The sequence below is a fragment of the Streptomyces sp. B15 genome (assembly GCF_018070605.1).
GTDB lineage: Bacteria > Actinomycetota > Actinomycetes > Streptomycetales > Streptomycetaceae > Streptomyces > Streptomyces smyrnaeus.
In genome coordinates, this window is sequence record NZ_JAGPXJ010000066.1 from 1 (window position 1) to 43441 (window position 43441).

At 70.8% G+C, this 43441-nt stretch carries 41 protein-coding genes and 4 tRNA genes; 12 read left to right on the top strand and 33 right to left on the bottom strand.

What is annotated here, in order from left to right:
- Positions 1–165: 165 nt before the first annotated feature.
- From rplL to KBY19_RS25405, 8 genes are all read right to left on the bottom strand, one after another.
- Entirely contained in the window at positions 166–555 is a 390-nt protein-coding gene (gene rplL / locus KBY19_RS25370) for a 50S ribosomal protein L7/L12 (protein WP_099883455.1), read from the bottom strand.
- 134 nt (positions 556–689) lie between these two features.
- A complete protein-coding gene (gene rplJ / locus KBY19_RS25375; RefSeq protein WP_099883454.1) occupies positions 690–1262 on the bottom strand; it encodes a 50S ribosomal protein L10 in 573 nt (190 codons plus the stop codon).
- 309 nt (positions 1263–1571) lie between these two features.
- Positions 1572–2459: a hypothetical protein gene (locus KBY19_RS25380; protein WP_099883453.1), complete on the bottom strand. Its 888-nt coding sequence runs from the start codon at positions 2457–2459 to the stop codon at positions 1572–1574.
- A gap of 308 nt (positions 2460–2767) precedes the next feature.
- Positions 2768–3490 (bottom strand): 50S ribosomal protein L1, encoded by a 723-nt coding sequence (rplA, locus tag KBY19_RS25385; RefSeq protein ID WP_099883452.1) that lies wholly within the window; start codon positions 3488–3490, stop codon positions 2768–2770.
- A 79-nt stretch (positions 3491–3569) separates the two neighbouring features.
- A complete protein-coding gene (rplK, locus tag KBY19_RS25390) occupies positions 3570–4004 on the bottom strand; it encodes a 50S ribosomal protein L11 (protein WP_099883451.1) in 435 nt (144 codons plus the stop codon).
- A gap of 181 nt (positions 4005–4185) precedes the next feature.
- Positions 4186–5073, bottom strand: a complete 888-nt coding sequence (nusG, locus tag KBY19_RS25395; RefSeq protein WP_210956784.1) for a transcription termination/antitermination protein NusG — start codon at positions 5071–5073, stop codon at positions 4186–4188.
- Positions 5074–5146: 73 nt separating this feature from the next.
- Complete coding sequence (gene secE, locus KBY19_RS25400) at positions 5147–5428, bottom strand: preprotein translocase subunit SecE (protein WP_099883449.1); 282 nt, start codon at positions 5426–5428, stop codon at positions 5147–5149.
- Between the two features lie 109 nt (positions 5429–5537).
- A tRNA-Trp gene (locus KBY19_RS25405) sits at positions 5538–5610 on the bottom strand.
- Between the two features lie 214 nt (positions 5611–5824).
- Between KBY19_RS25405 and KBY19_RS25410 the strand changes: the two genes are divergently transcribed.
- Both KBY19_RS25410 and KBY19_RS25415 read left to right on the top strand, forming a co-directional pair.
- Positions 5825–7051, top strand: coding sequence for a pyridoxal phosphate-dependent aminotransferase (locus KBY19_RS25410; RefSeq protein ID WP_099883448.1), 1227 nt, complete (start codon positions 5825–5827; stop codon positions 7049–7051).
- A 166-nt stretch (positions 7052–7217) separates the two neighbouring features.
- The gene (locus KBY19_RS25415; RefSeq protein ID WP_099883447.1) at positions 7218–8255 is read left to right on the top strand and encodes an adenosine deaminase; all 1038 of its coding nucleotides are present in this window, start codon (positions 7218–7220) and stop codon (positions 8253–8255) included.
- Here KBY19_RS25415 and KBY19_RS25420 read toward each other — a convergent pair.
- Positions 8252–8899, bottom strand: coding sequence for a TetR/AcrR family transcriptional regulator (locus tag KBY19_RS25420; RefSeq protein ID WP_210966785.1), 648 nt, complete (start codon positions 8897–8899; stop codon positions 8252–8254). The genes KBY19_RS25415 and KBY19_RS25420 overlap by 4 nt on opposite strands.
- 59 nt (positions 8900–8958) lie before the next feature.
- Here KBY19_RS25420 and KBY19_RS25425 point away from each other — a divergent pair, with 59 nt between their 5' ends.
- The gene (locus tag KBY19_RS25425; RefSeq protein ID WP_210966786.1) at positions 8959–9594 is read left to right on the top strand and encodes an NAD(P)-dependent oxidoreductase; all 636 of its coding nucleotides are present in this window, start codon (positions 8959–8961) and stop codon (positions 9592–9594) included.
- Between the two features lie 30 nt (positions 9595–9624).
- Here KBY19_RS25425 and KBY19_RS25430 read toward each other — a convergent pair whose 3' ends face one another.
- The 6 genes from KBY19_RS25430 to KBY19_RS25455 all read right to left on the bottom strand — a co-directional run bounded on the left by KBY19_RS25430 (position 9625) and on the right by KBY19_RS25455 (position 12474).
- Positions 9625–10698, bottom strand: a complete 1074-nt coding sequence (locus tag KBY19_RS25430) for a UDP-N-acetylmuramate dehydrogenase (protein ID WP_099886713.1) — start codon at positions 10696–10698, stop codon at positions 9625–9627.
- Between the two features lie 163 nt (positions 10699–10861).
- Positions 10862–11296, bottom strand: coding sequence for a MaoC family dehydratase (locus KBY19_RS25435; RefSeq protein ID WP_099886712.1), 435 nt, complete (start codon positions 11294–11296; stop codon positions 10862–10864).
- 5 nt (positions 11297–11301) lie between these two features.
- Positions 11302–11790, bottom strand: a complete 489-nt coding sequence (locus KBY19_RS25440; protein ID WP_099883444.1) for a MaoC family dehydratase N-terminal domain-containing protein — start codon at positions 11788–11790, stop codon at positions 11302–11304.
- Between the two features lie 243 nt (positions 11791–12033).
- A complete protein-coding gene (gene rpmG, locus KBY19_RS25445; RefSeq protein ID WP_019354206.1) occupies positions 12034–12198 on the bottom strand; it encodes a 50S ribosomal protein L33 in 165 nt (54 codons plus the stop codon).
- A gap of 90 nt (positions 12199–12288) precedes the next feature.
- Positions 12289–12361 (bottom strand) — tRNA-Met (locus KBY19_RS25450).
- Positions 12362–12401: 40 nt separating this feature from the next.
- Positions 12402–12474: transfer RNA gene (locus KBY19_RS25455), tRNA-Thr, on the bottom strand.
- A 227-nt stretch (positions 12475–12701) separates the two neighbouring features.
- Here KBY19_RS25455 and KBY19_RS25460 point away from each other — a divergent pair.
- Together KBY19_RS25460 and KBY19_RS25465 are read left to right on the top strand one after the other, a co-directional pair.
- Complete coding sequence (locus KBY19_RS25460) at positions 12702–14021, top strand: hydrolase (protein ID WP_210956781.1); 1320 nt, start codon at positions 12702–12704, stop codon at positions 14019–14021.
- 241 nt (positions 14022–14262) lie between these two features.
- On the top strand, positions 14263–14943 hold the full coding sequence (locus tag KBY19_RS25465; RefSeq protein ID WP_210966787.1) for an NAD(P)H-binding protein: 681 nt from the start codon (positions 14263–14265) through the stop codon (positions 14941–14943).
- 56 nt (positions 14944–14999) lie between these two features.
- On the opposite strand, the gene KBY19_RS25470 is transcribed toward KBY19_RS25465, so the two are convergent.
- Positions 15000–15081 (bottom strand) — tRNA-Tyr (locus KBY19_RS25470).
- Positions 15082–15342: 261 nt separating this feature from the next.
- Between KBY19_RS25470 and KBY19_RS25475 the strand changes: the two genes are divergently transcribed.
- Complete coding sequence (locus tag KBY19_RS25475; protein ID WP_099883441.1) at positions 15343–15831, top strand: YajQ family cyclic di-GMP-binding protein; 489 nt, start codon at positions 15343–15345, stop codon at positions 15829–15831.
- Between the two features lie 139 nt (positions 15832–15970).
- Here KBY19_RS25475 and KBY19_RS25480 read toward each other — a convergent pair whose 3' ends face one another.
- From KBY19_RS25480 to KBY19_RS25535, 12 genes are all read right to left on the bottom strand, one after another.
- Positions 15971–16375, bottom strand: coding sequence for a YccF domain-containing protein (locus KBY19_RS25480; RefSeq protein WP_099883440.1), 405 nt, complete (start codon positions 16373–16375; stop codon positions 15971–15973).
- Positions 16372–17238 carry a zinc metalloprotease HtpX gene (htpX, locus tag KBY19_RS25485; RefSeq protein WP_099883439.1) on the bottom strand — a complete coding sequence of 289 codons (867 nt, stop codon included), beginning with the start codon at positions 17236–17238 and terminating at the stop codon, positions 16372–16374. Before htpX ends, KBY19_RS25480 begins: the two co-directional genes overlap by 4 nt.
- 152 nt (positions 17239–17390) lie before the next feature.
- Complete coding sequence (locus tag KBY19_RS25490) at positions 17391–19016, bottom strand: NADH-quinone oxidoreductase subunit N (protein ID WP_210966788.1); 1626 nt, start codon at positions 19014–19016, stop codon at positions 17391–17393.
- Positions 19013–20599: a NuoM family protein gene (locus KBY19_RS25495; protein WP_210966789.1), complete on the bottom strand. Its 1587-nt coding sequence runs from the start codon at positions 20597–20599 to the stop codon at positions 19013–19015. Before KBY19_RS25495 ends, KBY19_RS25490 begins: the two co-directional genes overlap by 4 nt.
- A gap of 1 nt (position 20600) precedes the next feature.
- Positions 20601–22679: an NADH-quinone oxidoreductase subunit L gene (locus KBY19_RS25500; protein ID WP_210966790.1), complete on the bottom strand. Its 2079-nt coding sequence runs from the start codon at positions 22677–22679 to the stop codon at positions 20601–20603.
- Positions 22676–23116 (bottom strand): NADH-quinone oxidoreductase subunit NuoK, encoded by a 441-nt coding sequence (gene nuoK, locus KBY19_RS25505; RefSeq protein ID WP_099883435.1) that lies wholly within the window; start codon positions 23114–23116, stop codon positions 22676–22678. Before nuoK ends, KBY19_RS25500 begins: the two co-directional genes overlap by 4 nt.
- Positions 23116–23688: an NADH-quinone oxidoreductase subunit J gene (locus tag KBY19_RS25510; protein WP_307842627.1), complete on the bottom strand. Its 573-nt coding sequence runs from the start codon at positions 23686–23688 to the stop codon at positions 23116–23118. The genes nuoK and KBY19_RS25510 overlap by 1 nt, the downstream gene beginning before the upstream one ends.
- 107 nt (positions 23689–23795) lie before the next feature.
- Positions 23796–24377, bottom strand: coding sequence for a 4Fe-4S binding protein (locus tag KBY19_RS25515; protein ID WP_099886711.1), 582 nt, complete (start codon positions 24375–24377; stop codon positions 23796–23798).
- Positions 24378–24484: 107 nt separating this feature from the next.
- Positions 24485–25444 (bottom strand): complex I subunit 1 family protein, encoded by a 960-nt coding sequence (locus tag KBY19_RS25520; RefSeq protein WP_099883434.1) that lies wholly within the window; start codon positions 25442–25444, stop codon positions 24485–24487.
- Positions 25441–26604, bottom strand: coding sequence for an NADH-quinone oxidoreductase subunit C (locus tag KBY19_RS25525; RefSeq protein WP_099883433.1), 1164 nt, complete (start codon positions 26602–26604; stop codon positions 25441–25443). The genes KBY19_RS25520 and KBY19_RS25525 overlap by 4 nt, the downstream gene beginning before the upstream one ends.
- Positions 26601–27290: an NADH-quinone oxidoreductase subunit B gene (locus tag KBY19_RS25530; protein WP_099883432.1), complete on the bottom strand. Its 690-nt coding sequence runs from the start codon at positions 27288–27290 to the stop codon at positions 26601–26603. Before KBY19_RS25530 ends, KBY19_RS25525 begins: the two co-directional genes overlap by 4 nt.
- Positions 27281–27652 carry an NADH-quinone oxidoreductase subunit A gene (locus tag KBY19_RS25535; protein WP_099883431.1) on the bottom strand — a complete coding sequence of 124 codons (372 nt, stop codon included), beginning with the start codon at positions 27650–27652 and terminating at the stop codon, positions 27281–27283. Before KBY19_RS25535 ends, KBY19_RS25530 begins: the two co-directional genes overlap by 10 nt.
- A gap of 399 nt (positions 27653–28051) precedes the next feature.
- On the opposite strand from KBY19_RS25535, the gene KBY19_RS25540 reads away from it, so the two are divergent.
- The 5 genes from KBY19_RS25540 to rarD all read left to right on the top strand — a co-directional run bounded on the left by KBY19_RS25540 (position 28052) and on the right by rarD (position 34721).
- Positions 28052–29353, top strand: coding sequence for a sensor histidine kinase (locus KBY19_RS25540; protein ID WP_247691412.1), 1302 nt, complete (start codon positions 28052–28054; stop codon positions 29351–29353).
- Positions 29354–29511: 158 nt separating this feature from the next.
- Positions 29512–30171: a response regulator transcription factor gene (locus KBY19_RS25545; RefSeq protein WP_185019476.1), complete on the top strand. Its 660-nt coding sequence runs from the start codon at positions 29512–29514 to the stop codon at positions 30169–30171.
- A 209-nt stretch (positions 30172–30380) separates the two neighbouring features.
- On the top strand, positions 30381–32306 hold the full coding sequence (locus tag KBY19_RS25550) for a 2-oxoacid:acceptor oxidoreductase subunit alpha (RefSeq protein ID WP_099883429.1): 1926 nt from the start codon (positions 30381–30383) through the stop codon (positions 32304–32306).
- 112 nt (positions 32307–32418) lie between these two features.
- Positions 32419–33435: a 2-oxoacid:ferredoxin oxidoreductase subunit beta gene (locus KBY19_RS25555; RefSeq protein WP_247691417.1), complete on the top strand. Its 1017-nt coding sequence runs from the start codon at positions 32419–32421 to the stop codon at positions 33433–33435.
- Positions 33436–33686: 251 nt separating this feature from the next.
- Positions 33687–34721, top strand: a complete 1035-nt coding sequence (rarD, locus tag KBY19_RS25560; protein ID WP_210966792.1) for an EamA family transporter RarD — start codon at positions 33687–33689, stop codon at positions 34719–34721.
- A gap of 24 nt (positions 34722–34745) precedes the next feature.
- Here rarD and KBY19_RS25565 read toward each other — a convergent pair whose 3' ends face one another.
- From KBY19_RS25565 to KBY19_RS25580, 4 genes are all read right to left on the bottom strand, one after another.
- Positions 34746–35732 carry an ABC transporter permease gene (locus KBY19_RS25565; RefSeq protein ID WP_185017850.1) on the bottom strand — a complete coding sequence of 329 codons (987 nt, stop codon included), beginning with the start codon at positions 35730–35732 and terminating at the stop codon, positions 34746–34748.
- The gene (locus KBY19_RS25570) at positions 35719–36681 is read right to left on the bottom strand and encodes an ABC transporter ATP-binding protein (protein ID WP_099883426.1); all 963 of its coding nucleotides are present in this window, start codon (positions 36679–36681) and stop codon (positions 35719–35721) included. Before KBY19_RS25570 ends, KBY19_RS25565 begins: the two co-directional genes overlap by 14 nt.
- A gap of 46 nt (positions 36682–36727) precedes the next feature.
- Entirely contained in the window at positions 36728–37987 is a 1260-nt protein-coding gene (locus KBY19_RS25575; RefSeq protein WP_185017849.1) for a DUF2092 domain-containing protein, read from the bottom strand.
- Between the two features lie 430 nt (positions 37988–38417).
- Entirely contained in the window at positions 38418–39431 is a 1014-nt protein-coding gene (locus KBY19_RS25580) for a polyprenyl synthetase family protein (protein ID WP_099883424.1), read from the bottom strand.
- 437 nt (positions 39432–39868) lie between these two features.
- Between KBY19_RS25580 and fahA the strand changes: the two genes are divergently transcribed.
- The gene (fahA, locus tag KBY19_RS25585) at positions 39869–41074 is read left to right on the top strand and encodes a fumarylacetoacetase (protein WP_099883423.1); all 1206 of its coding nucleotides are present in this window, start codon (positions 39869–39871) and stop codon (positions 41072–41074) included.
- Positions 41075–41202: 128 nt separating this feature from the next.
- Here the strand turns inward: fahA and recQ are convergent, their stop codons facing one another.
- Positions 41203–43095 (bottom strand): DNA helicase RecQ, encoded by a 1893-nt coding sequence (recQ, locus tag KBY19_RS25590; RefSeq protein ID WP_099883422.1) that lies wholly within the window; start codon positions 43093–43095, stop codon positions 41203–41205.
- Positions 43096–43441: the final 346 nt, after the last annotated feature.

Sequence of the window (43441 nt, forward strand, 5' to 3'; positions counted from 1 at the left end):
GACCCCGCCCGCCCCGCCCCGGCGAAGGGCGACCCCCCGTCGGGGTGAGCGCCCTTCGCACCACGGCTACCCGCGCGGGGTAGCCGACGGTCTACCGCGATGACTCCGCGAGCCGACGGCCGAGAGGGCCGGCAGCTCGCCGAGCCGGTGACTCATCGAGTCGGGTCACTTGACCTCGACCGAGGCGCCGGCGCCCTCGAGGGACTCCTTGGCCTTGTCGGCGGCGTCCTTGGCGACCTTCTCGAGGACCGGCTTCGGGGTGCCGTCCACGAGCTCCTTGGCCTCCTTCAGGCCGAGCGAGGTCAGCTCGCGCACGACCTTGATGACCTGGATCTTCTTGTCGCCGGCGCCGGTCAGGATGACGTCGAACTCGTCCTGCTCGGGCTCGGCCTCGGCGGCGGCACCCGGGGCACCCGGGGCGGCGACGACGGCGGCGGCCGGGGCGGCGGCCTCGACGTCGAACTTCTCCTCGAACTTCTTCACGAAGTCCGACAGCTCGATGAGGGTCATCTCCTCGAACTGGGCAAGCAGTTCGTCCTGGCTGAGCTTCGCCATGGTTGTGGTCCTTCCACTTCGGTCGGCTGGTGCCGGATCAATATGTCGGCGGGCTTACGGCCCGCTGTGACCGAGTACGCTGAGTTACCGGTCGCTGCCGGTCACCCGTTGTCACGGGCCACCGGTCACGGTCCTTACTCGGACTCGGTCTCGGCGGGAGCCGTGGTGTCGGCACCGCCCTGCTCTTCGACCTTGCTGCGAAGCGCGTCCGCGGTGCGGACGAACTTCGAGAGCGGGGCCTGGAAGGTCGCCGCGGCCTTCGCCATGGACGCCTTCATGCCACCGGCCAGCTTGGCGAGCAGCACCTCGCGGGACTCGAGGTCCGCGAGCTTCTTGAGGTCGTCGGCGCCGTACAGCGCACCGTCGACGATGCCGCCCTTGATCACGAGGGCGGGGTTCTCCTTGGCGAAGTCACGAAGACCCTTCGCCGCCTCGACCGGGTCACCGGTCACGAAGGCGACAGCCGAGGAGCCCGTCAGGAACTCGTCGAGCTCGTTGATCCCGGCCTCGTTGGCCGCGATCTTGGTCAGCGTGTTCTTCACCACTCGGTACTGAGCGTTGTCACCGAGCGCACGACGCAGCTCCTTGAGCTGAGCCACGGAGAGTCCGGTGTACGCGGTGACCACAGCGGCGTTGGAGCCACGGAACTTGTCCGTGATCTCGTCGACGGCTGCGATCTTGTCGGGAGCGACCTGTTCCCTCGCCATGGGCCTCGGCCTCCTTCCGGGTGATGAGGACCGCTCGGAAGGGGCTGAACACGACAAACGCCCCAGCGCAGGCGCATGGGGCGTCGACTCGACCGAGATGCGGGCAGCGCCTCGGGAGTTCTTCCTCAATCACCTGCGCGGGTCGTCCGCAGCGAGCGGATCCTTCGGCCGTCGGCGCTCTGAGTGCGCACGACGACGACCAGCGGTCTTTGGCTTCGTATGGAGACTACGCGAACGGGCCCGGGACCGGCAAATCCGGTCCCGGGCCCGTTCCGGCCGGCCGGGCGCTCAGCCGGGCCGGTCGGGCGGTCAGCTGCTACGGCCGCCGTTCTGCGTCATCAGACCCGCGGCGTCCGTCGTCTCGCCGGCGGGCGGGGCGGTCACCTCCACGGAGGTGCCGTAGTCCGTGTAGTAGTTGGTGGCGTCGATGCCGGTGGCGCCGTCGGTGCTCTTGGCGACCTCGTGCTTCTTCACCAGCAGGTCGTTCTCATCGATCCACAGATCGATCTTCTCCTTCTTCAGACCCTGCTGCTTGAACTGCTGCTCAAGGGCCTGAAGGTCCTTCTCCGAGAGGTCCTTCGACTGCATCCGGGTCAGCTCGGAGACGGAGATCGTGCCGGAGTAGTGGGTGGTCTTCTTGCCCCGCACCGTCTCGGTACCCAGCGCCTTGACCTTGCCCGAGGCCAGCACGAGCTGGACCGAGCGCGCCGGGTTGTTGTTCTGCATCTGGTCCTTGAGCATGGCGCCGGAGGCGCCGCCCTTCTCGGCCAGCGTGTCGTAGTCGTACTTCATCCACTTCTTGCCGCCGGGGGCGCCGGCCGCGGGCTGGACGAACATCGCGTCGGGCAGGTAGATGGCCTTCGCCGACTGGGCACCGCCACCCATGGTGAGATCGGCCTCACCCTTCATTCCGCCGCCGGACCAGTCGAAGGCGCCCTTCATCCTGGTGCTCATGGTCCTGCCCTGGGACGTCTGCTTGTTGACGCCCTCGACCTTGGCGGAGTGCTGCTTGTCGGTGGCCGTCGACGCCTTCTTCAGCGCTGCCAGGGCGCCCTGCAGCGCCGAGTCGCCGCCCTTGGCCTCGTTGCCGCCGCCCCCGCTGCCGTTGCCGCCGTCCGCCTTCTCGCCGCCGCACGCCGTCAGCCCGGCTATCAGCGCGATACCCGCGGCGGTCGCCGCCATCCTGGTCTTCCGCATGGGACTCAGCCCCCCTGTTGCTGGACGGGCCCGGAACAGGGCCCCCGTTCTTTACCCGCACCTTACGCAACAGCGGAGACGCAGCCCACACCGGTACGGGTTCCGCCGACTGCCCAGGACGGCAGGTCTCGACAGGACACGGCGGCAGACGGACATCGCACGCGGACAGCAGACGTTCGGACGCAGGAGCGGCGAACGTCCGAACGCATGGACAACAGACGTCCCGACCGTACGGACAACGGCGAAGGCCGGTGCCCACCCCCGAGAGGGCGGGCACCGGCCTTCGGTGCCTGCGGGCCGGTCGCGGATCAGGCCGCGGCCGGGTCCTCCTCGACGAGGAGGTTGCGGGTGCGGTTCGGGTCGACCGGGATGCCGGGGCCCATCGTGGTGGTGAAGGATGCCTTCTTGATGTACCGGCCCTTCGCCGCCGCGGGCTTCAGCCTGGTGATCTCCTCAAGGGCGGCGGCGTAGTTCTCGACGAGCTGCTGCTCGTCGAAGGACGCCTTGCCGATGATGAAGTGCAGGTTGGCGTGCTTGTCGACGCGGAACTCGATCTTGCCGCCCTTGATGTCGCCCACGGCCTTGGCCACGTCGGGGGTGACGGTGCCGGTCTTCGGGTTCGGCATCAGACCACGCGGACCGAGCACCCGGCCGAGACGGCCGACCTTGCCCATCAGGTCCGGGGTGGCGACGACGGCATCGAAGTCGAGACGACCGCCGGCGACCTCCTCGATGAGCTCGTCGGAGCCGACGATGTCGGCCCCAGCGGCCTCCGCCGCCGCAGCACGGTCGCCGGTCGCGAAGACCAGGACCCGGGCGGTCTTACCGGTGCCGTGCGGGAGGTTGACGGTGCCGCGGACCATCTGGTCGGCCTTGCGCGGGTCGACACCCAGGCGCATGGCGACCTCGACGGTCGCGTCGAAGTTCTTCGTGGAGGTCTCCTTGGCGAGACGGACGGCCTCCAGGGGCGCGTACTGACGCGTCCTGTCGATCTTCTCGTCCGCTGCGCGGAGTGTCTTGCTGCGCTTCACTGCTGCTCCTGACGGTATGGAGTCGTGGTGCGGGCCAGCGCTTGGCCCTGCCACGGGGGTGGGAACGGGTGCCGGGGGCTCAGCCCTCGACGGTCACACCCATGGAACGGGCGGTACCGGCGATGATCTTCTCCGCCTGGTCCAGGTTGTTGGCGTTGAGGTCGGGCATCTTGGTCGTGGCGATCTCGCGCACCTGGTCACGGGTGATCTTGGCGACCTTGGTGGTGTGCGGGGTGCCGGAGCCCTTCTCGACGCCCGCGGCCTTGAGGATCATCTTGGAGGCCGGCGGCGTCTTGGTGATGAAGGTGAAGGAGCGGTCCTCGTAGACCGTGATCTCCACCGGGATCACCCAGCCACGCTGCGACTCGGTCGCGGCGTTGTAGGCCTTGCAGAACTCCATGATGTTGACGCCGTGCTGACCCAGCGCCGGGCCGACCGGCGGAGCCGGGTTGGCTGCGCCGGCCTGGATCTGGAGCTTGATCAGCCCCGCGACCTTCTTCTTCTTGGGAGGCATGTTCTCTCCGGGTCCTGGTGAGTTGCGACTCTCCCCCACCCTTCACCCGGGCGGAGGCATACCGCACAACGATAGCCCGTACCGTTCCGCGGCTTGAAACCGAGCAGGTCAGGAAGGGCGCGAGCGCCCTTCCTGACCTGTCCGGAAGCTGGTTTTCCCGCCCGTGGGGGGCAGGGTGGGATCAGTTCTTCTGGATCTGGTCGAAGCTCAGCTCGACCGGCGTCTCGCGGCCGAAGATCTCGACGAGGCCCTTGACCTTCTTCGAGTCGGCGTTGATCTCGTTGATGGTCGCCTGGAGGGTGGCGAACGGGCCGTCGGTGACGGTGACCGAGTCGCCGACCTCGAAGTCGAGGACCTGGACCTCCACCTTGCGCCCCGGACCGCCGGCCGGCTTGCCCTCCTCGTCGGCCGCGGCGGCCTTGGCGGCCTTCTCCTCGGCCTCGGGGGCGAGCATCTTGACGATCTCGTCGAGGGTCAGCGGGTACGGGTCGTAGGCGTTGCCGACGAAGCCGGTGACACCGGGGGTGTTGCGCACGACGCCCCACGACTCGTTGGTCAGGTCCATCCGGACCAGCACATAGCCGGGCAGCTTGTTCTGCCGCACGGTGCGGCGGTCGCCGTTCTTGATCTGGACGACCTCTTCCTGCGGCACCTCGGCCTGGAAGATGAAGTCCTCGACGTTGAGCGAGACGGCGCGCTGCTCCAGGTTGGTCTTCACCCGGTTCTCGTAGCCGGCGTAGGTGTGGATCACGTACCACTCGCCGGGCAGGAAGCGCAGCTCCTCGCGGAGCTGGGCGACGGGGTCGACCTGCTCCTCCTCGGCCCCTTCGGCCTCCTCGGCCTCTGCCGCTACGGCCTCCTCGGCCTCGGCTTCGGCGGTCTCCTCGGCGGAGGCTGCGACCTCGGCGTCGCCCTCCTCGCGGACGGCGGCCTCCTCGGCGGGCTCACCGGCAGCGGTCTCGGCGGCTTCCGCCCGGTCGACGCTGCTGTCCGCTGCCTCGACGATGTCGCGCGCCGTGTCGTCGCCCTCGGCGGGCTCGACGGCATCGTTCATGTTCGGCTCAGACACGGTGGCTGCTTCTTCCTGGCTTCAAGGGGTCGAACATGCGGAAAGCCCCGCGGAGGGGGCTCTGCGCGGAGGGTCAGCCGAAGACGTGTTTCATGACTTCGGTCAGCCCATAGTCAATCACGAACACCAAAGCGATGATGATGATGACAAAGACGATCACCACGCTCGTGTACGTGGAAAGCTGCTGCCGCGTCGGCCAGACGACCTTCCGAAGCTCCGCGACGATCTGGCGGTAGAAAAGAGCGAGCCGGGCCACCGGCCCCTTCTTCGCCCGCTTTCCGCCCTTACGGGGCTTCTTGCCTTCGGACGACCCTCCGGGCTCGGGGACCTCGGTGGTGTCCGTGATCTCCGTCACTCGTCCTCACCTGATCCGGGTCGTTGCCCTGCGGCGTCCGGCCCGGCCGCACGGCGGTGCAATTAAGTGCAGTTCCATACTTACGCAAGCACACAGCCGGTGTGTGTAGCAGGGCCGGAGGGACTCGAACCCCCAACCGCTGGTTTTGGAGACCAGTGCTCTACCAATTGAGCTACGACCCTTTGTCTTCCCCTCAACCTACCGCATCCATGCAGTCGCATGGAGTGCGCGGCAAGAACACGCTGTGACTGACGGTTGAAGGCCAACGACGTGAGAGTGTACGTGCTCTGCGGCCGGGCGTCGAACAGGATGCGGTCCGCCCGCCGCCGTGTGCTGTGATCCGGCCGCCGCCAAACCCCCGTGCCCTGCGGCTGCCGGGTCTGGGAACATGCCTCTATGAGCGCAGCGACTCCCCCTGCACAGTCCCCGTCCGAGCGACGTCTGTCGGCCCGTATCAGCGCGATCTCCGAGTCCGCGACGCTGGCCGTGGACGCCAAGGCCAAGGCGTTGAAGGCCGCCGGTCGCCCCGTGATCGGGTTCGGCGCCGGCGAGCCCGACTTCCCGACGCCCGACTACATCGTCGAGGCGGCCGTGAACGCGGCGCGCGACCCGAAGAACCACCGCTACTCCCCCGCGGGCGGACTCCCCGAACTGAAGTCCGCCCTCGCCGACAAGACTCTCCGTGACTCCGGTTACGAGATCGACGCGTCCCAGGTGCTCGTCACCAACGGCGGCAAGCAGGCGATCTACGAGGCGTTCGCCGCGCTGCTCGACCCGGGCGACGAGGTCATCGTGCCCGCGCCCTACTGGACCACCTACCCCGAGTCGATCCGGCTCGCGGGCGGCGTCCCGGTCGAGGTGACCGCGGACGAGACCACCGGATACCGGGTCTCCGTCGACCAGTTGGAGGCCGCGCGCACCGAGAAGACGAAGGTGCTGCTGTTCGTCTCGCCCTCCAACCCGACCGGCGCCGTCTACCCGCGCGAGCAGGTCGAGGAGATCGGCCGCTGGGCGCTGGAGCACGGGCTGTGGGTGCTCACCGACGAGATCTACGAGCACCTGGTCTACGGCGACGCGCAGTTCACCTCGCTGCCTGCCGTCGTGCCCGAGCTGCGCGACAAGTGCGTGGTCGTCAACGGCGTGGCCAAGACGTACGCCATGACCGGGTGGCGCGTCGGCTGGCTCATCGGCCCGCAGGACGTGATCAAGGCCGCGACGAACCTCCAGTCGCACGCCACCTCCAACGTCAGCAACGTCTCGCAGGCCGCAGCGCTGGCCGCCGTGTCAGGCGATCTGGACGCCGTGGCAGCGATGCGCGAGGCGTTCGACCGGCGCCGCCGCACCATCGTGCGGATGCTCAACGAGATCGACGGCGTCTTCTGCCCGGAGCCGGAGGGCGCGTTCTACGCCTACCCGTCGGTCAAGGCGCTGCTGGGCAAGGAGATCCGCGGCAAGCGGCCCGCCACCACCGTCGAGCTGGCCGCGCTGATCCTGGAAGAGGCCGAGGTCGCGGTCGTACCGGGCGAGGCCTTCGGCACCCCCGGCTATCTGCGGCTGTCCTACGCACTGGGCGACGAGGACCTGGTGGAGGGCGTCTCGCGGATCCAGAAGCTGCTGAGCTAGCCGCGCGGGGAGCGGTGCGGGGCCGTCCCCGCCACCTCCTCCCCTCTCTCGGCTCCCTCGGCGAAGCGGGGCCCGGGCACACCCCGGGCCCCGCTCGCGTTTTCGGGAGCGCCCCCTTACGAGAACCGGCTACCTCCCCGGCGCCCGGATACGGCAGGATCTTGGGATGTTGCACTCTTCCGGAGAGCGGGACCCGCGTACGCTGCCGAAAGCCCATCTGCATCTGCACTTCACCGGGTCGATGCGCCCCTCCACGCTGCTGGAACTGGCCGACAAGTACGGCGTGCACCTGCCCGAGGCGCTGAGCGGGGGTGAGCCCCCCAAGCTGCGGGCGACCGACGAGCGCGGCTGGTTCCGGTTCCAGCGGCTGTACGACCTGGCGCGGTCGTGCCTGCGGGAGCCCGAGGACATCCAGCGGCTGGTGCGGGAGGCCGCACAGGAGGACGTACGGGACGGTTCGCGCTGGCTGGAGATCCAGGTCGATCCCACCTCGTACGCGCCCCGGCTCGGTGGCCTGACCCCCGCGCTGGAGATCATCCTGGACGCGGTGGAGTCCGCCTCCCGGCAGACCGGGCTGGGCATCCGGGTACTGGTGGCGGCGAACCGGATGAAGCACCCGCTGGACGCCCGTACGCTGGCCCGGCTCGCGGTGCGCTACCGGGACCGCGGCATCGTCGGTTTCGGGCTCTCCAACGATGAACGGCGCGGCTTCGCGCGCGACTTCGACCGCGCCTTCACCATCGCCCGGGAGGGCGGACTGCTCGCGGCGCCGCACGGGGGCGAGTTGTCCGGGCCGAGCAGCGTACGGGACTGCCTGGACGATCTGCGCGCCTCCCGCGTCGGCCACGGGGTGCGGGCCGCCGAGGACCCCTGGCTGCTGGCGCGGCTGGCCGAACGGCAGGTCACCTGCGAGGTCTGCCCCGCCTCCAATGTGGCGCTGGGCGTCTACGACAAGGCGGAGGACGTACCGGTCCGGACGCTGTGGGACGCCGGCGTGCCGATGGCGCTCGGCGCCGACGACCCGCTGCTGTTCGGCTCGCGGCTGGCGGAACAGTACGAACTGGTACGCCGGGTGCACGGCTTCTCGGACGCCGAGCTGGCGGAACTGGCCCGGCAGTCGGTGCGGGGCGCCTCCATGCCGCGGGACCTGCGGGACGAGGTGCTGGCCGACATCGACGCCTGGCTGGCGGCCGAACCGGGCTAGCCCGCGGTGGAGTCGTGGCCCCCGGCCGGGACCAGTGCGTGCAGCAGGGTGCTCACGAGACCGCGTACGAACTCGCCCAGCGGCTGCTCGGGGCACTCCCCGTCGGCGAAGTCGTAGAGGAAGGCGCGCTGCGAGCAGGCGCCGAGCAGCAGGGCGGCGGCGGCGTCGACATCGGCGTCCGGTCGCACGGCCCCGCGTTCCCGCTCGGCCCGTAGATAGGCGGCCAGGGCGACCAACGGCGTGCGAGGGCCCACGCCGAGCTCGCGTACGCCTTCGAAGTGGCGCCGTTTGAGGGTCGGCTCGGCGAACAGGGACGCCGCGATGGGGACGCTCTGCTCGTAGAAGAGGGCCGCGTGCTCGGCGACCTCGGTGAGGTTGCGCTCCAGTCCGCGCTCCCCCGCGTCCTTGGCGAGCTCGTTCAGCAGCGGGTTGAGGCGGGGCAGCCGGTCGTGCAGGACGCGTACGAAGATCTCCTCCTTGCCGGAGAAGTGCTTGTAGAGCGCTGCCTCGGAGCAGCCGGCCGCCCGGGCGATCTCCTTCGTGGTGGTGCGGGCCAGGCCGATGGTGCGCAGCAGCTGGGCTGCGGCGTCGAGGATGCGCTCGCGGGTGGGCCGCGTCTGCCGGGTTGACTTGTGAGTGGGCATTCACCCACTCTAGCGGTAAGTGAATACTCACCCACCCCTCAGTGGAGAGGTAGAGCGGCATGCGCTACACGATCTTCGGCGCCACCGGAGGCAGCGGACAGCAGTTGGCACGGCAGGCGCTGGACGCCGGTCACAAGGTGACAGCCGTGGTACGCGACCCCGGCCGGCTGCCCGTACGGCACGACCTGCTGGAGGTCGCCACCGCCGATGTCCGCGACCCCGAGGCGCTGCGCCCCCTGGTCGCCGGCGCCGACGCGGCGCTGTCGGGACTCGGCGCCCCCGGCAACAAGGGCGCGGGCATCGCCTCCGCCGGAACCCGCGCCATCCTGCGCGCGCTGGAGGCCGAGGGCGTGGAGCGCTACGTCGCGATCAGCGCGGCGCCGGTCGGCACCCAGCCGCACGACGAGGGCCGGCTGCACCGCGCGGTGGTGCTGCCCCTGGTGCGTCGCGCCTTCAAGGACGTCTACGCGGACCTGGCCGTGATGGAGGAGGAGATTCGCGGCAGCGCGCTGCGGTGGACCGTCGTACGTCCGCCGCAGCTCACCGACCGGCCCGGCACCGGCCACTGGCGACTGCGCGAGGGCACGGCCGTACCGGGGCGGCTGCGCATCACACGGACCGACCTGGCGGCCGCGATGCTGGCGATGGTGGACGACACGACCACCGAGAGGAAGATCATCGGCGTGGCCAACTGAGCGGCGCCCCGGGAGGGCCACCGACAGCGCTCACAGCGCGCAGCCGACCATCACCGGCTCGTTGGTGAGGGTGATACCGAAGGCGGCCCGCACCCCTTCGCGCACCTCACGGGCCAGCGCCAGCAGGTCGGCGGTGGTGGCCGAGCCCCGGTTGGTCAGCGCCAGGGTGTGCTTGGTCGAGATCCGGGCCGGGCCGCTGCCGTAGCCCTTGGTGAAGCCCGCCTTGTCGATGAGCCACGCCGCCGAGGTCTTCGTCCGCCCCTCCCCCGCCGGAAAGGCCGGGGGCGCCACCTCGGGCCCGAGCCGGTCGCGCACCCGGTCGACGAAGGCGGCGAAATCGGCGTCGTCCAGGATCGGGTTGGTGAAGAAGGAGCCGGCCGACCAGGTGTCGTGGTCGGCGGCGTCGAGCACCATGCCCTTCCCCGCACGCAGCCGCAGCACGGCCTCGCGGGCGGTGGCGGCAGGCACCCGGTCCCCCGGCTCGACACCCAGGACGCGGGCCGTCTCGCCGTACTTGATCGGCGCGGACAGCCCCTCCGCGTCCTCCAGCTCGAAGCGCACCCGCAACACCACATGGCGTGCGGGGTCCGCCTTGAAGCGGCTGTGCCGGTAGGAGAAGTCGCACTCGGCGTTCGTGAGGGTCACCGTCTCGCGCGTCCGCCGGTCGTAGGCGACGACCTCGGTGAGCGTGCTGGAGACCTCCTGGCCGTACGCGCCCACGTTCTGGATCGGCGTGGCGCCCGCGGAGCCCGGGATACCGGCCAGGCACTCGATCCCGGCCAGCCCCGCCTCCACGGTGCGCGCGACGGCGTTGGACCAGTTCTCGCCGGCCGCCAGCTCCAAGCTGGTACCGGAGAGCGAGAAACCGCTGGTCGCGATGTGCAGGACGGTGCCCTCGAAGCCCTCGTCCGCGATGACGAGATTGCTGCCGCCCGCGATGATCAGCAGCGGAGCGCCGCTGTCGTCCGCCTCGCGGACCGCCGCGACCACCTCGTCGTCGGTGGTCGCCGTGACCAGCCGCTGGGCCGGCCCACCGAGGCGCAGCGTCGTCAGCGGGGCGAGCGAGACCAGAGGGACACCGGAGTCAACGTAGAGTTCCTGCACGGACACCAGCGTACGGGGACGTACGCGCCGCCCCACCGCAGGCCGGGCGGGACCCGGCCCAGGGGCGGCTCGGTCCGGGCCGGGCGCGGCCTTGGGCCGGCCCGGGAACACGTCCTCGGGAGGCACGGTCCAGGACTTCTCGGGCTCGGTCCGGAAGCCCGCCTCAGGCGAGCTCGACCACGGCCCGGGACATGCCCAGCACCTTGGTGCCCGCACTGGTGACCGTCAGGTCCACCTGCACCGTACGGGCCTGGTCGTCGAGCTTCTTGGCGACCTTCGCCGCCACCTCGATGACCGCGCCCTGGCCGTCGTCCGGGACCACGACCGGCTTGGTGAAGCGCACGCCGTACTCCAGCAGCGCGCCGGGATCACCCGTCCAGTCGGTGATCACCCGCGCGGCCTCGGCCATGGTGAACATGCCGTGCGCGATGACATCCGGCAGGCCGACCTCCTTGGCGAAGCGCTCGTTCCAGTGGATGGGGTTGAAGTCCCCGGAGGCGCCGGCGTACCGGACCAGCCGGGCCCGGTCCACGGGAAAGGTGCGGAGGGGCAGCTGAGTGCCCTCCTCGACATCGGCATAGGCGATCTGCGCTGTCATCTCCGTCACTCCCCTTCGGCCGCTTCGGCCGCTCCGCCGGTTCCGCCTGCTTCGACCGCGCGTGCCACCAGCTTGGTGTGCACGGTCACCACCGGCTGCCCCTCCGCGTCCTGGACCTCACCGCGGATGTCGAGCACCTCGTTGCCCGCCAGGGACTTGATGGACTCGATGGTGGAGGTGACCGAGAGCACGTCCCCGGCGCGGACCGGGCGGTGGTAGGCGAACTGCTGGTCCCGGTGGACCACCCGGGCGTAGTCCAGGCCCAGCTTCGGGTCACGTACCACGCTCTCCGCCTCCTGGTAGGAGACGGAGAAGACGAAGGTGGGCGGCGCGATCACGTCCGGGTGACCGAGCGCCTTGGCGGCCTCGGCGTCCCGGTAGGCGGGGTTGTCGTCACCAATGGCCTCCGCGAACTCGCGGATCTTCTCCCTGCCGACCTCGTACGGCCTGCTGGGCGGGTACGTACGCCCCACGAAAGACTGGTCGAGTGCCATCGGCGGCGCCTCCTGCGGCAGTGTGGCGGTTTCACGGCGGTACGGCTTCGCGAGCCGTGGCCCCCTGGGGCCCGGCCGGACCCCACCGGACGCCAGGGGTCCCCCCAGGGTCCACGGCCGGGCCAGGCCATCGGATTCCGAAGCCGTGCCAGAGGCTCGGGCTTCCGGAGCGGAACCAGAGGTTCCGGACACAGCACGAGGCCGACCCCGACAAGCGGGGACGGCCTCAGAGCATGAGAGGAATCAGCGCGTCTCGCGGTGCACCGTGTGCCGGTTGTCACGCGGGCAGAACTTCTTCATCTCAAGCCTGTCCGGATTGTTGCGCCGGTTCTTCTTCGTAATGTAGTTCCGCTCCTTGCACTCCACGCAGGCCAGCGTGATCTTCGGGCGGACGTCTGTGGCAGCCACGTGAGTGCTCCTTGACGAACGGACGGGTTTTAACGCAGAAAGAGTAGCCGATCGGAGGACCGACCCCACAACCGGCTACTGTCGGTGAAGTAGCGGTGACCGGACTTGAACCGGTGACACAGCGATTATGAGCCGCTTGCTCTACCGACTGAGCTACACCGCCACGATGCGGCGACCTCCCGACGGAAGATCTCTCACATCAGAGCCCCAAAACGGAATCGAACCGTTGACCTTCTCCTTACCATGGAGACGCTCTGCCGACTGAGCTATTGGGGCGAGCGATGAAGACATTACACGTCCCGCCGCCAAACGTGAAATCGGTATTGGGCGCCGCCGCCGGTCGCCGATCCTGCCCCGATCGGGCCGCGCACGTACCTCCACACGTACCCCGCAACGGCCGTCCCAACCAGCTCCGGCACCACACCGGTACGACTATTCGCCTCCTCCCCGCCGCCGCTCACGGCGCGTCATACGCTCGTCTCCAGATGCGACGTGGGAGCCAGATGACCGACAGCGAGCCGCAGGAACCGGGAAAGGCGGAGCGGGATTTCCGCGATGCCGCCGCCCGGCATTCCACCCGCCCGGCACGCTCCCTCGTACTGTGCGGCGCGCGGCTCGCGGACGGCCGCACCGTCGACGTACGACTGGTGGGCGAACGCATCGAGGCCGTCGGCACCGCCGGCAGCCTCGGAACCGGACAGGACGGCGCCACCCGTATCGACCTGTCCGGCTATCTGTTGCTCCCCGCCCCCGCCGAGCCCCATGCGCACTACGACACCGCGCTGACAGCCGAGCCCCCCGGCCGGCCCGATCCCGACCACCGCGCCGACGGCACCGACCCCGCCGACCCCGCCGCGGTGGACGTCCAGCGGCGTACGACCGAAGCAGCGCTCCTCCAACTCAGCCAGGGCGCGACCGCGCTGCGCACCCATGTGCACATCGGCGACGTCGCCGGGCTGCGCTCCCTGGGAGCGGTACTGCAGGCCCGCAGGTCGCTGCGCGGCCTGGTCGACCTGAGCGCCGTCGCGGTACCCCGACTGCTGACGGGCGCCGCCGGCGCCGAGGGGCTGTCGATACTGCGGGACGCCGTGAAGATGGGCGCCGCGGCCGTCGGCGGCTGCCCCGACCTCGACCCCGACCCCGGCGGCTACATCGAAGCGGTACTGGAGGTCGCCGCCGAACACGGCTGCCCGGTCGACCTGCACACCGACGCCGGCGATCCGGCGCGCCTCGCCCGGCTCGCCGCGGCGGTGGGCGGGCTGCGGCCCGGCGTCACCATCGGCCCGTGCGGCGGCCTGGCCGGACTGCCGCACCAGGCCGCCCAGCGCGCCGCGGGCCAACTGGCCGCCGCCGGGGTGACCGTGGTGTGCCTGCCGCAGGGCAACTGCGGCGTCCTGGAGCGCCCCACCTCCACCACACCCTCCCGGACCGCACCCGTTCGAGTGCTGGCGGCGGCGGGAGTCAGGGTCGCCGCCGGCAGCGGAGCCCTGCGGGACGCCGCCAACCAGGTCGGCCGGGGCGACCCGCTGGAAGCCGCCTATCTGCTCGCCTCCCACGGCGAGGCCCGCCCCTACAGCGCCTACGAGGCGGTCAGCACCCGAGCGCGCGCCGCGATGGGACTGCCCGAAGTACGCGTCGAGGCGGGCTTCCCCGCCGAACTGCTCGCGGTTCGCGGCAACGAGTTGTCCGGTGCGCTCTCGCTCGCCTACAGCCGGATCGTCGTCCACCGGGGGCGCGTGGTGGCGCGCACCAGCGCCGTACGGGAGTACTGCGACCTGGTCGGAGCACGGGAGTTGGGGCTGCCCCGCCAATCGCAGGGCTGACGTACGGGGGGCCACCTGCCGCTCGCCGGGGCGACCGGTCGGGGCGATCCGCCCGGGCGACCCGTTGGGGCGACCGCCCGGACGACCAGCCGGGTTGTGCGGATCCCCGCCTGAAGGGCTGCCGCCTGCGCGGGCTGCCTCGGCACGGACCGGGCCGTGCGCCGGCCGGGGGCCTGCGCGGGCCGGGGCCTGCACGGGCCGGGTGCGCGGATGGCCGTCGCGGTGGGCGTACGGTCGAGGCATGCGCACAGTTATCGCTGGTGGACACGGTCAGATCGCGTTGCGGCTGGAGCGGCTGCTCGCCGGGCGCGGGGACGGGGTGGCGGGCATCGTGCGCCGCCCCGAACAGGCGAGCGACCTGTTGGCGGCGGGTGCCGAACCCGTCGTGTGCGACCTGGAGACGGCGAGCGTCGAGGAGGTCGCACGGCATCTGGAGGGCGCCGACGCGGCCGTCTTCGCGGCCGGTGCCGGACCGGGCAGCGGCGCCGCCCGTAAGAAGACGGTCGACCACCAGGCAGCCGTCCTGTTCGCGGACGCCGCACAGGCGGCGGGCGTACGGCGCTATGTGATCGTCTCCTCGATGCGCGCCGACGCCTCCCTCGAAGGGACACCCGAGGGCATAGACCCCGTCTTCGCCGACTATCTGCGAGCCAAGGGCGCCGCCGACGACGACCTTCGGGCCCGCGCCGGCCTCGACTGGACCGTACTGCGCCCCGGCCGCCTGACCGAAGACCCGGGCACCGGCCGCGTCCACCTGGCCCCCGAGACCGGCCGCTCCGAGGTGACCAGGGACGACGTGGCGGCAGTCCTCATGGCACTGCTCGACGAGCCTCGCACCGCCGGACTGACCCTGGAACTGGTGGGCGGCAGCATGCCGATCCCCGAAGCGATCGACGAGGTGGCCGGGGTCGAAGGCAGTTGACGTCACACACCAGAAGCGGCCCCCTCGCACTGAAGCGAGGGGGCCGCTTTCGGCTGTGGCGGCGCTAGGATTCGAACCTAGGAAGGCTGAGCCGGCAGATTTACAGTCTGCTCCCTTTGGCCGCTCGGGCACACCGCCTGGGATCGCTGCCCGACACTCCGCTCGGGGCGGTGCGCCGTGGCAACGGTGTAAACCATACCCGATGGCCGGGGGTGGTTCGCCACCCGATTGATCAGTCGCGTCCGACCCGCCGCAGTGATCCACCGCACGGTCCCCCGAGGTGCTCCGCGCGACGCCCTCACCGGCCAGGGTCGGACCGCCGTTGCGGGTGGCTAGGCTTTGCGCACGGCCCTCGGGGGCCGTTCTCTGCCGGATCTATGTACGAGGAGCCAACTCACCATGGCCGACTCCAGTTTCGACATCGTCTCGAAGGTCGAGCGGCAGGAGGTCGACAACGCGCTGAACCAGGCCGCGAAGGAGATCTCCCAGCGCTACGACTTCAAGGGTGTGGACGCTTCCATCGCGTGGTCGGGCGAGCGGATCGAGATGCGGGCGAACTCGGAGGAGCGGGTGAAGGCCGTGCTCGACATCTTCCAGTCCAAGCTGATCAAGCGCGGCATCTCGCTGAAGGCGCTGGACACCGGGGAGCCACAGGCCTCCGGCAAGGAGTACCGCATCTCCGCGTCGCTCCAGGAGGGCATCTCCCAGGAGAACGCCAAGAAGGTCGCGAAGGTCATCCGGGACGAGGGCCCCAAGGGCGTCAAGGCTCAGGTGCAGGGCGACGAACTGCGGGTGACCTCCAAGAGCCGGGACAGCCTGCAGGAGGTCATCAGCCTGCTGAAGGGCAAGGACTTCGACTTCGCCCTGCAGTACGTGAACTTCCGCTAGACCGGAGCCCGCCGAGGCGTACTCCTGTCGGGGCGTACTCCTGTCGAGTCCGCACTCCCATGCGGGGCGCGGCCGGGCGGGAAGGGTGGGCCTCACCCCTGGAAACGGGTGGGGCTCACTGGTGCGGACGGGTGAGCGGTCACCAGCGGTAGCCCGGGTAGGCCCCGGGCGCGCCGGTGGTCACGATCTCGCGGCCGAGCGGCATCAGCGAGACCGGGACCATCTTGAAGTGGGCCAGCCCGAAGGGGATGCCGATGAGGGTCACGCAGAGCGCCACACCCATGGTGAGGTGTCCGAGCGTGAGCCAGATCCCTGCGAAGACGAGCCAGACGATGTTCCCGGCGCCGGACGCGGCGCCCGCGTCCGGGCGCTGTACGACGGTCCGGCCGAACGGCCACAGGGCGTACGCGGCGATGCGGAAGCAGGCCAGGCCCCAGGGGATCGTGATGATGAGCACACAGCAGACGAGTCCCGCCAGGACGTAGCCGAGTGCCATCCAGAGGCCGGAAAAGATCAGCCAGAGCAGATTGAGGAGGGTCTTCACCCTCGCCAGCCTGCCATCTTCTCCAGCCGGGCGACACGCTCACCCATCGGTGGATGGGTGGAGAAAAGTTTCGTCATGCCGCCCTCACCCCTGCGGAACGGGTTGGCGATCATCATGTGGCTCGCCGTCTCCAGGCGTGGCTCTGGCGGCAACGGCAGCTGTGCCGTGCCCGCCTCCAGTTTCCGCAGGGCGGAGGCGAGCGCCAGCGGGTCGCCGGTGAGCTGCGCGCCGGAGGCGTCGGCCTCGTACTCCCGGGAGCGGGAGACGGCCAGCTGGATGAGGGAGGCGGCGAGCGGGCCCAGCAGCATGATCAGCAACATGCCGACCAGCCCCGGCCCCTCGTCGTCGTCGGAGCGCCCGAAGGGGACCAGCCAGGCGAAGTTGACCAGGAAGAGCACCACCGAGGCGAGAGCGCCCGCGATGGAGGAGATGAGGATGTCCCGGTTGTAGACGTGGCTCAGCTCGTGGCCCAGGACACCGCGCAGCTCACGTTCGTTCAGTATGCGAAGGATGCCGTCCGTGCAGCACACCGCGGCGTTGCGCGGGTTACGGCCGGTGGCGAAGGCATTGGGTGCCTGGGTGGGCGAGATGTACAGCCGCGGCATGGGCTGCCGGGCGGCCGTGGACAGCTCGCGGACCATGCGGTACAACTGCGGGGCCTCGAACTCGCTGACCGGGCGGGCACGCATGGCGCGCAGCGCGAGCTTGCCGCTGTTCCAGTACGCGTAGGCGTTGGTACCCAGCGCGATCAGCAGCGCGACGACCAGGCCCGTGGTGCCGAAAAAGCTCCCGATGACGAGGATGAGGGCGGACAGCCCTCCCAGGAGCAGAGCTGTCCTCAGCCCGTTGTGCCGGCGGTGCACGGTACGCCCTCCAGATGGTGCCGCGGAGCCCTGAGCCGGGCAGACCTTCCGCCCTCAGCAGCCCCGTCCAGTGGACCCTCCCTCTGCGTCAACGGGGAGTGGGCGTTGTCAGTTCCCTCGGCGTTGTCCGGGCGTTCCCCGGCGCGAATCGCTCAGAAGAGTGCCGTACCGGCGAACCGCAGCACGAGCTGCGGCGCTCCGGAGGCGGCCAGGGCGAGTGCCCCGGTCAGTGCGATGGTCGCGGTCAGCGGCGCGGAGAGCCGCGGGAGGGCGGGGGCGACGGTCTGCTGCTCGCTCGCGGAGGCGGTCTGCTGCGCACCTGTGGGAGCGACCTGCTGCGCCGCGGCGTGGGCGCCCTGCTGCGCGGCGGCGGCCTGCTGCGGTGCGGCGGGGCGGAAGAGCAGCGCCGTCCAGGTGAGGTAGTACACGAGCGCGATCACTACGTTGAACGCCATCACGACAGCGAGCCAGCCGAGCCCCGCGTCCACGGCCGCCTGGAAGACGGTGACCTTGGCGAACAGGCCGATGATGCCCGGGGGCAGCCCGGCCAGGCACAGCAGGAAGAACGCCAGCGCAGCGGCGGCAAGGGGGTGCGTGCGGACCAGCCCCCGGTAGTCGTCCAGCCGGCCGTCCGATCCGTGCGGCTGGAGGGCGGCTACGACAGCGAAGGCCCCCAGGTTCACAACGGCGTACATCAGCGCGTAGGCGAGCGTCGCACCGACCGCGTGGTCCGGCTCGTCCGCGTAGCCGGCGGCGGCGATCGGGACGAGCAGATAGCCCGCCTGTCCGACCGACGACCAGGCGAGCAGGCGTACCGCCCCGTGTGCGCGGTCGGTCCGCTGGCGCAGCGCGCCCAGGTTGCCGACGCTCATGGTCAGTGCGGCGAGCACCGCGAGCGCCGGGCCCCACGCGTCCGCGTACGCGGGGAAGGCCCGCACGGTGACCAGGATCAGTCCCGAGAAGCCCGCCGCCTTGCCGATGACGGACAGATAGGCGGCGACCGGCACCGGTGCGCCCACATAGGTGTCCGGCACCCAGAAGTGGAACGGTGCGGCAGCGGTCTTGAAGGCGAAGCCGACCAGGGTGAGCGCCACGCCTGTGGCGGCGAGGGTGCTCAGCCGGCTGTCGACACCGGGGAGTGCCTCGGCGACGGTGCTCAGGTGCATGCTGCCGGTGGCGGCATAGACGAAGCTGACGCCCAGCAGCATCACGGCTGTGGCGGCGACGGACGACAGGAAGAACTTCAGTGCCGCCTCGGACGAGAGCCGCTCGCCGCGCCGCAGTCCTACCAGTGCGAACGCCGGGAGGGAGGCGACCTCCAGGGCCACGACAAGGGTCGCCAGGTCACGTGCGGCGGGCAGCAGGGCCGCCCCGGACGCCGAGGAGAGCAGCAGGAACCAGAACTCCCCCGCCGGCAGCCGTTCCCGGCGTACGGCGGTCATCGACAGCAGCGCCGTCACGAAAGCACCGCCCAGGACGAGCAGCTGCACGGTGAGGGTGAAGGTGTCGGCGACGTAGCTGCAGGAGCGCGTCCCGGAGGTGAGACAGAAGGTGGCGCGGTCGTCACCGACGAGCGGGACGAGCGCCAGCCCCGCGAGGCCGAGCGCGGCGGCGGACAGCCGGCCGAGCAGGCTCTTGTGGCGCTCGGCCAGGAACAACTCGGCCACCAGGACGACCAGCGCGGCGACAGCGGCGATGGCGGGCGGCGCGACGGCGGCCCAGTCGATGCTCTGGACGAGGCTGTGCGCGCCCTGTGGTGGGGCGGTGAGCGCTGTCATCGGGTCACTCCTGGCAGGAGGCTCTGCACGGCCGGGTCCATGAGCCCGAGGAGGGCCCCGGGCCACAGTCCGGCGACGACGGTGAGGACGACCAGGGGCGTCCAGGCGGCGAACTCGAAACCGCGCACGTCCGTGACCGTCGCGAGGCGTTCCGGGCGGGTCTCCGCCGGGTCGCCCATACAGACACGGCGTACGACGACGAGCAGGTAGGCGGCGGTCAGCAGGGTGCCCAGGGCACCGAAAACCAGGAACACCATGAAGGCGGGCCTGCTGAGCCCCGCTGCCGGGTGGTAGGCGCCCAGCAGCGCCAGCAATTCGCCCCAGAACCCGGCCAGTCCCGGCAGCCCCAAGGAGGCCACGGCGCCGAAGGCGAGCAGGCCGCCCAGCCGTGGTGCCCTGCCGTAGAGCGCGCCTCCGGTGGCACCGGCCAGTGTGTCCAGGTCGCTGGTGCCCGTGCGGTCCTTCAGGGCGCCGACGAGGAAGAACAGCAGGCCGGTGATCAGGCCGTGCGCGAGGTTCGCGTAGAGGGCACCGTTGACACCCGTGTGGGTGAGCGTGGCGATGCCCAGCAGCACGAAGCCCATGTGCCCGACCGAGGAGTAGGCGATCAGCCGTTTGAGGTCGCCCTTGGCGCCCTTCCGCGCGAGAGCGAGACAGGCGAGCGATCCATAGATGATGCCCGCGACGGCGAACGCCGCCAGGTACGGCGCGAAGGTGTGCGCCCCCTCAGGAACGCCGGGCAGCAGGATCCGGACGAAACCATAGGTGCCCATTTTCAGCAGCACGCCGGCCAGCAGGACGGAGCCCACGGTGGGCGCTGCCGTGTGCGCGTCCGGAAGCCAGCTGTGCAGCGGCCACATGGGCGCCTTGACGGCCAGCCCGATACCGATGGCCAGGGCGGCGATCAGCTGGGTGGTGTGACCGAGACCCGAGCCGTGTGCGTCGGCGAGCCGCACCATGTCGAACGTGCCGGCGTTCAGCCCGAGCACCAGCAGTCCGAGCAGCATCACGACGGAGCCGAGCAGTGTGTACAGGACGAACTTCCAGGCCGCCGCGCCCCTGCCCTCGCCGCCCCACCGGGCGATGAGGAAGTACATCGGGATGAGCACCATCTCGAACGCCAGGAAGAACAGCATCAGATCGAGCACCGCGAACGTGGCGAGGGTGCCGCACTCCAGCAGGAGCAGCAGTGCCACGAAGGCCTTGGGGCTCGGCCCTTGCGGCATTCTGACGTAGCTGTAGAGCGCGCACAGGAACGTCAGCAGTGCGGTGAGGACCAGCAGCGGCAGGGAGATGCCGTCGGTGCCGAAGTGCAGCCGTACGCCCAGCGCGGGGATCCAGCTGACGTTCGTCTCGGCCTGCATGCTGCCCGGGCGGTCGTGGTCGAAGCCGAGCGTCAGCACGACGGTGAGGGCGAGCACGGCACCGGTGACGGTCACCCCGTGCCGCAGTACCGCCTGGTCGGGGCCGCGGCCGCGCAGTCCGGGCGGTGCGGGCAGCAGTGCGGCGACCGCGCCGAGCAGCGGCAGGGCGACGACGGCGAGCAGGAGCGTCTGCAGGACGGTCTCGTCGAGCGGGATCACGTCACGCCCCTCCGTTTCCGGTCACGGCCACGACGGCGATGACGGCGAGCACCAACGAGCCCGTCAGCAGGGCGCCGAGGTAGGTCTGCACGTTGCCCGTCTGGGTGCGCCGGACAGCCGCACCGAGCAGCCGTGAACCGCGCCCGGCGCCCGCCACGTAGGCGTCGACGACCTCCCGGTCCAAGAAGCGCACCAGCCTGGCGGCGCCCTGGACGGGGCGTACGACAGCGGTGCGGTAGAGGGCGTCCAGGTGGAAGCCGGCTGCCGCGTGCCGGTGCAGCGGTCCGAGCAGCAGCACTCCCGGGTCGGCGTCGTGTTCGGGGTGGAGCGCGGCGAGGGCGCTGCTGTGCCGCCAGGTCGCGTAGGTGAGGAGGCCGCCCACCAGTGCCACACCGGTGGCGAGCACGGAGGTCGTCAGGGTGGGGCTGAGGGAAGCGTCGTCGAACCAGTCGGGCAGTACGAGAAAAGCGAGCCCCAGGACGAGGGACGGCAGCGCCAGCACCCACAGGACGGCGGTCATCACGACGGGCGCGGGCTGGTGGGCGTGTCCGGGCTGGTGGGCGTGCGTATCGCGCTCGCCGGCAGCGTGTGCGGGACCGGGGGTGGCAAGGTCCGTTTCGGGCGCCTGCTGCGCCACCTGTTCGGGCACGTGTTCCGCGGCCTTCTCGCCCTTGACTGCGAGCGGAGCCACGGCTGGCGCGCCCCGGAAGGCCAGCAGCCACAGCCGGGCCGCGTAGGCAGCGGTCAGCAGCGCGGTGACCAGGCCGGCGACGAGGACGATCCAGCCCGCGCCCGCGGGGGCAGCGTGCGCCCCCTGGAACGGGGCGTGCGCGTCGCCGAAGGCGGCGTGTTCGGCCGCGGCCAGCACGGCTTCCTTGGAGAAGAACCCGGAGAACGGCGGCACGGCGGCCAGCGCCAGCAGCGCGATCGTCATCGTCCAGTAGGCGTCGGGCGCCCGCTTGGCGATACCGCCCGTGCGGGCCATCAGGGTCAGGGAGTTGGTGCCGGCGGCGTGGATGACGACTCCGGCCGCCAGGAAGAGCAGCGCCTTGAACGCCCCATGGGTGAGCAGGTGGAAGACGGCGGCGCCGCGGTCGGCGACGGCGAGTGCGGCGGCCATGTAGGCGAGCTGGCTGATGGTCGAGTAGGCGAGTACACGCTTGATGTCGTCCTGGGCGAGCGCGGCGAGCGCCGAGCCGGTCATGGTGAGCGCGGCCAGCACCGCGAGGACGACCAGCGCCGCGGTGGAGGCCGTGAAGACGGGCAGCAGCCGGGCGACGAAGTAGATGCCCGCCGCGACCATCGTGGCGGCGTGGATCAGCGCGGAGACCGGCGTCGGGCCCGCCATCGCGTCCGGCAGCCACGAGTGCAGCGGCAGCTGCGCCGACTTGCCCGCGACCCCGGCGAGCAGCAGCAGCGCGATCAGCGTGGGATGTGTCAGCTCGAAGCCGGAGAGGCTGGAGGTGAGGCGGGTGACGACGGTGCTGATGCGGAAGCTGCCCGTCTCGGAGGCCAGCGCCAGGATGCCGATGAGGAACGGCACGTCCCCCAGCTTGGTGACGAGGAACGCCTTGAGGGAGGCGGCACGCGCGGCCGGGGTCTCCCAGTAGTGCCCGACCAGGAAGTACGAGCAGATGCCCATGACTTCCCAGCCGACGAGCAGCACGATCAGATCGTCGCTGTAGACCACGAGGAACATCGCGGCGGTGAACAGCGAGACCAGCGCGGCGTACGAGGCGTAGCGCGGGTCGTCGCGCAGATAGCCGATGGAGTAGAGCTGCACACAGGTGGCGACGAGGCCGACGAGGACGGCGACGAGGACGGCGAAGCCGTCGAGATTGAGCGCCAGTTGGATCGGCAGCGCGTCGTTGCCCGTCGGAGCCAGCTCCGTGGCCGCCCGCACCGGGGCGCCGCCGCCCTGGCGGACCGCGACGGTGACGGCGAGGGCCGCGGCGGCGAGGGTGGGCAGGACCGCGAGCGGCCGTACGAACCCCGGGGCACGGCGGCCGAGGAGCAGTCCGGCGAGGGCGCCGAGCGCCGGGAGTACGGGGACGAGCGCTGCGAGGGTCGTGGTGCTCACGCGTGCCGCCTCCCTGCGGCCGGACCCTGGACCCGCTGGTCAGAGCCGCTCTCGGCGTCGTTGTCAGTGGCGGGTGCCACACTCTTCTCATCGCGTGAACCGCCGCTGGAGTCGCCCCCTGGAGGGCCGCCGCTCTCGCGGAGGTCCCTGAGTCTGTCGATGTCGGAGCTGCCGCGGTTGCGGTAGACGAGCAGGACGATCGCCAGACCGATGCCGATCTCGGCCGCGGCGATCGCGATGGTGAACAGGGTGAGCGCCTGGCCCGCGTGCAGGGTGTCGCGGAGCCAGACGTCGAAGGCGACGAGGTTGAGGTTGACGGCGTTGAGCATCAGCTCGACGGCCATCAGGACGAGGATGGCGTTCCTGCGCGCGAGGACGCCGTAGAGGCCGACGCAGAAGAGGAGGACCGCGAGCACGGCGGGATAGGCGAGGTGCATCAGCTCTCACCGGCCTTGTTCCGCCTGGCGGGGACGGAATCGGCGCTGTCCGGCCGGGAGCCGGGGCCGGAGCCGGCGTCGCTGTTCCGCTTGGAGAGGACGATCGCGCCGACGAGTGCGGCGAGGAGGAGGACGGACAGCGCCTCGAAGGGCAGCACCCAGTGCCGGAAGAGTGCTGTGCCGGTCACCTCGGAGGAGCCCTGGCCCGGTCCGGTGCGCTCCTCCAGGTCGATCCAGGTGGCGCGGAAGGCGTCGACGACGACGGTGACGAGGGTGGCCGCCGCCGCGAGGGAGACGACGAGCGCGAGCCAGCGGTTGCCGGAGTCGGCGTCCGGCGAGCGCCCGATGGGGGCCCTGGTGAGCATGAGGCCGAAGAGGATGAGGACGACGACGGAGCCGACGTAGATCAGGACCTGTACCCAGGCGATGAACTCGGCGGTCAGCAGCAGGTACTCGACGGCGATCCCGCCGAGCGCGACCACCAGCCACAGTGCGGCGTGCACGAGCTGTCTGGTGGTCACGGTGACCAGTGCGGCTCCGAGGGTGACGAGCCCGACGAGGACGAAGACGATCTCGACCCCGGAGGGTGAGAGGAAGCCGGGGTGACCGGCGGCGAGGCCGGTGTGGGCCGGGGCCGCCCCGGTGTGGCCGCCGACGAGCGGCTGGACGAGGAGGGCGCTCACTCGGCACCGCCTTGTGCGTCCTGGCCGGAGCCTTGCGTCGGCTTCCCGCCCGGCTCCTCCGCGGTCTCCTGGGCGGGCTGCTCGCGGTGGGCGGCGAGCCTGTCGGCCTCGGCGGTCTGAGCGGCCTTGTCGGCGCTCTTGCGGGCGGCGGCCAGTTCCTTGGCCTCCTCGGCGGCGTCGTCCAGCGGCGGCGGTTCGGGCACGGTCCACATCCACTCGCGGAGCTTGTCCCGCTCGTGGGTCAGCTCATGGATATCGGTTTCCGCGTACTCGAACTCCGGCGACCAGAACAGCGCGTCGAAAGGACACACCTCGATGCAGATACCGCAGTACATGCACAGGGCGAAGTCGATGGCGAACCGGTCGAGGACGTTGCGGCTGCGCTCCCGGCCGCCCGGCGCGGCCGGAGGCACCGTCTCCTTGTGGGAGTCGATGTAGATGCACCAGTCCGGGCACTCACGGGCGCACAGCATGCAGACGGTGCAGTTCTCCTCGAACAGGCCGATGACCCCCCGGCTACGGGGCGGCAGTTCGGGCTGCGCGTCCGGGTAGTGCTCGGTGACCGACCGCCGGGTCATCGTGCGGAGGGTGACGGCCAGGCCCTTGGCCAGGCCGGAGCCGAACACTCCGCGCTTGGCGCCGGACCGCTCGGCGGGCGTGCCCTCGGAGTGGGCGTGGGACACGGCTACATCACCACCTTGACGACGCCGGTGAGGGCGATCTGGAAGAGGGCGAGCGGGACGAGCGCCGTCCAGGCCAGCCGCTGGATCTGGTCCTCGCGCAGCCGGGGATAACTGACCCGCAGCCAGATCACACCGAAGGCGAGGACACCGGTCTTGAGCAGCATCCACAGCCATCCCAGACCGTCGGCGAAGGGACCGTGCCAGCCACCGAGGAAGAGCACGGCGGTGAGCGCGGAGAGCACGACGATGCCCGCGTACTCGGCGAGCAGGAACAGTGCGAAGCGCAACCCGGTGTACTCGGTGTAGGCGCCGAAGATGATCTCCGAGTCCGCAATCGGCGCGTCGAAGGGGGGACGCTGCAGCTCGGCGAGGCCGGCGACGAAGAAGACAACCGCCCCCACCAGCTGCCACGGCAGCCACCACCACTCCCACACCCCGAGGATGCCGGGCAGGGAGAGGGTGCCGGCGGCCATGGCGACGGAGGCGGCGGCGAGCAGCATCGGCAGCTCGTACGCCAGCAGCTGGGCCGCCGTGCGCAGCCCACCGAGGAGGGAGAACTTGTTGGCCGAGGCCCAGCCGCCCATCAGCGAGCCGAGGATGCCGACGCCCATCACGGCCAGTACGAAGAAGATCCCGGCGTCCAGCGCCTGCGCGACACCGCCGCCCGGTGCGACGGGGATCGCCACCAGGACGAGCAGATACGGGATCAGCGCGAGTGCGGGCGCAAGCTGGAAGACGCGCCGGTCGGCGCCGTCGGGGACGACGTCCTCCTTCTGCGCGAACTTCACTCCGTCGGCAACCAGCTGGGCCCAGCCGTGGAAGCCGCCCGCGTACATCGGGCCGACGCGCCCCTGCATATGGGCCATGACCTTGTGCTCGGTCTGCCCGACCAGCAAGGGCAGCAGAAGGAAGGCGAGCAGTACGGCGAGGATCCGGACGGTGACATCGAGGGCGTCCATCAGGCTCCGTCCCCCTGTTCCCCGTGCCGGTTCTCCCCCGGACCGCCGCTCGGTTCCTCGCTCGGTTCCTCGCTCGGTTCCTCGCTCGGGCGGTCGCTCCCGTCAGCGCTCGGGCCGTCCTTGGGGGCGTCGTCAGCCGGCCGGTCGCCGGAGCCGTCCGCGCCTTCATCGGCGGGAGGGGCGTGGTGCCAGGGAGCGTCGGAGGAACGCGGCGTCCTCGGAGTCTCGCTCCCCGGGCGCTCGCCCGAAGTGGCGCGCTTCTCGTCGGCCGGGGCCTCCTTCGGCGGTACGGCCGACTCCTCCGGGGTGGGCTGCTCCTGCGGCTCGGCCGGCTCCTGCGAGGTGGGGCGCTCCTGCGCGGTGGGCTGCTCCTGCGGGGTGGGCTGCTCCGCCGCAGCGCGCTGGGAGGCCGACCCGGCACTGGCGCTGCGGGCGCGGCGGGGCCTGCGCGGGGTGGGCTCGGCCGCCTCCGTCTCCTGCTGGGAGGCGGAGCCGGCACTGGCGCTGCGCGTGCGGCGCGGAGTGTCACCGGAGGCGCGGCGGGAGCGTTCACGGGTGGGCGCGGGGGGCAGCTGGCCCTTGAGGGGTCCCCATTCGTTGGGGTCGGGGACGCCCGGCGGGAGCATCTGGCGGCGCTTGGGGCCGCCGTGCCCGGACTCGCCGGGCTCCTTCGCACCGGGCCACGCCTTGGCCACGCGGGCCGCGAGCACGAAGTCCTTGCGCAGCGGATGCCCCTCGAAGCTGTCGGGCAGCAGCAGCGGGAGCAGGTGCGGATGGCCCGGGAAGTCGACGCCGAACATCTCGTGCGTCTCCCGCTCGTGCCAGGCCGCGCCCGCGTAGACGCCGGTGGCGGTGGGCAGGGCGGGAGCCTCGTGCGGGACGGTCGTACGCAGCACGAGGCGGCGCACTCCGGTGTCCGCGCTGGGCAGCGCCACCAGATGTGCGCAGATCCGGATGCCGGTGCCCGGCTCGTCGACGGCGCTGAGCCAGTCGAAGTAGGTGCAGCCCAGCTCGTCGCGGGCCGCGGTCAGCGCGGGAATCCAGGAGTCGGCGGCCACATCGACGGTGAGCAGCCCGAAGGCGTCCTCGGCTGTCGCGCCCTCACCGAACAGTTCGTCGGCCGGGCGGGGCAGCCGGCCCGGGTGCTGGGGCGGCTCGGTCACCGTCCGTCCTCCTCGGTGTCACCGTCCGGGCCCTTGTCCGTCGCCGGCGGTGTCGTCGGTGTTGGGGACGGCGGCGGGGACTGCGGGGTCTCCGGCGGGCCGACCAGACCGCTGGTGAGGGCCGCGGCCGAGGGAGCGCCGTCGGCTCCGCTTCGCGCGTAGCGGTCCGCGGTGGACTCGGCGGCGATCTTCTCCTGGAGCTTCAGCACACCTTGGAGCAGCGCCTCGGGGCGGGGCGGGCAGCCGGGCACATAGACGTCGACGGGAATGATCTGGTCGACGCCCTTGGTGACCGCGTACGAGTCCCAGTAGGGGCCGCCGCAGTTGGAGCAGGCCCCGAAGGAGATGACGTACTTGGGCTCCGGCATCTGCTCGTACAGGCGTTTGACGGCGGGGGCCATCTTGTCGGTGACCGTGCCGGAGACCACCATCAGATCGGCCTGCCTCGGGCCGGGCGCGAAGGGGATGACGCCGAGCCGGATGAAGTCGTGCCGTGCCATGGACGCGGCGATGAACTCGATGGCGCAGCAGGCCAGGCCGAAGTTGAAGACCCAGAGGCTGTAGCGGCGGCCCCAGTTGAGGACCACCTTCATCGGTTCGGGCGCCAGCCGGGAGAGCAGGCCGAGCTGGGGGCGTCCCTCGGCTCGCGGTGTCGCTGCGGGAGTCGGGGTGTTCGTTACGTCCATTCCAGGACGCCCTTCTTGTACGCGTACAGCAGGCCGACGGCCAGGAAGCCGAGGAAGACGAACATCTCCGCGAGTGTGGTCCCGCCGTAGCCGGGCGCGGCGAAGACCGTCGCCCAGGGGAAGAGGAAGACCGCGTCGACGGCGAAGATGACGTACAGGAACGCGTAGACGTAATAGCGGATCTGCGTGTGAGCCCAGCCCTCGCCGACGGGGTCGACCCCGCACTCGTACGTCAGCATCTTCTCGGGGGTGGGGACCACTGGCCGCAGCAGACGGCCTGCGGCGAAGGCCACGCAGACGAAGAGCACACCGACGACGGCTACCAGCCCGACGACTGCATAGCCGTGGAAGTAGTCCGGCACGCCTGCCCCGTCCTGTGTCGGTGTGTACGTTCGACGATCTGTACGCACGGAGTGTAGGCCCTGGGGGACCCGCTGAGGACAGCCGCGTCACACTCGCGGGCTCCGCGAGCACGGCGGCGGAAGCCTCGTGACTTTCCCCAGGGTCGGCCCCGTGACTTCCGCGTCGGCCCCGTGACTTCCGCACGGCCGCCTCGTGGGCCTCGGGCCCCGGGCCCCGGGCCCCGGTCAGGAGATCTTGGGAGCCGCAGGGGTAGGGACAACCCCCGTATCAAGACTCCAGCTGGCGCGATTACCGACAGCGCCTCCGCAGGCGATGCTGGATCCATGACAGGCGAAGCGTCTTCCCTTGCTCCTGCTGCCCCTCCGGTTTCCGCTGCGCGGCGCCCATGGTGGCTCGTGATGCTGCGGGCTCCGCTGACCCGGCAGTCGATGTGCGAGCTGGCGTACGTCGTCACGGGGTTGCCGCTGGCAGCCGTCGCCTTCTGCTACGCGTTCGGGGCGCTGATGTTCGGCACGGCGCTGCTGATCACCTCACTGGGGCTTCCGATACTGGCAGCCGGGCTGGCCGGGTGTCGGGTGCTGGGGCACCTGGAGCGGGGCAGGGCGCGGGTGCTGCTGGGTCTGCGGGTGGGGGAGCCGGAGCCGGTGCGGACGCAGCGGCGCTCGGACAGCCTGATGTCGTGGATGGGGGCACTGCTGCGCAGTGGGGTCTCCTGGCGGCATCTGCTCTACGCGCTGCTGTTTCTGCCCTGGGCGGTCTTCGGCGGCGGCATAGGGGTGGCGACCTGGTGTGCCGGCTGGCTGATGTTCACGCTCCCCGTGTGGGAGTGGATATCCCCCGGCGAGTATGTGCACCTCCCCCCGCTGCAGGCCGGCAGCGACGGGCTGACCTCCGTCTCCGCCTCGCAGGACGGCGTGGTGCTGGAGCCGGGGTTCACCCTGACACTCGTCTCGGCGCTCGGCCTGGTGATCATCCTGCTGACCCCATGGCTGATACGAGGGTTGGTACAGGTGGACAAGCTGCTGGTCAGTGGGTTGCTGGGGCCGTCCCGGCTGGCGGTTCGGGTGTCTCAGCTGGAGACGGACCGCGGGGTGGTCGTGGACACGGCGGCAGCCGATCTGCGCCGGATCGAACGCAACCTGCACGACGGTGCACAGGCGCGCCTGGTCTCGCTGGCCATGGAGCTGGGGTTGGCGAAGGAGAAGCTGCTGGACGATCCGGAACCGGACCCCCAGGCCGTCGCTGCGGTGATCGACGGGGCGCACGGCGAGGTGAAGCTCGTCCTTCAGGAGCTGCGGGACCTGGCCCGGGGCATCCACCCGGCGATACTGACGGACCGGGGCCTGGGTCCGGCGCTCTCCGCGCTGGCCGCCCGCTGCACGGTGCCGGTCTCGGTCACGGTGGAGCTGGAGCAGCGTCCGGTCGCCGCGATCGAGGGCATCGCCTACTTCACCGCCTCCGAGCTGCTGCAGAACATCAGCAAGCACAGCGGGGCGCGGCGTGGGTGGGTCGAGATATGGCGCAGTGAGCAGCGGCTGCTCATTCAGGTGACGGACGACGGCAAGGGGGGTGCCCGGGTCGAGGACGGCTCCGGTCTCGCCGGACTCGCCGACCGGCTGCAGGCAGTGGACGGGCTGCTGGCCCTTCGCTCCCCGGTGGGCGGGCCGACGACGGTGACGGCGGAACTGCCCTGGCGGTGACCGTTCTGGGATGCTGACAGCCCGGACGAAGGGCGGCGCAGGTGGGGGAGCACGTGGGGGAGCATGTGACAGACGGTGCACGCGGGGGCCCCGAGGGGTCCGAGGCGCGTGAGGCGCGCGGGCCGCAGGGCGGACGTGGGGCGTCGGCGGGGGCCGGAGTGCGGGTGGTGATCGCGGAGGACTCCGTTCTGCTGCGCGAGGGGCTGACCCGGCTGCTGACGGACCGGGGGTACGAGGTGGCCGCCGGGGTCGGGGACGGCGAGGCGCTGGTGAAGGCGGTGGGCGAGCTGGTCGCCCGGGGCGAGGCCCCGGATGTGGTGGTGGCGGATGTGCGGATGCCGCCGACGCACACCGACGAGGGGGTACGGGCCGCAGTGCGGCTGCGGGCGGAGCACCCGGCGGTGGGGGTGCTGGTGCTGTCGCAGTACGTGGAGGAGCAGTACGCCACGGAGCTGCTGGCCGGGTCGAGCCGAGGGGTGGGGTATCTGCTCAAGGACCGGGTGGCCGATGTGCGGGAGTTCGTGGAGGCGGTGGCCCGGGTGGCGGCGGGCGGTACGGCGCTGGATCCGGAGGTGGTGGCCCAGCTGCTGGGGCGCAGCCGGAAGCAGGATGTGCTGGCAGGGCTCACCCCGCGGGAGCGGGAGGTGCTGGCACTGATGGCGGAGGGACGGACGAACTCCGCGATCGCCGGCCGGCTGGTGATCAGCCCCGGGGCGGTGGAGAAGCACGTCAGCAGCATCTTCGTGAAGCTGGGGCTGTCCCAGAGTGACGCGAATCACCGCAGGGTGCTCGCGGTGCTCAGATATCTGGACTCCTGAGCAGGCCCGAGGGCCCGAGCTCCTTCGAGGAGCCCTCCAGCACAGGGGCGGAACGTGGAAGACGTGGAAGACACGGTGTGCACCGTGGCGAGGGCAGCGGGCACAGATGTCTCAGAAATCTGTCCACGATGGGAACAGCCAGGGGAAGGCAACCCTTAGCAACGTACGATGGCAAGCGAGCCGCCGCCTTGAGGGAGGTCCGATCCACCGTGACCAGTCAGGTCAGTAGCCCAGCCGGGCAGTCCGGCCCCGGAGGGGGCCAGGACAGCGGACGGGACAAGGAGGTCCGGCGCCTGGACCGGGTCATCATCCGGTTCGCGGGAGACTCCGGCGACGGTATGCAGCTCACCGGGGACCGCTTCACATCCGAGACGGCTTCGTTCGGCAACGATCTGTCGACGCTGCCGAACTTCCCGGCGGAGATCCGCGCCCCCGCCGGCACCCTGCCGGGCGTCTCCAGCTTCCAGCTGCACTTCGCCGATCACGACATCCTCACCCCGGGTGACGCGCCCAACGTACTGGTCGCGATGAATCCGGCGGCGCTGAAGGCGAACATCGCGGACGTGCCGCGTGGCGCCGAGATCATCGTGAACACGGACGAGTTCAACAAGCGGGCGATGGCGAAGGTGGGCTACGACGCCAGCCCGCTGGAGGACGGCTCGCTGGACGGCTACAGCGTGCATCCCGTGCCGCTGACGACCCTGACGGTCGAGGCGCTCAAGGAGTACGACCTGGGCCGCAAGGAGGCCGGTCGGTCGAAGAACATGTTCGCGCTGGGCCTGCTGTCGTGGATGTACAACAGGCCGACCGAGCAGACCGAGGCGTTCCTGCGGTCCAAGTTCGCGAAGAAGCCGACGGTGGCCGAGGCGAACATCGCGGCGTTCCGCGCCGGGTGGAACTTCGGCGAGACGACGGAGGACTTCGCGGTCTCCTACGAGGTCGCGCCGGCCTCCAGCGCCTTCCCGCCGGGGACGTACCGGAACATCTCCGGCAACCTCGCGCTGTCCTACGGACTGGTCGCCGCGTCTCAGCAGGCGGATCTGCCGCTGTTCCTCGGCTCCTACCCGATCACCCCGGCCTCCGATGTGCTGCACGAGCTGAGCAAGCACAAGAACTTCGGAGTTCGCTCCTTCCAGGCGGAGGACGAGATCGCGGGTATCGGTGCGGCGCTCGGCGCGGCCTTCGGCGGCTCGCTGGCGGTCACCACCACCTCGGGGCCCGGTGTGGCGCTCAAGTCGGAGACCATCGGCCTGGCCGTCTCCCTGGAGCTGCCGCTGCTGATCATCGACATCCAGCGGGGCGGCCCCTCCACCGGTCTGCCGACCAAGACCGAGCAGGCCGATCTGCTGCAGGCGATGTACGGGCGCAACGGTGAGGCGCCGGTGCCGATCGTGGCGCCGGCCACCCCGGCGGACTGCTTCACGGCGGCGCTGGACGCGGCACGTATCGCTCTCACGTACCGGACGCCGGTGTTCCTCTTGTCGGACGGATATCTGGCCAACGGCTCCGAGCCGTGGCGGATCCCCGAGGTGGACGAGCTGCCCGATCTGCGGACGCAGTTCGCTTCGGGGCCCAACCACGAGCTGGACGACGGCACCGAGGTCTTCTGGCCGTACAAGCGCGACCCGCACACCCTGGCCCGCCCCTGGGCGGTGCCGGGCACCCCGGGGCTCGAACACCGCGTGGGCGGCATCGAGAAGCAGGACGGCACCGGCAACATCTCCTACGACCCGGCCAACCACGACTTCATGGTCCGTACCCGCCAGGCGAAGGTGGACGGCGTCGAGGTGCCGGACGTGGAGGTCAGCGATCCCGGTGGAAACGCCGAGCTGCTGGTACTGGGCTGGGGATCGACGTACGGGCCCATCACGGCCGCCGTGCGCCGTATCCGCAACGCCGGGGGCGAGATCGCGCAGGCGCATCTGCGACACCTCAACCCGTTCCCGCGGAATCTCGGTGAGGTCCTGCGGCGTTACGACAAGGTCGTCATTCCCGAGATGAACCTCGGCCAGCTCGCGACCCTGATCCGCGCCCGATACCTGGTCGACGCACAGTCGTATACGCAGGTCCGCGGCCTGCCTTTCAAGGCCGAGCAGCTCGCGACCGCACTCAAGGAGGCCATCGCACATGGCTGAGACGTCCCCCGGTCTCGCTCCGGAGACCGCCCGGGCCCAGCACAACGGCTCCCCCGCAGCTCCCACGTCCGAGGCACTGCCCCTGGTGCCCAAGGCGGTGGCCAAGCAGACGATGAAGGACTTCAAGTCCGACCAGGAGGTGCGCTGGTGCCCCGGCTGCGGTGACTACGCCGTGCTCGCGGCCGTCCAGGGCTTCATGCCGGAGCTGGGCGTGGCGAAGGAGAACATCGTCTTCGTCTCCGGTATCGGCTGCTCCTCCCGCTTCCCGTACTACATGAACACCTACGGGATGCACTCCATCCACGGGCGCGCCCCGGCCATCGCCACCGGCCTGGCAGCCTCGCGGCGCGATCTGAGCGTGTGGGTGGTGACCGGTGACGGGGACGCGCTCTCCATCGGCGGCAACCATCTGATCCATGCGCTGCGGCGCAATGTGAACCTCAAGATCCTGCTGTTCAACAACCGGATCTACGGGCTGACCAAGGGCCAGTACAGCCCCACCTCGGAGGCCGGGAAGATCACCAAGTCCACACCCATGGGGTCGTTGGACACGCCGTTCAACCCGGTGTCGCTGGCGCTGGGTGCCGAGGCGTCGTTCGTCGCCCGTACGGTCGACTCGGACCGCAAGCACCTCACCAGCGTGCTGCGCGCCGCCTCCGACCACCCGGGCTCGGCGCTGGTGGAGATCTACCAGAACTGCAACATCTTCAACGACGGCGCCTTCGAGGTCCTCAAAGACAAGGAGCAGGCGCAGGAGGCCGTCATCCGACTGGAGCACGGTGAGCCGATCCGCTTCGGTGCTCCTGCCGAGGACGGTCTCGGCTCCCAGGGCGTCGTCCGTGACCGCGCGACCGGCGATCTGCGCATCGTGGACGTCCGCGACGAGGGGACGGCCGAGGTGCTGGTGCACGATGCCCATGCCGCCTCGCCGACCACCGCGTTCGCCCTCTCCCGGCTCGCCGACCCGGACACCCTGCACCACACGCCCATCGGTGTGCTGCGCGATGTTCGGCGTCCGGTCTACGACACGGAGATGGCCGACCAGCTCGAACGCGCGGTCGAGCAGAACGGCAAGGGCGACCTGTCCGCGCTGCTGCACGGCAACGACACCTGGACGGTCGTCGGCTGACGGCACTCCCCGCGGACGCCCGGTCTCCGACAATGTGGCCTCTGCGGACGCCCGATGCCGTGCGGCGGCCCGCTGCCGTGAGGTCAAGGCCCGGCACCCTCTGGGTGCCGGGCCTTTGCGTGGTGTCGGGCCCTGGCACCGCTCGACCGGCGACAGGACCATAACGCGGAACGGGAATGACAACAGGGGATGCGTCCCGTTACCTTCAAGGGGCCGGCACACCGGATCCGGGACAGAAGGCAGGGAGGGTCATGCAGACACCGAGTTCACAGCGCACGGGGCTGCTGTTCGGCTTCGCGGCGTACGGGATGTGGGGGCTGCTGCCCCTGTACTGGCACGCCCTCGCCGACATCGGCGCCGGAGAGGTGCTCGCCCACCGCATGGTCTGGTCGCTGCCGACAGCGCTGCTGATCGTGGTGCTGCTGCGCCGCTGGTCCTGGGTGACCGCGCTGGTGCGCGAGCCGAAGAAGCTGGGCCTGGTGGTGCTGGCCTCGGCGGTGATCTCCCTCAACTGGGGCCTGTTCATCTGGGCCGTCAGCGCCGACCGGGTGCTCGAATCCTCCCTCGGCTACTTCATCAACCCGCTGGTCTCCATAGCCTTCGGCGTCCTGCTGCTGCGCGAGCGGCTGCGCATCGCCCAGTGGACCGCCGTCGCCATCGGTGCCACCGCCGTCGTGGTGATGACCGTCGCCTACGGCAAGCTGCCCTGGCTCTCCCTCTGCCTGGCATTCAGCTTCGCGACGTACGGGCTGATCAAGAAGCACGTCAAGCTGGACGGCGTGGAAGGCTTCAGCGCGGAGACCGCGGTGCAGTTCCTGCCCGCGCTCGGCTTCCTGATCTACCTCGGCTCGCGCGGCGACTCCTCCTTCGCCTCCGACGGCCTCGGCAACGCGCTGCTGCTGGCCTGCGCCGGGGTGGCGACCGCGTTGCCGCTGATCTTCTTCGGCAGCGCCGCGGTACGGCTGCCGCTCTCCACCATCGGGCTGCTGCAGTATCTGGCCCCGGCCTTCATGTTCGTCCTGGGCCTGACCGTCTTCCACGAGGAGATGCCGCCCGAGCGGTGGGCCGGGTTCGCGCTGGTGTGGGTGGCGCTCACGATTCTGACCTGGGACGCGCTCCGCACCGCCCGCCGGGGGCGCGCGGAGTTGCGGGCTGCGGCGCGGCGGGCCCGCGAGGAGACCGCCAGTGCCGCCGCCGCGGTCGCCCAGCCACCCGTGACAGTAGAGACCGACTCACCCGTGGCAGGGGCGACCGACTCACCGGTGACAGGGGCGACCGACCGCTGAGGGCATCCCGCGCCCTCAACGGCCCTACGCCGTCACGTCCCGGTTGGTGAAGCGGGCCCATGCCGCTGAGCCGAAGACACCTGCGTAGAGGGCCTGCAGGCCGAGGTTCTTCAGGATGTCGTCCCAGTAGACGGGGTCCCGCAGCAGGTCGGCGAAGCTCAGCCAGTAGTTGGGGAACAGGAAGGGGTGGAACGCGTCCAGCTGCGGGATGGCGTTGAGGATCTGCACCGTGATCAGCAGCCCCACCGTGGCGGCCATGGCGGCGATACCGCTGTTGGTGAGGGTCGACACGAAGAGGCCCAGCGCCGCCAGGCCGAGCAGGCTGAGGGCGACGACCACGGCGATGGCCACAGCCCGCAGCAGTCCGTGGCCGAAGGAGACCGTGGTGCCGGACAGCAGCGTGACCTCGCCGGTGGGAAAGAGCAGTGCTCCGGTCACCAGCGCGGAGACGGCCACCGTCATGGTCGCCGCCAGGCAGAAGGCCAGCACCGTGGTGAGCTTCGCCAGCAGCAGCCGGGTACGGCCGGCCGGGGCGACCAGCAGATAGCGCAGGGTGCCCGCGGCTGCCTCTCCGGCCACCGCGTCCCCCGCCACCACACCGATCGCCATCGGCAGGAAGAACGGGAGGGTGGCGGCCAGTGAGGTGAAGACCAGGAACAGACCGTTGTTGGTGATCTGGGAGATGAAGGCCGGGCCCTCTCCCCCGCCGTCGCCGATCGACCCGCCGTCGCTGGTCTCGACCCGCACGGCGATGCCCACCACGATCGGGACGGCGGCCAGCACGGCGAGCAGCGCCAGGGTGCGCCAGCGCCGGAAGGTGACGACCAGTTCGCTGCGGAACAGCCCCAGCGTCCACAGCGGTCCTGCGGTACGCGGCGCGTCCGGCGATTCGGCCCGCGATTCCGTCTGCGGCCCGACCCGTGAGTCGGCCCGGGATTCCGTCTGCGGCCCAACCGGTGAGTCGGCCCGCGATTCCGTCTGCGGCTCGGCCGGTGAGTCAGCCCGCGACATCGAAGCCCTCCCCGGTGAGTGAGACGAACACGTCCTCCAGCGAAGCGCGCCGCACACCGAAGGAGCGGACCCGGACGCCGGCCCGGACGAGGGCGGTGTTGAGCTCGGCGAGGTCGCCGGGGGGCGGATCGCCGCTCAGCTCCTCCCCGTCGGTGATCAGGTCGGCCACGCCGTTCTCCTTCAACACCCGGGCGGCCTCGCCCGGGTCGGGGGTGGTCACGGCCAGCCTGCCCCGGGCGCCCGCCGACATCTCGGCGACGGTTCCCTGGGTGATGAGTCGGCCGCGGTGCATGACGGCCGTATGAGTGCACACCTGTTCGATCTCGTCCAGCAGATGGGAGGAGAGGAACACCGTGATGCCGTCACCGGCCAACTCCCGCACCAGTGAGCGGATCTCCCGCATGCCCTGGGGGTCGAGTCCGTTGGTCGGCTCGTCCAGGACGAGCAGCTCGCGCGGCTGGAGCAGCGCGGCGGCCAGCCCCAGGCGCTGCTTCATGCCCAGCGAGTAGGCGCGCGCCTTCTTGCCCCCGGCCGCCGAGAGCCCCACGCGTTCCAGCGCCCGGTCCACCCGGGCCGCGCGGGTGCGCGGGTCGGCTGTGGGGTCGGCCGCGTCGTAGCGCAGCAGGTTCTCCCGACCGGAGAGGAAGCCGTAGAGCGCGGGCCCCTCGATGAGCGCGCCCACCCTGGGCAGCACCCGCCGCACCGAGCCGGGCATCGGCTCGCCCAGCAGCTGGGCGGTGCCGCCGGTGGGCTCGATGAGGCCGAGCAACATCCGGATGGTGGTGGTCTTCCCCGAGCCGTTGGGCCCCAGGAAGCCGAAAACACTGCCCCGTGGGACGGACAGATCGAGAGCGTCGACGGCGAGCTGACCGCCGCGGTAACGCTTGGTGAGCCCGTGGGTCGAGATCACCGCGCTGTCGTCCTCCGCCACGGCGGTCTGCTCGGTCATATGCCCCCTTCGCCGTCCTTTCCGTACTGCCCTGCCGGGTGCGGTGCTACTTGGCTGCCTGGTCCTGGTTGGCTGCCTTGACCAGGCCGTCCTTGGTGACGGCACCGACGTAGACCTTGCCGTCGTCGGTCATCAGAGCGTTGACCAGACGGGTGCTGAAGACCCGCCCGGTGCCGAAGTCACCCTTGACCTCGTCGGTGAAGCTGTCCAGCAGCTTCATGGAGCGCTCGTCGCCACCGCCCGGGTTCTGGCCGCCGAGTCCGCCGGGCATGCCGGTGTCGAGCCTGGCCACCTTGCCCCAGTCGCTCGCGGACTTGTTGACGACCTCCAGCCCCGATCCGGAGAGCCCGGCCGGCCCCTTCGGACCCTGTTTGCCGCCGGTGCCGTGCTTCGGCTCGGCCTCGGTGACCTTGGTGTCCTTGGGCGGGGTGAAGTCGAAGCTGCTCGCGTCCGGCTTGCCGAAGTCCACCTTGGTGTAGGCGACATCGATCGCCGGCTTGTCCCCCTCCTTCGGGGTGAGGGTGAACCGCAACGGCAGACCCTTGTCCGCGTCCACCGCTATGCGGACCGACTCGACGGTGGAGTCCGGAGCACCCTTGGGCTTGACGACCAGCTGGTAGGCGTCGCGGCCGGCGACCTTCGCGGTGCCGTCGACCGTCACGGACGTGGACTTGTCGACGTCCTTGAGCGCCTGCTTCGCCGCCTCCTGCGGGGTGACAGCGTCCGGCTTGCCGTGCCACCGCTCGGCCGACTTGCCGTGCGAGCCCTTGGCCCCCTCGGGAGCCTTGGCGTGCCAGGCCGTGTTGCTGCCGCTGTCGTACGCCCACAGGTCGCGCCCGTTGTGGACAAGGCTGTACTCGGCCGCGTCCTCCATCACCGAGAGGCGCTGTTTGTCGGGACCGTCGGCGGCGAAGCGGAGGGTGTGCTCCCCGGAGGCCAGCTCGGCAAGCTTCTTGCCCGGAGAGGCGTCCGGCTGCTCCTTGTCGCCGTCCTGGCCCTCGGAGCCGGCGGAGCCGTGCGGTCCGCCTCCGAAACCGCCGCTCCCACCACCGCTGCCACCGCCTCCCGGGAGGGAGGGCAGGCCGAGATCGGTGCTCACCTTGACCGTGCCGGACATGTGGTCGACATCGGACTTGGCCACCTTGGCGACCAGCTCCTCGGCCGTGACCTTCGGCAGGTCAGGATCGCCGGAGCTGGCGAGCGCGGGCACCAGGCCGACGGTCGCGGCGGCGACCCCGGCGACAGCGACCGGTACGCCGTACCGGACCGCCTTGCGCCGAGGGTTCCTCGGTTGGATCTGTGCCATCTGTCTGTCCTACCTCCGTGATCGGCGGCGGCTTCAAAGGTCGCACTCGTCCACCCCTTGCCGCCATTCTCACCCGAATCGGTGTGGGGTGGGTGCTTCCATGGCATCAAATCCCCCGCTATGGCGCGTCAGCCGACGGAGGCACATTGCGCTACTCCCCCGGGATGACTGTCCCTCCGCCTCCGGGTTGGTACGGCGCGGATCGGCATGAGGGGCGCGTCCTTCCAGCCATCTCCCGGCGGGCCCGCCGAAGTTCGCCCCGCGCCCACGATCCGGTCCGAGGCGGCGCGGCAGAAAGGCGACGAGCGCGGGGAGTGCGAGGAGCACACGGAGGCGCGAGAAGCACGCGGAGACAGGACGTGGACCCCGCGGCAGGACGTGGGCCCCGCGGTAGGACGGCGGCCCGGCGGCCGGACGGCGGTCGCGCTCGTCAGCCCGCCCGGTCCACCACGGCCGTGCACAGCCCGGACAGTGCGGCCTTGGCCGCGTTGTCGGGCAGCGGCGCCAGCATCTCGCGGGCCTCGTCGGCGTACCGGACGGTCGCGCGGCGGGCCTGCTCCAGGGCGGGGTGGGCGCGCAGCGCGGACAGCGCTTCGGCGAGCCGTCCGTCGTCGGCGAGGTCACCGTCGAGCAGGGCGCACAGTTCGCGGTCCTCGCGGGTGGCGTCCGGGCTCGCCGCACGGGCGCGCAGGTAGAGCACCGGCAGGGTGGCGATGCCCTCCCGCAGATCGGTGCCGGGAGTCTTGCCGGACTCGTGTTCGTCGCTGGCGATGTCGAGGACGTCGTCGGCGAGCTGGAAGGCGACACCGACGCGCTCGCCGTACTGGGTGAGCACCGAGACGGTCCGCTCGTCGGCGCCGGACATCATGGCGCCGAAGCGGCCGGCGACGGCGATCAGCGAGCCGGTCTTGCCCCCGATCACTTCCAGATAGTGGTCGATGGCGTCGTGGCCGTCGGCGGGGCCCGCGGTCTCCATGATCTGGCCGGTGACGAGCCGTTCGAACGCCTGGGCCTGGATGCGGACGGCTTCCGGCCCGAGGTCGGCCAGTATGTGCGAGGCGCGGGAGAAGAGGAAGTCGCCGGTCAGGACGGCAACCGAGTTGTCCCAGTTGGCGTTGGCGCTGGGCACTCCGCGCCGCACATCGGCCTCGTCCATGACATCGTCGTGGTAGAGGGTGGCGAGGTGGGTCAGCTCGACGACCACGGCAGCCGGGACGACTCCAGGCGCGTGCGGATCGCCGAACTGGGCGCCCAGCATCACCAGCAGTGGCCGAAACCGTTTGCCACCGGCCCGTACGAGGTGCTGCGCCGCCTCCGTTATGAAGGGCACGTCGCTCTTGGTGGCCTCGATGAGGCCCTCCTCGACGGCCGCCAACCCGGCCAGGACATCGGCTTCCAGAGCCTGGTCCCGCACGCTCAGCCCGAAGGGCCCGACGACGGTCACGAGGGGTACTCCTGTCTGCGTACGTGGAACGAACGGGTAGCGGGGGGTGGTGAGGCGCCGATCGGCGGCGCCGGGTCCTGCGGTGTGGCTCTGTCTGCTCGGCGTCTCGGTTGCGGCTGTTGGCGTCCTTTGAGCTTCTCTTCGCGACTTCTCGACCGGATGTCACCCGTCTGTCGAGTGCACCCTCCTGTGGCAGCGTAACCGGTCACATAACGATCACGGTCGGCGCCCGCCCAGCAGAACACTCTTGGCGTGCCATGCCGGTATATACCGGATAGGGGGCAAGTCACGCACTGGGCGCGTTCTGCGCGGAAGCCTTCGTCCGGACCCCGCGCTCCGAACGGAACCGCTCGCCGTGAATTCTCGGTCGGCGAAGGCCGATCTTTCGTGGAAAGAGGTAGGGCCAGGGCAGGGGCCCGGCACTTAACCTGACCCTCATGAGTGACAGTGCCCTTTTCGGCCCGGACAACCTTCCGTACGGCCTCTTCAGCACCCCGGACCAGCCCGGCCACCGCCGGCTCGGTGTCCGGTTCGGCGACGACGTGCTCGACCTGGGCGCGGCCGCCACCGCGTTCGGCTCCCCCCACGCCGACGTACTGCGAGCGCCCTCGCTCAGTCCCCTGCTGGCCGCCGGCCGGCCGGTCTGGCAGGAGGTGCGCAGCGAGCTGCGCGACTGGCTGACCGACGACACGCACCGCGCGACCACGGCGCGCCATCTGCTGCCACTGTCCGACCTGCGGCTCCACCTCCCCTTCGAGGTCGCCGACTACGTCGACTTCTACGCCAGCGAACACCACGCCACCAACGTCGGCCGGATCTTCCGCCCCGACGGGGACGCGCTCACCCCCAACTGGAAGCATCTGCCGATCGGTTACCACGGGCGCGCGGGCACCGTCGTCGTCTCCGGTACCCCGGTGGTACGCCCGCAGGGCCAGCGCAAGCCCCCGAACGAGTCGGTGCCCGTCTTCGGCCCCTCGCGGCGGCTGGACATCGAGGCGGAGGTCGGCTTCGTCGTCGGCGCCCCGAGCGAGCTGGGCAGCCCGGTCGGGCTGGCCGGGTTCCGCGACCATGTGTTCGGGGTGACGCTGCTGAACGACTGGTCGGCACGGGATCTCCAGGCGTGGGAGTACGTGCCGCTCGGCCCCTTCCTGGGCAAGTCGTTCGCCACCTCCGTCTCCCCGTGGATCACCCCGCTGGACGCCCTGGACGCCGCCCGGGTGCCACCCCCGGAGCGGGACTTCCCGCTGCTGCCCTATCTGGACGACTCGGCGGAGGGGATCGAGCCGGGCGGGTTCGACCTGCGGATCACGGTGGAGCTGAACGGGCACGTCATCGCGGAGCCGCCGTTCGCCACGATGTACTGGACGGCGGCGCAGCAGCTGGCGCATATGACGGTGAACGGTGCTTCGCTGCGTACGGGTGACCTGTACGCGTCCGGCACCGTGAGCGGGCCGGAGCACAAGCAGCGCGGCTCGCTGCTGGAGCTGACCTGGGGCGGACGCGAACCGCTCGCCCTCCCCGAGGGCGAGCGGGCTTTCCTCGAAGACGGCGACGAGGTCGTCCTCACCGCCTGGGCGCCGGGCCCTGGCGGGGGCCGGATCGGGTTGGGCGAGGTGCGGGGGCGGGTGGAGCCGAGCGCGTAGGCGAGGGCGCCGCCTTCCGGGTGCCCCCTCCCCTCGGTGCCGGGAAGGGGTGCCCCTGGCCGTCGTCAGCAGGGTGCGGCCCGGTGGTGGCTGGTCGCGGGGTTTCCGCGCCCCTGGCGGGGCACGGCTCACTCCGCGAGAGCGGCCAGCACCCCCTCCCCGTAATTGGAGAGCTTCTTCTCGCCGACGCCCGGGATGGTGCCCAGCTCCGCCAGGGTGCCAGGCCGCTGGAGCGCGATCTCGCGGAGCGTGGCGTCGTGGAAGACGATGTACGGCGGAACGCCCTGCTCCCGCGCCTGCTCGGTACGCCAGGCCCGCAGGGCCTCGAAGAGCGGCCGGGCCTCCTCGGGGAGGTCCACCGGAGCGGCGCCCTTCCCGCCGCCGCCCCGTGCGCCGGAGCCCGCGGCGGCGGCCGGGCGGGGCGCCTTCACCGGTGCCGGGTCCTTGCGCAGCGGCACCTCACGCTCGCCGCGCAGCACCGTGCCGCTCGTCTCGGTGAGGACCAGGGTGCCGTGCTCGCCCTCGATCTCCAGCAGTCCCTGGGCGATCAACTGGCGGATGACGCTGCGCCATTCTGCCTCGCCCAGTTCGGTGCCGATCCCGAAGACCGACAGCGCGTCGTGGTCGAACTGGATGACCTTGGCGGTCTTGCGGCCCAGCAGGATGTCCACGAGCTGGCCGGAGCCGAACTTCTGGCCGCGCTCCCGCTTGAGCCGTACGACGGTGGAGAGCACCTTCTGCGCGGGCACCGTGCCGTCCCAGGACTCGGGCGGGGTCACACAGGTGTCGCAGTTGCCGCACGAGGTCTCGGCGGCGCCCTCCTGCGGCTCCTGGCCGAAGTAGGCGAGCAGCTGCCCGCGCCGGCAGCGCACCGTCTCGCACAGCGAGAGCATCGCGTCCAGATGCATCCGGGCCCGGCGCTGGAAGGCCGGGTCGCCCTCGCCGCTCTCGATCAGCTTGCGTTGCTGGACGACGTCCTGGAGGCCGTAGGCGAGCCAGGCGGTCGACGGCAGGCCGTCGCGCCCGGCGCGGCCGGTCTCCTGGTAGTAGCCCTCGACGGACTTGGGCAGGTCCAGGTGGGCGACGAAGCGCACGTCGGGCTTGTCGATGCCCATGCCGAAGGCGATGGTGGCCACCACGACCAGGCCCTCCTCGCGCAGGAAGCGCGACTGGTGTGCGGCACGCGTGCCCGCGTCCAGGCCCGCGTGGTACGGCACCGCCTCGATGCCCTGGGCGCACAGGAACTCGGCGGTGCGCTCGACCGCGTTCCGCGACAGGCAGTAGACGATGCCCGCGTCGCCCTGGTGCTCCTCCTTGAGGAAGCGCAGCAGCTGCTTCTTCGGGTCGCGCTTGGGCACGATGCGGTACTGGATGTTGGGCCGGTCGAAGCTGGCGACGAAGTCCCGCGCCCCCTCCAGCCCGAGCCGCTGGACGATCTCCTGGTGGGTGGCGCGGGTGGCGGTGGCCGTCAGCGCGATGCGCGGCACGTCGGGCCAGCGCTCACCGAGCATCGACAGGTTCAGATAGTCGGGCCGGAAGTCGTGACCCCATTGAGCGACACAGTGCGCCTCGTCGATGGCGAAGACCGACACCTTGCCGCGCTCCAGGAGTGCCGTCGTCGCCTCCAGCCGGAGCCGCTCGGGGGCGAGGTAGAGCAGGTCGAGCTCACCCGCCAGGAACTCGGCCTCCACCACCCGGCGCTGGTCGAAGTCGAGCGTGGAGTTGATGAACCCGGCGCGTACGCCCAGCGCCCGCAGCGCGTCCACCTGGTCCTGCATCAGGGCGATGAGGGGGGAGATCACGACGCCCGTACCCGGTCTGACCAGTGCCGGGATCTGGTAGCAGAGGGACTTGCCGCCGCCGGTCGGCATCAGTACGACCGCGTCTCCGCCGCTTGTGACATGTTCGATGGCGGCTTCCTGCTGCCCGCGGAACGCGTCGTAACCGAAGACCCTGCGCAGTACGCGCAGCGTCGCCGTCTCGGACGCCCCGCCTGACCCCTCGGCACTCTCCTGAAGCATGCCCGCCACCTTAGGCGGCGCCGCCGACATCGGTGGCCGGACCTGTGGACGGCCCCGCCTCACTTCGCACTCAGCGCCAACTTGCGCCCGCTTCACCCCTATACATCCTGTATGTCGCCCCTTTCCCTGCTAGCTTGACGTGGCCCTGCCGATCGATGCAGCGGGGCCGAGAGAGTGACGGAGAGGGATGTACGTGCGCACGTCAGCGCGGATTCCGGGCGCGGTCGCCGCGGCGGCGGCGATCGCGCTCCTGGTGAGCGGCTGCGGCAGCAGCGACGACGGCAAGGACGACGGACACAAGGACACGAAGGCGGAGCAGCACAAGCCCGCCCACCCCACCCCGACA

Excerpts from the sequence above, each read along its gene's own strand:
- KBY19_RS25475 (WP_099883441.1), top strand. The coding sequence starts at position 15,343 with ATGGCCGACTCCAGTTTCGACATCGTCTCGAAGGTCGAGCGGCAGGAG.
- KBY19_RS25530 (WP_099883432.1), bottom strand. The coding sequence starts at position 27,290 with ATGGACGTAACGAACACCCCGACTCCCGCAGCGACACCGCGAGCCGAG.
- KBY19_RS25415 (WP_099883447.1), top strand. The coding sequence starts at position 7,218 with ATGTTGCACTCTTCCGGAGAGCGGGACCCGCGTACGCTGCCGAAAGCC.
- KBY19_RS25575 (WP_185017849.1), bottom strand. The coding sequence starts at position 37,987 with ATGGCACAGATCCAACCGAGGAACCCTCGGCGCAAGGCGGTCCGGTAC.
- KBY19_RS25565 (WP_185017850.1), bottom strand. The coding sequence starts at position 35,732 with ATGTCGCGGGCTGACTCACCGGCCGAGCCGCAGACGGAATCGCGGGCC.
- recQ (WP_099883422.1), bottom strand. The coding sequence starts at position 43,095 with ATGCTTCAGGAGAGTGCCGAGGGGTCAGGCGGGGCGTCCGAGACGGCG.
- KBY19_RS25540 (WP_247691412.1), top strand. The coding sequence starts at position 28,052 with ATGCTGCGGGCTCCGCTGACCCGGCAGTCGATGTGCGAGCTGGCGTAC.
- rplJ (WP_099883454.1), bottom strand. The coding sequence starts at position 1,262 with ATGGCGAGGGAACAGGTCGCTCCCGACAAGATCGCAGCCGTCGACGAG.
- KBY19_RS25435 (WP_099886712.1), bottom strand. The coding sequence starts at position 11,296 with ATGACAGCGCAGATCGCCTATGCCGATGTCGAGGAGGGCACTCAGCTG.
- rplL (WP_099883455.1), bottom strand. The coding sequence starts at position 555 with ATGGCGAAGCTCAGCCAGGACGAACTGCTTGCCCAGTTCGAGGAGATG.
- KBY19_RS25465 (WP_210966787.1), top strand. The coding sequence starts at position 14,263 with ATGCGCACAGTTATCGCTGGTGGACACGGTCAGATCGCGTTGCGGCTG.
- KBY19_RS25380 (WP_099883453.1), bottom strand. The coding sequence starts at position 2,459 with ATGCGGAAGACCAGGATGGCGGCGACCGCCGCGGGTATCGCGCTGATA.
- rarD (WP_210966792.1), top strand. The coding sequence starts at position 33,687 with ATGCAGACACCGAGTTCACAGCGCACGGGGCTGCTGTTCGGCTTCGCG.
- KBY19_RS25425 (WP_210966786.1), top strand. The coding sequence starts at position 8,959 with ATGCGCTACACGATCTTCGGCGCCACCGGAGGCAGCGGACAGCAGTTG.
- KBY19_RS25410 (WP_099883448.1), top strand. The coding sequence starts at position 5,825 with ATGAGCGCAGCGACTCCCCCTGCACAGTCCCCGTCCGAGCGACGTCTG.
- rplK (WP_099883451.1), bottom strand. The coding sequence starts at position 4,004 with ATGCCTCCCAAGAAGAAGAAGGTCGCGGGGCTGATCAAGCTCCAGATC.
- KBY19_RS25555 (WP_247691417.1), top strand. The coding sequence starts at position 32,419 with ATGAAGGACTTCAAGTCCGACCAGGAGGTGCGCTGGTGCCCCGGCTGC.
- nuoK (WP_099883435.1), bottom strand. The coding sequence starts at position 23,116 with ATGCACCTCGCCTATCCCGCCGTGCTCGCGGTCCTCCTCTTCTGCGTC.
- KBY19_RS25515 (WP_099886711.1), bottom strand. The coding sequence starts at position 24,377 with ATGACCCGGCGGTCGGTCACCGAGCACTACCCGGACGCGCAGCCCGAA.
- KBY19_RS25460 (WP_210956781.1), top strand. The coding sequence starts at position 12,702 with ATGACCGACAGCGAGCCGCAGGAACCGGGAAAGGCGGAGCGGGATTTC.
- KBY19_RS25490 (WP_210966788.1), bottom strand. The coding sequence starts at position 19,016 with ATGACAGCGCTCACCGCCCCACCACAGGGCGCGCACAGCCTCGTCCAG.
- KBY19_RS25570 (WP_099883426.1), bottom strand. The coding sequence starts at position 36,681 with ATGACCGAGCAGACCGCCGTGGCGGAGGACGACAGCGCGGTGATCTCG.
- KBY19_RS25420 (WP_210966785.1), bottom strand. The coding sequence starts at position 8,899 with ATGCCCACTCACAAGTCAACCCGGCAGACGCGGCCCACCCGCGAGCGC.
- fahA (WP_099883423.1), top strand. The coding sequence starts at position 39,869 with ATGAGTGACAGTGCCCTTTTCGGCCCGGACAACCTTCCGTACGGCCTC.
- KBY19_RS25440 (WP_099883444.1), bottom strand. The coding sequence starts at position 11,790 with ATGGCACTCGACCAGTCTTTCGTGGGGCGTACGTACCCGCCCAGCAGG.